Genomic DNA, 57,671 nt, shown 5'->3' with positions numbered 1-57,671 from the left:
GAGTTACGAAAATCACAGCTTCAGGATCATCACCATTCACATGGAAAATCGGTGATTGGATCATTTTTGCAACGTCAGTACAGTATTCTGTAGAACGTGTATCACGTGGATCAGATGTCGTGAAACCAACTTGGTTGTTAATCACGATATGGACTGTACCGCCCACTGTATAACCACGTGTTTGTGACATTTGGAAGGTTTCTTGGTTTACACCTTGACCCGCAAATGCAGCATCACCATGTACAATCACTGGAAGAACGTCATCACCGCCAATGTCTTTACGACGAACTTGACGTGCACGAACCGAACCTTCAACTACAGGACCAACGATCTCTAAATGTGATGGGTTAAACGCTAATGCTAAGTGAACTTCGCCACCTGGAGTCATCACGTTTGAAGAGAAGCCTTGGTGATACTTAACGTCACCAGAACCTTTTTTATGTAAGCTCTTGCCTTCGAACTCACCAAACAGATCAGCTGGATTTTTACCCATGATGTTGACAAGAAGGTTGAGACGACCACGGTGTGGCATACCAATCACAACTTCTTTACAACCGACGCTACCTGCACGTTGAATGATTTCGTTCATCATTGGAATAAAAGACTCACCGCCTTCTACACCAAAACGTTTCGCGCCAACGAATTTATTACCAAGATACTTTTCTAAGCCTTCTGCAGCAGTTAAACGCTCAAGGAAGCCTTTCTTCTGATCACTGGTATAGTTGAATTTACCGCGAACACTTTCCAAACGTTGTTGAATCCAACGTTTCTCTTTAGTGTCAACGATATGCATATATTCCACGCCAACTGAACTACAGTAAGTCGCTTCCATTGCCTCAACCATTTCAGACAATGTTGCTTCTGCTTTTCCAATTGCGAGGTTGCCTGTATTAAATACAGTATCGAGATCAGACTTAGTTAAACCGTGTGCAGATAAATCGAGGTCAGGAACGTCTTCGCGTTTCGCAAGACCTAATGGATCGAGTTTAGCTTTTTGATGACCACGGTTACGGTAAGCAGCGATGAGTTGTAATACACCAATTTGACGACGCTCATGTTCTGTACTTACAGTGCTTTGTACGACAGGCTGAACTCGGCTGGCATTACGTCCCAAAAGGAGGAATTGCTCGCGCACACTGCCGTGTGGTTGATCACCTTTAGGGTATTTATCGAAATATTCACGCCAATCCTCTGACACTGAGGTTGGAGAAGTTAGGTACTGCTCGTATAGCTCTTCAATATACGCTGCACTATCAGCGGAAAGTTCAGTGTCAAGACGCGATGCGTCAGCAACTTCTTGCATTTTTGGACCCATTTCCTATTGCAAAAAATAATACAGGCTGCCTTTTAAGCACACCCATGATTCATAGTGTCAAATTGGTAAACACGACACTACTACTCAAGATCATCCAACCTTGAGACATTATTACTACACATCAGGAGTATTCCCTTTGATGTAACAAATGAGCTACGCACCTTCAATTCAAGGCACATAACTCATTTTTCATACTCGATGAAATCGAGCAATTTTTTGCAAATCATTTTAGAAAAATTAACTGGATTTTTAACTTTTCTAAATTGACTTTTTCCATGAAATCTGTACAAATCTCTAAGGCATTATCGATCGATAACATCCAGAATCTGTTTATTTTTTGATTTCATTTGTGGCAGAAATCCTATCATGTTCTCAAGCAGGGATTGATTTTTTTGACACATACCATCTATAAAGCAGCGAAATACACACATCAAATTATATTCTAATATACCGCCCTTTTGATAAAAGTTGCACTCCAATCGATCAAAAATAAACATTCTCTACAAATCTTGCACAAACCTTATTCAGTTTGATGAAAAATAAATCAATATATTTGTCATATCGATTCCCATGATTTGGTTTAACAGCAAAATCTATAAATATTTAAGGCCTCATTTCTAAAATTCAAGCCCAACTTTTGCAAATAGATATTTTTTAAGCAGCCAACAATTACAGCAACCATAAAAAAAGAAGCCCCTTTCGGAGCTTCTCTTTTTTACGCTAGAAAAAGCAGATTAGCCCGCTTGATCCAACAGCATATTACGAATGTGACCAATGGCCTTTGTCGGGTTCAAACCTTTAGGACATACTGATACACAGTTCATGATCCCTTTACAGCGGAACAAAGAGAATGGATCGTCTAAACGAGCCAAACGTTCTTGTGTTGCCGTATCACGAGAGTCAATGATGAAGCGGTATGCATTTAACAATGCAGACGGCCCAAGGAACTTATCAGGGTTCCACCAGAATGATGGGCATGACGTTGAACAACATGCACAAAGAATACATTCATATAGACCATCTAAGTGTTCACGTTCTGCTTGAGACTGTAAACGCTCTTTTGCCGGTGCAGGCTGATTATTAATCAAGAATGGTTGGATCTTGTCATATTGATCATAGAACTGGTTCATGTCTACAACCAAGTCTTTTACCACTGGTAAACCAGGTAAAGGACGGATCACAATCTTCTCTGGTAAATCGTTCAAGTTCCACAAGCACGCTAAACCATTTTTACCATTGATGTTCACACCATCCGAACCACAAATACCTTCACGGCAAGAGCGACGGAATGTTAATGACTCATCTTGCACTTTCAACGCAAGTAACGCATCAAGCAACATACGGTGCTTATCGGTTAACTCAAGTTTGAAAGTTTGCATGTACGGCGCTTTATCCTTATCAGGATCATAGCGGTAGATTTCGAATGTACGAGTGCCTCTACTCATCTTTGTTCTCCCGATTAGAATGTACGTGGTTTAGGTTCAATTGCTTCAACCGTTAATGGGCTGAAACGTACCGGCTTATATTCAAGACGGTTATCTGATGAATACCATAAAGTATGCTTCATCCACTCATCATCACGGCGACCGTAAGAATAAGTTGGGTGATCAGGTGCTAACTCATAGTCAACAACTGTATGCGCACCACGACATTCTTTACGTGCAGCAGCAGAAATCAGAGTCGCTTTCGCAACTTCATACAAGTTTTCAACTTCTAACGCTTCAACACGCGCAGTGTTAAATACTTTAGATTTGTCTTTCAAATGAATGTTACGAACACGCGGCTCAATCGCAAGAATTTCTTTTACGCCCTTATCAAGCAATGCTTGAGTACGGAATACACCGGCGTGATCTTGTACGATGTCACGGATTGCATCAGCAACTTCCTGTGCGTTTTCACCCGTTGTTGAATCATCAAGCTTACGGATACGCGCTAAAGTGTTCACCAAGACATCAGTTGGAAGCGGTGCATAATCATCGCCATGATGTTTAGTTACATAGTCAATGATGTGCTCGCCCGCTGCTTTACCGAATACCACAAGGTCAAGCAATGAGTTGGTACCTAAACGGTTTGCACCATGTACTGATACGCAAGAACATTCACCAATTGCATAGAACCCTTTCACAGGTTTTACGTAATCACGAGTACCGACATAATGATACTCTTTAGTGTCTTTGTTGTAGCTTGCAGAGAATTCACCTTCTTCTACACCATGTGGTACAACCACTTGGCCATGAATATTGGTCGGAATACCACCCATTTGATAATGGATTGTTGGTACCACTGGAATTGGCTCTTTAGTACAGTCAACGTTTGCAAACTTCTTACCAATCTCAAATACAGACGGAAGACGTTTCATAATCGTTTCAGCGCCTAAGTGAGTCATATCCAATAAGATATAATCCGCTTTAGGACCACAACCACGACCTTCTTTAATTTCTTGGTCCATAGAACGTGATACGAAGTCACGTGGCGCCAAGTCTTTTAAAGTTGGTGCATAACGTTCCATGAATGGTTCGCCGTCTTTGTTACGAAGGATACCACCTTCGCCACGACAACCTTCAGTCAACAATACGCCTGCGCCAGCAACACCCGTTGGGTGGAATTGCCAGAATTCCATATCTTGCAATGGAATACCTGCACGAGCAGCCATACCAAGACCGTCACCAGTATTGATATAAGCATTGGTTGATGCGCGATAAACACGACCCGCACCACCTGTAGCGAATAAGGTTGCTTTGGCTTGGAATACAGCAATGTTACCTGTTTCTTGGTCAATCGCCGTTACACCAAGTACATCACCTTCTTCGTTACGGATTAAATCTAATGCAATCCATTCAACGTAGAACTGAGTACCCATTTTCACGTTGCTTTGATACAAGGTATGCAATAACGCATGGCCTGTACGGTCAGCAGCAGCACACGCACGTGGAACTGCTTTTTCACCATAGTTTGCAGAGTGACCACCAAATGGACGCTGATAGATCGTACCATCTTCGTTACGGTCAAACGGCATACCCAAGTGTTCAAGCTCATACACAACTTTTGGCGCTTCACGTGTCATGAACTCGATTGCGTCCTGATCGCCTAACCAGTCAGAACCTTTCACCGTGTCATAGAAGTGATAATGCCAATTATCTTCTTGCATGTTACCTAACGACGCACCAATACCACCTTGAGCGGCAACTGTATGCGAACGTGTTGGGAATACTTTGGTCAATACAGCAACTTTTAAACCCGCTTGAGCAAGTTGGTAAGCAGCACGCATACCAGAACCACCACCACCAACGATAACTGCGTCGAAAGTGAGGTTTTGAATATTTGAATAATCTTCTTTAGGGTTAATTGCGCCCATGATCTCTTCCTATCAATTTGCCCAGAAAATCTGGATACCCCAGATTGCGTACACGAACACTGAAATAATGACAGCAGAAGTGAGTACAAGGCGTAAACCTGAAGCTGAAGGGCCCATTTGACGAGTCGTTACATAATCAGTAAAGACTTGCCACATACCAATCCAAGCGTGTGCAACCAGCGATAACACTGCTAATAAAGAGAAAATCTTCATTGGCAAAGTCAGCATAAAGCCAGCCCACTGTTCATAACCAAATCCGCTATTGCAAAGGATCCAGCCAAACAACACTACAGTGTATGCAGCTAACACTACAGCACTGACACGTTGGATATACCAGTCGCGAGAACCTGAACCTGTTAAACCTGTAGCACTTTTCATCAGAACATAATCCATACGAATGCTGCGACAATACCAACCGCAGACAAGATCAATGAAACTGTAGCAGCGATACGACCGCTTTGAAGTTCTTCAGCAAAACCGAGGTCAGCAAGTAAATGCTTCACACCTGCAATAAAGTGAAAAATCAAGCCAGCTACAAATACCCATACGATGAAACGTACAATGATATTTCCGAAAACGACATTTTTAACGTAGTCAAATCCTTCTGGTGAAGATAAAGATTTATCCAAAATCCATAAAAGAACTGCGACTAATAAGAATACGATTACACCTGATAGACGGTGTAGAATTGATGCAATAGCCACGGGTGAGCGTAAATTTACCGCTAACACCTGACCCATGGACAAATTGACAGGTCTGTTGCTTTTCACAGCGGGCATCCTGTAGGTAGAAACTCCATCCGGAGTTTGTTTGAATTAATTCAAAGGAAAGCTGGCATTGTTAGGCAAGCACAGCACATGCCTAACCTATAAACGACATCGAATTATAAAACGTGAAATATCAAAATACAAACAATCAACTTTCGCTTTAGTCGAAAAAAACTTTAAATAAGAATCATTCACACGCATAATAGCGGCGATTAATGCATCAAGTTTAAGCAAAAACAACTATCTGATTGTTTTGTAATGATAAAAATAAAATACTATTTTTTATAGATACTTTTTAATTTTATAAATTCTTTTCTTCATATTTCACAAAAAATGCCCTTTTCAGCGTCAAAGCAGCGCAATTTTTCAACCTTTATATATAGCCCCAAATAATACTGCTCATTTATATATTAAATATAATTAATTAATAATCTATTTTTTAAGATTCCTTTTGCCAAATTCAATGAGTCATTTTTTAGACAATTAATCGCACCAAAATGCATCAATAATGAATTTACCTAGAGCGCTTTTGATTGCTGTTTGATTGAACAGTTCACGGCAAAGTATGGCCGTTATAGGGCTTGCAGACGGGATAAGTATTTATTTTATAAGCAGCAACATCGGACCCAAATAAAAATTTACTTACAATTGGACTGATGCTTCATTTTTTTTATGCACCTGAAACTTGATTTGACATATTATACTCGACCGGTGCTGTGATTTTACTCAGTTTTTTCTTCGATACTGAATGACTAATTGACTGTAGCAACGTCATTTTTTATCCCTAAGTATAATTGACAAAATTTTAGTAACCACTAATCTTATAGCAAATTTTGACACCGTCTGATTCGCACATGACAAGATTAGTATTTCGAGTCAGATAATCATTCACCAGGACAGGAGATCTATTGAATGTCTGCAGCAACTGGCAAAAAAGCCGTATTACAGCTTGATGGCAAAGAAATTGAATTACCAATTTACAGCGGCACATTAGGCCCAGATGTAATTGACGTTAAAGATGTATTGGCATCAGGTCACTTTACTTTCGATCCTGGTTTTATGGCGACAGCGGCTTGCGAATCTAAGATCACATTCATTGATGGTGACAAAGGTGTGTTATTACACCGTGGCTATCCAATTGATCAATTAGCGACTCAAGCAGACTACTTAGAAACTTGCTACTTACTACTTAATGGCGAGCTTCCAAATGCTGAACAGAAAGCAGAATTTGATGCGAAAGTACGTAACCATACGATGGTTCACGATCAAGTAAGCCGCTTCTTCAATGGTTTCCGTCGTGACGCTCACCCTATGGCAATCATGGTTGGTGTTGTTGGTGCATTATCTGCGTTCTATCACAACGGTTTAGACATCGAAGATGTTAACCACCGTGAAATTACTGCAATTCGTTTAATCGCGAAAATCCCTACACTTGCAGCGTGGAGCTACAAGTACACTGTAGGTCAACCATTCATTTACCCACGTAATGACCTTGGTTACGCAGAAAACTTCTTACATATGATGTTTGCTACCCCTGCTGACCGCGATTACAAAGTAAACCCAGTTCTTGCTCGTGCAATGGATCGTATCTTCACGCTTCATGCTGACCACGAACAAAATGCGTCTACGTCTACCGTTCGTCTTGCTGGTTCTACTGGCGCAAACCCATATGCATGTATCTCTGCGGGTATCTCAGCACTTTGGGGACCTGCTCACGGTGGTGCAAACGAAGCTGTACTTAAAATGTTAGATGAAATTGGTAGCGTAGAAAACGTTGCTGAATTCATGGAAAAAGTAAAACGTAAAGAAGTTAAACTCATGGGCTTCGGTCACCGTGTTTATAAAAACTTCGATCCACGTGCGAAAGTCATGAAAGAAACTTGTGACGAAGTTCTTGCTGCATTAGGCATCAACGATCCACAATTGCAACTTGCAATGGAACTTGAGCGTATTGCACTGAACGACCCGTACTTCGTTGAGCGTAAGCTTTACCCGAACGTAGACTTCTACTCAGGTATCATCTTAAAAGCGATTGGTATCCCAACAGGTATGTTTACGGTGATCTTCGCGCTTGCACGTACAGTTGGTTGGATCAGCCACTGGTTAGAAATGCACAGCGGTCCTTACAAGATCGGTCGTCCACGTCAGCTTTATACAGGCTCGACTCAGCGCGACATCAAACGTTAATTTCGATTAGCGTTAATAAAAAAGGATGCTTCTGCATCCTTTTTTATTTTTATCGGTTATGCTCTTGAAATAAAACTTAAACAACATTCATTTTGCAGAACTCATTTTATCGAGCCAATGATCAAAAAAACCACTGTTTTGATGCAAGTCACACTGCCCGTCTTTCAAATAAAAATGGCGTCTTTCGCATTATTTCTATTAATGATCATACTGACTTGGCTGCTACTGGTTTACTTTAGTTATGATTTAAGCCTGTACTATCTTTATCAATTCCTGCCTTTCTTTGCCCAACTGCTCAGCATTGCTTTGATGTTTGCTTTATTGATAGCAACGCTTTACCTGTATAACCAGCTTTATCAGAAATACTTTAGCCATCCCATCACCTTTAAGTTATATCAGCAAGGCATCGCTCTGGAAGATTCCAAGCAATCTACTTTTTTCTGTTGGCAAGATTTGATCCAGATACAACTTCGACAACAGCAGGCGCAAATCCACAGTCTCAATCTACTCAGTAAAACCCAACCTTATCAGCAGTATTTTTATTTTAATTCATGGATGTGGCCTGCCACATTAACCCAGCAACATTGTGAGTTTTTACCGTTCTGGAAAAAACTGGAAGCGCTGGCAAAACAGCAACAATTGCAACGGATCAGCAATACAAGTACCCACAAGAAAACCCATATTGATATCATTCGCCTCATTGCAGATCAGCAAGCGCTAGACAGTTTTCAACAAAAACAGAGATGGTCTGCTATCGGATTAACGCTTGGTATTTTAGTCAGCTTTAGCCTATTTATTGCCTACCTACTCTGGCATGAATTTAACGATGGCAGCATTGATCTGCCCCATCAACAAACCCAGTCAATCTCTGGCACAAATTTTGAAAGCTATCAAAATCAGGTCTATATTTTTAAACAAGGTCAAGGTACTTTTTTAGTTCCCCAAGTAAAGGCTAATCAATTTACAGGTTTAGCTTTAAGTAATCTTGCTGACCGTGCAGATGAACTATATAGCAATGTCGGTAAAACACCCCAACAGGTTTACTGGCAAGACCATATCTTGTCTCAATTAAATCCTGCACAAACACGCTATTTAGGTAATGATTTCACCAAAGATCATCAACAGGTTTACTTTCGCGATATACGTTTAACCAACGCGAGAGTCGCTCATTTCTCGGCGGTACTACATCCAAGATTCAATACACTAAGCTATTTTTACGCCAAAGATGATCAACAGGTCTTTTACAAAACTAAAGCCTTAATAGATTTAGATCCGCAACGGAGCCAAGCATTTCCAAATAGCAGCCAATATATCCATGACCAACAGGTGGTTTATTATCAAGATAAAAAGCTGGGCAAGTTAAATGCGCAACAGACGCAGATATTTAGTGGCAGCAACCGTTTTAGTCAGAACTTAAATCTAGCAACAGACGGTCGATCTTTTTATTTAAATGAACATCCATTACCACATATTGCTGAGCACGAGTTTTGGGGAACAACGCCTGTTGATTTATCACACCTGCAACTCATTGGTAGCCAAAGCAGTGAGCCCTATCCAGGAAATTTCAGCTATATTTTTACAGATCAGCAAAACATTTATATCTATGATGAGTTTTATCAACGATTAAAAGTGCTCTATCATTTTCCTCAACCAGTGCAGCTACAGGCTTTGGAAGATCGACGTTTTAGTGATGGAGAAAATATCTACATCATCACTGAAAAGATCTACCGATCTAAAGGGCGTTCTTCTGGAACGACCACGCACGGTTTCAAAATCAGCCTGATTCGCGAACAAGATCAACAGATCATCGCTCAATATTTTGCCCGCAATCCAAGTGCCTTAAAACTATCCAACCTGTTTCATAACAGGGAGATCAACTAATCTCAAAATATAAACAAAATGAGCTGGATGTCGATCAACAACCTTGATGATCAATAAGATTTTTACAGCAAGTGCTTGCTTAAATCTAAATTTCATCTTCTTCTAGCTCTAATGCACGCAACAAGGTATTACTGATGCCATCTGCGCGTAACCACGCCAACTCATAACTCGCCTTCGCTAAAGCCAGTACACGACGTTCAAATTCATCCCAAATCGGCTTAACTTGTGCATCGCTAATACCAAGTCCACTTTCATGCGCCAAATGTTTATTCTTTTCACAAATCTTCAAGGCGTGGTACAACTTGCGCCCTTTGCTCGCACTCTCTAAGACACGAGTACGTTTATTCTGAATAAAGCCCTCGATATGCTGTACATTTGCATAGGGCAGCAAAGGCACCAAGATCTGATCAAGTTGTGCGTCTAAGCGCTTCCACACCATCAGGCGTTGCTCTGCCGTATAGGTATTCCACTGAATCACTTCATGATTAAAACGACGACAGCCACGGCAAACCAGATCACCAAACACCGTTGAACAACGCCCTGCACATGGGGTCAATGATGGAATTCGACGATCATTACTCAAAACCAACTCCTCTAAAACCATATTTGTTTTATGGTTTTCTCGCTTATTTTCAGATTTCGCGCTAAAATGTGCGCCTAATTTTTCTATCTTAATACATTTGGAGTTATCCATGAACGCTACTGTAGAACAGCTTGCACCTGTAGAACAGCAAGCGACCAATAATTGGGTTGTTGCAGCACTATATCAATTTAAAGAAGTTTCAGATGCAGCGGATCTGCAACAACGTCTTTTGGACTTAGTGAATAGCATCAATTTATGTGGAACTCTGATTGTAGCGTCTGAAGGGATAAATGGAACTGTTGCTGGTGACCGTGCCGCAATTGATGCAGTTCATCAATTCCTTTTAAACGAAGGTTTTAACGCAATGGAATATAAAGAGTCTGAAAGCTCTGAAAAGCCATTCCGTAAAATGAAAATTAAACTTAAAAATGAAATTGTAACTTTAGGTGTAGAAGTCAAGCCACGTGATTTAGTTGGTCACTATCTTGATCCTAAAGAATGGAATGAGCTGATTAATCGTGATGATGTAATCCTGATCGATACCCGTAATGATTATGAATATAAAGCAGGCACATTCAAAGGTGCAATCGACCCTAAAACAGAATCATTCCGCGAATTTCCTGAATACGTAAAACAAAACCTTGAACAGCATAAAGACAAAAAAATTGCGATGTTCTGTACCGGTGGTATTCGTTGTGAAAAATCTACCTCCCTCTTGCTTCAAGAAGGTTTCAATGAAGTTTATCACCTGAAAGGCGGTATTCTTAAATACTTAGAAGAAACCCCTGCCGAAGAAAGCATGTGGGAAGGTGAATGTTTCGTATTTGATGGCCGTACTGCGGTGACCCATGGTGTTGAAGAAGGTGAAAACATCAAGTGTCATGCTTGCGGTTGGCCATTGACCAAAGTTGAAGCTGAACTGCCAAGCTATGAACATGGCGTATCTTGTGTGTACTGTATTGATAAAACCACAGACAAACAAAAAGCAGGCTTCCGTATGCGTCAGTCACAGATTGCTGCTGCAAAACGCAAACGTCTATAAGCTTAACAAGTCGATTAAAAGCCATAGTTAGACTATGGCTTTTTTATTACCTTGATAAAAAATCATGTAACGATTCAACCCTTGAGCATTGCCCTGCACCCCTCTATGCTAAAAACAATAATCAAATGAATCATATAAGGGCATTATGGGACTTGAAGATTGGGTCTTATCGATCATGGAAAAACTTGGGTATTTAGGTATCGCATTTTTAATGTTCCTAGATAATATCTTCCCGCCTATTCCCTCAGAAATCATTATGCCATCGGCTGGCTATACCGCTTCAAAAGGTGAACTCACCCTGATCGGCGTCATTATTGCAGGAAGTGCTGGTTCAATTTTAGCTGCGATGTTGTTCTATTGGATCGGTCGAAAAGTTCCACAACAACGACTGTTTCAGTTTATCGAACGTTATGGCAAATATTTACGCATTCAGGTTGCTGATTTAGACAAAGCACTGACATGGTTTAACAAACATGGGCATCGCATTGTTTTCTTCGGGCGAATGATTCCAGCAGTCCGTTCCTTGATTAGTATCCCTGCAGGGATCAGCCGGATGCCTTTTAGTAAATTTATGCTCTACAGTAGCGCTGGAACGCTGATTTGGACCAGTTTCCTTGCCTATCTCGGTTATCATTTTAGTGAAAATCAGACACTCATGCTGGCGATTCTTCAACGTATCAGCTATCTGATCTTCGCCCTAATTGCCTTGTATATCATCTGGTGGGCAATTAAAAAGTTTTACCGATCTAAATCAAACCATAACCAATAACACTAACAAAACTTAGACCTGAGATGAAATTGCGTTAAATCCCAGTTGGCTTTTATGCATTTCATCCCTTAACCAGTCTCTCAGCAATCGTTTACGAATATCCGCTTCAAAAGGCTGGGCAGACAATAAATGATAGGCCGAACCATCCGCATAAGTCGTGGTGAGTGGCTCCAGCATCTGATATTTCATTTCTCGTTCAACCATATAGGCAGAAACTACTGTTGCACCTAAACCCGCCAAACAAGCCTCAATACAGAGATAAAAATGCTCAAGTGAAGATCGTTTTAAACCACTGAGTTGCTCTGGATGCCGACGTTTAAACTGTTGCCATAGCTGAGGTCTGGACTTGGAAATAAACAACTGCGTCATTGCCGCATGATCATTCTTCGCCCGCACAGCAAACATCTGTTCATCTGCAATTTTTTCACTATACAGGGCAGCGCCCCAATCAAAATCATCTCTTCTCAGCGCCACGTCAACATGCTGTGCAGTAAAATCCACCGCTCCACCACCGGTTAACAAGCTCACCTCAAATTCAGGATAGCGCTGTTTAAATTGCGCTAAACGAGGAATCAGCCATTTCATGGCCAGTGTCGGTTCACAAGAAAGAATCAGGTTCTTCTGCACCTTATTGTGTTGCTGTAATTGCACTACGCACTGCTCAATCTGTTGAAAGACCTGCTGACAGCAATCAAACAGCACCTCACCTTCTGAGGTCAAAGTTAATTTTCTGGCTTCACGTACAAATAGCAGCAAGCCTAAACTTTCTTCCAAGTTTTTAAGTTGCTTGCTTACCGCACTTTGCGTCACAAATAGCTTTTCCGCAGCAAGCGTCACACTTTCATAACAGGCCACGTAATAAAAAAACTTGAGTGAATTCAAAGATAATCGTTCAATCATTCCAAAAACTCATGCATAACAAGAATTAACTTCAATTTTAAATATAGCAAGAATATGAAAAATATAAAAAATCTTTAATGATTCAGTTTAGGAATAGATGAGTGAATGAAATCATTGCCGTCGGCATCGTCACCCTGCTTGCAGTCATCAGCCCAGGTGCTGACTTCGCCCTAGTGACCCGAAACAGCTATCTCTATGGTCGACATTTGGGCATGTGTACCGCCTACGGCATTGCGATGGGTGTCTGGGTCCATATCAGCTACAGCTTGATTGGACTCAGCTTTTTACAGAAACACCTCCCCAGTTTAATTCATCTGATTCAATATATGGGTGCAGCTTATTTGATCTATATTGGCTACAAAACCTTTACCGAAGCCCCCATTCTGTTTGATGAAAATAGCCATCAAATCACACGTTGGCAGGCTTTTAGGCATGGTTTTCTCACCAATAGTCTCAACCCCAAAACTACACTTTTTGTCATGAGTATTTATGCACAAGTCATGACCACCACCAACAACCTGCACAAGTTAATCGGCTATGGTTTTTTTATTTCTAGCAGTCATTTGGTTTGGTTTTGTCTCGTGGCACTTTTTTGTTCTGCCCCTTTCATTCGAAATAAAATTCTTGCTCGACAAATCAGCATTAATCGAGTGATTGGTTGTATCTTGAGTGCTTTAGGACTGAGTCTATTTTTTGCTCATTTTTAAATAATGATCTTTAAACGATCTAAATGTAAAGCAACAACGCCAACTGTCGGCAATAAAAAAACGCCTTCTAGAGGCGTTTTAATATTTTATTTGTTTGTCATTCTTCAACTGCGATGATCACAGTATCCGAGGTATTCTTATGCTGGCGTATGGTACATCAGATAGAGTTCATTTAAATTATTTGGAATTTCTTCCGCTAATTCATCCATCAACTGACCATTGCGACGGAAAGATTCCATTTGTGGATCTTCTTCATCAATTCCGCTAAACACCATAATTGGTAATGTTAAATCGATAAGCTGTTCTTCAAACTCAGGCGCAAACCACGCATCTTCATTAAGGAACATGGCATCAACAAAACCAACACTCCAATCACCTAAGCTCGATTCAACGTCCGCTTCTTCGATTTCAAATGGAAACTCGATTCCATTTTCATTGGCTAAATCCTGACGAATAGACTCCAACCAAAGCTTAACCTGCTCAAGCACTTCAGCAGGAAGTTTCTTTTGATTACTCTCGAAAAGCTCATCTAACCAACGATCAAATTGTGGACCAACTGCAATCGCACACAAAAAGCCATGAGTCGCTGCAAAATCTAGACCATATTCATTTTGATCGCCGTCAAGATAGTTACTCAATAAGTCTAAATCTAACGTGCTCATTCTTTAATCCAATTTTAAAAATACATCGTCAACAGCATAACATTTTCGGACATAAAGTCTTAGCAATTTTGCTTAGTCTTCGTCATCAAGATCATCGTCGTCGAAATCGTAATCAAAATCTTTGAGTTCTCGCTCTAAACGACGTTGCGCCAGAAGCTCATCAATCAAACGGCGCTTTTCTAATGATTCTTTGGCAGTAATTTTTCCAGATGACTCATCAAAACCTGCATCATCTTCACCATAGTTATCATCATCTAATTCAAAATCTGTAGAAGACACTAAGTACCTCTAATGAAAAAATATAAATGGGTCTAGCCGCTATTTATCGGTCTTAGCCCACCTTGTCAAGTTTTATTTGTTTTTTTTGTGATAAAACGATGTTTTGTACTTTTTTTCGTCAGTTTTTTTGTGTATTTATAATCTAAGAACAATTGTAATTAAAAAACATCTTTAATCAGGACTGACTGCTTGAAAATTTATGACTCAACCCCATATTCAAGAAACGAACGTGAAATCAAAGCTATTTTTATTTTAAAGTTAACGGATCGAATCCAAAACATTCATCGTGAATTGTGCTATCATGCACGGTTTTTCACCGCCCCAGATTCAACAAAAGAGTAAGCAAAGATGAGCGATATGAATTCCCCTACTTCGCAAGTAGCGGCTCTGATTAGCCGAGGCAAAGAGCAAGGTTATTTAACTTACGCTGAGGTTAACGATCATCTACCAGACTCAATTACGGAAAGTGAGCAGATTGAAGACATCATTCAGATGCTTCAAGACGTTGGTATTCCAGTGCATGAACGTGCACCAGAAACTGATGACACCATGTTTGGTGAATCAACTGAAGCGGCTGACGAAGTTGCCGAAGAAGAAGCTGCTGCCGTATTAGCATCGGTTGAAAGTGAGCCTGGTCGTACCACAGACCCTGTACGTATGTATATGCGTGAAATGGGTACGGTTGAACTTCTTACACGCGAAGGCGAAATTAGCATTGCAAAACGCATCGAAGAAGGTATTCGTGACGTTTTACATTCGATTGCTTACTGGCCAAATGCTGTTGAAGTTGTTTTACAAGAATATAATGACTTTTTAACTGGTGAGCGTCGTCTTGCCGATATTCTCTCTGGTTATTTAGACCCAGAAACTGACGAAGATATTCCAGAAGTTCTTGAAGAAGAAGCTGAGCTTGAAGAAGACGAAGATGCTTCACCTAAAGCAAAAGACGTCAAACTCGATGATGATGACGAAGAAGAAGAATCTGAAGGTGATGATGATTCTGAAGGTGAATCAGGTCCAGACCCTGAAGTTGCCAAAGTTCGTTTCTCTGAATTAGAAGCGGCTTGGAATGAAACTAAAACGGTGGTAGCGAAACACGGTCGTGATAGTGATGAAGCAAAAGCTGCGCTTGAAGCGCTTGCTGCTGTGTTCATGATGTTCAAATTTACACCACGCTTATTCGAAATCATTTCAGAAATGATTCGTGGTACACATGACCAAATTCGTTCAAATGAACGTGAAATTATGCGTTATGCAGTCCGTCGTGGTCGTATGGATCGTACCCAGTTCCGTATGACCTTCCCTGAGCAAGAATCAAATCCAGCTTGGTTAGACGAACAAATTGCCAAAGCACCGGCTGAAACCAAAGCACATTTAGAGAAAGTACGTCCTGACGTATTGGCATTCCAGCAAAAAATTGCAGATATTGAGAAAGATCTTGGTTTAAACGTTAAAGATATCAAAGATATCTCGAAACGTATGGCTGTTGGTGAAGCGAAAGCACGTCGTGCCAAGAAAGAGATGGTTGAAGCAAACTTACGTTTGGTAATTTCGATTGCGAAAAAATATACCAACCGTGGCTTACAGTTCCTCGACTTGATTCAAGAAGGTAACATCGGTTTGATGAAAGCCGTGGACAAGTTTGAATATCGTCGTGGTTATAAATTCTCGACTTATGCAACGTGGTGGATTCGTCAGGCGATTACACGTTCGATTGCCGACCAAGCACGTACCATTCGTATTCCAGTACACATGATTGAAACGATTAACAAGATCAATCGTGTTTCTCGTCAACTTCTTCAAGAAATGGGCCGTGAACCGACTCCTGAAGAATTGGGTGAGCGTCTGGAAATGGACGAAGTTAAAGTTCGTAAAGTACTTAAAATCGCAAAAGAACCGATTTCGATGGAAACACCGATCGGTGATGATGAAGATTCGCATCTTGGTGACTTCATTGAGGACTCAAACATCACTTCACCAGTGGATGCTGCGACCTCAGAAGGCTTAAAAGAAGCGACACGTGAAGTACTTGAAAACTTGACTGAACGTGAAGCAAAAGTATTGAAAATGCGTTTTGGTATCGATATGCCAACCGACCATACTTTAGAAGAAGTAGGTAAACAGTTTGACGTAACACGTGAACGTATTCGTCAGATTGAAGCGAAAGCGTTACGTAAGCTTCGTCACCCTTCTCGTTCAGAACACTTACGTTCATTCTTGGAAAACGACTAATCTTTGGGAAATCTTGTGCTAGACCAATGCATTGTATTGGTTTAGCGCAGGACTTGAAGTTCAATACTTCATCCCCATCTATGTATTAGATCAAAAGCGCCTGCACTGATGCAGGCGTTTCAAATTAAGAGGTTGCTCATGTTAGACCGCACTCCTTCTCGTGAATTGCAAGAACATCTTTGGGTTTTCCCGATGGACTATCCGATCAAATTGATTGGTAATGCAGGGGATGAACTTCGAGTGGCTGTTGTTGATATTTTGCAGAAGCACTTCCCTGAGTTTGATGGCGACACGGTAAAAGTTCAGCCGTCACGTACAGGCAAATACCACTCTTTAACTGCACAATTACGCTTTGAAGAGCTGGAACAAGTTCATGCCTTATACGCTGATCTTGCAGCCTGTCCTTTAATTAAGACAGCGCTTTAATTAAAAAGTCCAAAATACGAAAGTGTTTTGGACTTTTTTTTGCACTAAAAATAAGCTTCAACATTTTGATAAATAGCTATTTATCCTCCCCAAATCATTACATAATTAAGCTATTGACCATTTAAAAACTGTAAAGGATGTTCTGTTGTAATGAGTGCTGCAAAACCAACTTTAATCATTCGTTGTTTCAATGATCTACAAGATTACACGACGCGTTTTGAAGCAATGAAAGACTTCACAACTCATCGTGATGAAACTACACCCGATGAAGTTTGGCTGCTTCAACATCAAGATGTCCTGACCCAAGGACAAGCAGGTAAGCCTGAACATATTCTGCTGCACAGTAGTCTGCCGATTGTACATACTGATCGCGGTGGCCAAGTCACTTGGCATGGCAGAGGTCAATTGGTTGCCTATTTCCTGTTAGATCTCAATCGCCTGAAATGGCATGTCCGTACTTTGGTCAGTTTTGCAGAACAAGCCATGATTGATCTGCTCAAACAGTACAATATCGATGCTTATGCCAAACCAGATGCACCTGGGGTGTATGTGGATGGACGCAAGATTGGTTCACTCGGTTTTAAAATCCGTCGTGGGCGTAGTTATCATGGCCTTGCCCTGAATATTGACTGTGACTTAACTGGCTTTCAAACCATTAACCCATGCGGCTATGCAGGTTTAGAAATGGTGCGCCTGCAAGACTTACTTGAAGATTACCCAAGCTTTGAACAGCTCTGTGATACTTTCATTACTTATTTAAAAAATACCGATTTCTTTAATGACCTTGTAGTCAAATCTGAATAATTTACTTTTCAATTCTAATAAAATAAATTAGAGTAAATACTCTAAATTAGCTTTTGCATAATTTTAACAAGGGATACGCAAGTGATTTCAACCAAAGCAGTGAAGCCCACGTTGCAATTTGCCTACGTCAAACTCATGATGGATGTTGTGGGTCGTGGCCTCGTGATGGCAAGCCAAGTGGATGATGAAGTACAACAGGAAGTATCGAAGTTTCCTGTAGGTTTTATCCTTTCAATGAATGTTTTCCCCAATGGACCTGCATTTGTTGCTCGAGTAACCGAAGAAAAACAATTAGAGCTATTGTCCAATTACAAAGGCAAGCCTGATTTAACCATTACCTTCAAGCATTTAACCCATGCCTTTTTGGTATTTTCTTTCCAAGAAAGTACCGCGCAAGCCTTTGCTAATGACCGTATGATTGCCGATGGTGATGTTTCAAGCGCCATCCGTCTGGTGCGTTGCTTGAATAAAATGGAAGCCCTGATCTTACCTAAGCTAATCGCTTCACTTGCAGTCAAACGCTACCCTACTGAATTAACATTAAAAGAAAAATTCACGGGTGCAAAAAATATTTATCTTAAAGTCGCAAAATCATATCTCAAACGGAGCGCATAACATGGCTAAGCCTTATTACGAGTTTTTCTGTCCTGTAAAAGTCATTGCTGGTAACGCTGCCTTAGAGCATATCCCGTTTGAACTTGCGACGCTTGGCGCAAAACGCCCAATGATCATTACCGATAAAGGTGTCCGTGCCAATGGTTTACTTAGCCCAATCGAAGCAGCTTTTAGTACAACTGATGCGGTGATTGGTGCGATCTTTGATGATGTTCCACCCGATTCAAGCTTGGAAGTGGTTCGCTTAGCCGCAGAACTTTACCGCCAGAAAAAATGTGATGCAATCATCGCGATTGGTGGTGGCTCAGTCATCGACACCTCTAAAGCGACCAATATCTTGGTGTCTGAAGGTGGTGATGATTTATTACAATATTCAGGTGCTCATAACCTGCCAAAACCACTTAAGCCATTCTTTGTGATTCCAACCACCTCTGGTACTGGTTCAGAAGTGACAATGGTTGCTGTGGTGTCGGATACCCAACGCAATGTTAAACTGGCTTTTGCTTCTTATTATCTGATGCCACATGCCGCGATTCTTGATCCACGCATGACTCAGACTTTGCCGCCGCATCTGACTGCCATGACGGGTATGGATGCACTGACACACTGTGTTGAAGCCTATACCTGTTTAGCTGCCAACCCACTCAGTGATGCTTATGCCAGCGCAGGGATTAAAAAAATCAGCGAAAACCTGTTCAAAGTTTTAGACAATCCAAGCGATGCACAAAGTCGTTTAGAGCTTGCACAAGCATCCACCATGGCGGGGATTGCCTTCTCAAATTCAATGGTGGGCTTAGTGCACTCATTGGGTCATGCGCTTGGTGCAGTTGCCCATCTACCCCACGGCTTATGCATGAACTTATTCCTGCCATACGTGCTGGAATACAATAAAGAGATTAATGGCGACAAGATTGGTGAATTACTGCTACCACTTGCGGGTGCCGATATTTATGCACAAACTCCTGCAAACTTACGTGCAGACAAAGCCATTGCCACAATTTTAGCAATGCGTGATCGTCTTTTCAGCCTGACCAAACTGCCACGTACGTTACGCGAAACAGGTAAAGTCACTGAAGCACAACTGGATGAAGTTGCAGATAAGGCATTGAATGATGGTTCTATCATTTACAATCCGAAAGAAGCAAACTTGCAAGACATTCGTGCAATCTTACAAAAAGCATGGTAATACATTGAGTTAAATCAAGTATTGCTGCTTACAAGCCCCGATATTGATTGAGTATCGGGGCTTTTTAATTTTAAGTGAATCTTTATTCATCTATTTCTTTACCCAATTGGCAAAAAAATTGCTAAAAAAAGCATAAAAGTACTGACAATTTATAGTGTTTTAGGATAGATTGGCGCACTTTCGTTTTTTGTACGGGGGATCGTTTTTGTCTCAAATGATCCTTAACACTATGGCTGATCTTTGATCAACGATTATGAGGATAACGCCGTTGACAAATTTATCTGGGACTCAACCAACAGCGAAGCTTCAAAAGAATCTTGTGCTTTGGCACATCATCATTATTGGCTTGGCTTATATTCAACCATTAACTTTATTTGATACGTTTGGTTTAGTATCTGAAAGAAGTGGTGGTCATGTACCGACTTCCTACATATTTGCCTTAGTTGCAATTCTTTTAACGTCGATCAGTTATGGTCACATGATTCGTCGTTATCCGTCTTCTGGTTCTGCATATACCTATGCCCAAAAGTCGATTCACCCTAATGTTGGTTTTATGGTGGGTTGGTCTTCGTGGTTAGACTATTTGCTCTCCCCTCTGGTGAATATCATTCTTGCTGATATTTATTTGAGAGCACTCTTCCCAGAAGTGAACAACTGGATTTGGGTGATTGGTTTAACCGTGCTCATGACCGTGATTAACCTGTTTGGTGCACGTTTTGTTGCGCGTTTTAACAGTACCATTGTCGTGATCCAGCTCGGTGTCATTTTCTACTTTGTGTATCAGGTCTATATCCTGCTCACGCAAGGTGTTTATGCCGATGGCACACTGAATCCAGACAAAGCTGAGTTATGGTCACTTGCGCCATTCTGGAATGAAATGACCTCTGTCGGGGCGTTAATTGCAGGTGCAACGGTCCTATGCTTCTCATTTACAGGCTTTGATGCGCTTTCTTCACTTGCAGAAGAAACCAAAGATGCTGAGAAAACTTTGCCACGTGCAATTTTCACTACAGCCTTGGTTGCAGGTATCATCTTCATTGTCAGCACCTACTTTATTCAGCTTTACTTTCCAAGTAATCCAAGCACCTACTTCAATCCACTGGACGAATCTCAGCCCGTGATGGTTGCAGCGATTGGTAGCCTTGCATTTAAGACCATGGTTTTATATTTTGCAGTCGTGGCAGTGATGGCATCAGGTATTTCGGCACATGCAGGTGTATCGCGTTTAATGTATGTGATGGGTCGTGATGGCGTGATCAATAAGAAATTATTCGGTCATATTAGCCCACGCTTGCATACGCCAACTTACAACATCTTGATTGTGGGTGTTGTTGCGTTGTCTGCTGGTTTCCTTGATCTTGAGCATATCGTGAACTTAATTAGCTTTGGTGCATTAACTGCATTTAGCTTTGTTAACTTCTCGGTGATTTCTCGCTATGCATTGCGAGATGGTAAGAACAAGACACCAAAAGACATTATCAGCTACATCATTATCCCAACACTGGGTTTTGCCAGCGTGTTTATGATGTGGTTAGAAATTGATAAATTGGCTTTACAGATTGGTCTGGCTTGGGCAGTAATCGGTGTCGGTTATCTTGCTTATAAGACTAAAGGCTTCAAATACAATGCGCCACAGCATAATGAATTTGATGACAGACATTAATCTGATGAGGTAATAAAAAAGGCGCTGAATGCGCCTTTTTTATAGCTTGAAAATTTAGCCGTGCAGCTTTTCAACAATCGATTTCACACGTTTTGCATAAAGCTTCGCTGTTTCCAAGTCCCCTGTTGGGATCTCATCAGTACTTGCATCTGATGGTGACTGAACCAACAAACCAACCGAACCACCTAGATTATTTACATCTTCACGTTTTGCATTTTTAGTATTGGCAGGCAACAAACCTAAACTCACCCAAATACCGCCATGCTGAGAAGCCAAAGTCTGTAACTGAATCAGGGTCACCTGCTTATCACCATTCAGGCTCGCGCTATTGGTAAAGCCCGCAAACACCTTGTCTTGCCAACCACGGGTAAACCAGATTTTTGAAGAGGCGTCAGCAAACTTCTTAAACTGCCAAGGGGCTGCCGCCATATAAGTTGGCGCTCCAAACACAATACCTTGCGCATTATTGAGCGTTTGCCAATCCTGTTCCGTAATCTCACCATTCTGATCAATTTCAATCAGAGAGGCGTCAATCGCACCCGCAAAAGTTTCCGCAACCACTTTGGTATGGCCATAGCCTGAGAAATAAACAACTGCAATTTGTGTCATGAGAATATCCAAAATTTTTCAAAAGTTCGATTTAATGATATATTTTAGAAACTAGGTGTCAATTAGTTACCAACTGGTAACTACTAAGATCCGATTGAGAAAATGAGGGTTATCGCTATGAATCAGGCATTAAAATACGATATTTATCAACAACATTGCCCTGCTCGGTTATTTTTTGAAAAAATTGCAGATAAATGGGTACTGATGATCATCAATGTACTTGCACGAGAAACCCAACATTTCAATCTATTGAAAAAAAGCATTCAAGGCATCTCACCTAAAGTATTGTCACAAAAGCTAAAAATGTTGGAAAGAGATGGATTTATCGAGCGCCAAGTGCAGGATACCGCTCCAATTCGAGTTGATTATTCACTCACCACACTTGGTTTAGAGGTGGCAGAAATGGCGTATCAACTCAAAGATTGGGCAGAAAGCAATATTGAACAGGTGATTTACGCTCAACGACGTTTTGATACGATACAGGAACAACAATTCGAATAATGCTGTGAGGTGTCTATGTACCCACAACCTTTAATTGCTGTAGCCGATGTCGAGAAAACCAGTCAGTGGTATCAAACAATACTTGGCTTAGAAAGTGGTCATGGCGGCAAAGACTATGAACAGTTGCTGTATGAACAGCGTATGGTGTTGCAACTGCATCAATGGCAAGCGCATGAACATCCATATATTGGAGATCCGAAACGGCTGATTGGGAATGGCGTTTTGCTTTGGTTTGAAAGCGATCAATTTGATGAGATTGTCAAAAAGCTACAAACTCACCAAGTTGAAATTTTAGAAGGTCCTAAATACAACCCGAACGCGCATCATCGCGAAATTTGGTTTAAAGACCCAAATGGTTATACGCTGGTTGTCGCAAGTCCATATGGCGATATCTAAAGCACGATAAATCAGAGTTGTTTAAAACCCTGTTGTCGCCACGCTTCATAGACAATCACAGCGGTTGCATTTGAGAGGTTTAAACTTCTTGAATTTTCAGCCATCGGTAAACGAATCCACTGCTCTTGCGGAAACATTAAACGCACTTGCTCAGGCAGACCACGGGTTTCAGGTCCCATTAACAGGGCAACTGGACGGTTCAGATCAACCGTATGCGGTGTCGCTGTGCCTTTCGTAGTGAGCGGAAAAACATGCTCCACACCCTTCGCTTTTAAATCAGCAAGGCAAAGCTCGATATTGTCCCAAATTTGCATTCTTGCCCATTCATGGTAGTCCAAACCTGCACGTTTCAACTTTTTATCATCCAGCTCAAAGCCTAGAGGTTTGACCAAATGGAGTTGCGCACCGGTATTGGCACATAGACGAATGATATTACCTGTATTCGCTGGAATCTCAGGCTCGTATAGGACGACATGAATCACAAATTTTCTCTACTTTTCATAATCCCTCCTAGCCTCCCTTTTTCAAAGGGAGGAACTCCCCCTCTTTTTTAAAGAGGTGAGGAGCGCTTATAGCTCCGCAAGGAGGGATTCTATTGCCATTTTAACTGTTCACGTAGACTGACCACTTCACCAATGATGGTTAAAGTCGGCGCTACGATCTGATGTTCAGATACTTTGGTCGCGATATCCGCCAATGTACCCACCACCACTTTCTGATCAGGGGTTGTTCCTTTAGAAATTAAGGCCACAGGCATAGTTGGACGCTGACCATGTGCAATCAATTGCTCACAAATACGTTCCAAACCGACCAAGCCCATGTATAACACCAAAGTTTGGTTTTCATAGACCAGTTCATTCCAAGGTAACTCAGGTGAGCCTTCTTTTAAATGCCCCGTTAGGAAACGTACACTTTGCGCATAATCACGATGCGTCAGTGGAATACCTGCATAGGCAGAACAACCTGAAGCTGCGGTAATACCCGGAACAACTTGGAAAGTCACATTGGCTTGCACCAATTCCTGAATTTCCTCTCCACCACGTCCAAAGATAAAGGGATCGCCACCTTTTAAACGACAAACACGTTTACCTTGCTGTGCATATTCCACCAATAAGGCATTGATGCCATCTTGTGGAACCGAATGATTAGAACGGGCTTTACCGACATAAATCTTTTCAGCATCACGGCGGCACAAATCTAGAATGGGCGCAGACACCAAGCGGTCATAAATCACCACATCGGCTTGCTGCATCAAGCGCAAGGCTTTTAAAGTCAGCAGTTCTGGATCGCCCGGCCCTGCCCCGACCAAATACACCTCACCTTTCGGTGCAGTCCATTCTGTTAAAGCCTGCTCAATCAGATCATTGGCTACATCAATATTGTCATTGAAAACCTGTTCTTTCAGCGGACTAGTGTACAAGTTTTCCCAGAAGATACGACGTTCATCTGGATTGGCAATTTTGGCTTTCACTTGCTTACGCCATTGCCCCGAAAACTCAGCCAATTTACCCATACCATGCGGCACGATGGTTTCGATCTGAGTACGCAACTGTCTGGATAAAACGGGTGATGCACCATTGGAAGCAACAGAAATCACCAACGGTGAACGATCAATAATCGCAGGCACCATAAAACGGCAATGTGGAATATCATCGACACTATTGACCAGCAGGTTACGCTGTTCACACTGTTCAAATACGCTTTTATTGACGTCAGGCTGGTCTGTCGCAGCAATCACTAGGCGATAAGCTATTGCCAAAACATTTTCAGTGAAAAGTGATTGAATATATTGCCCTGCCGATTGCTCAACAAGTTGACGTAATTCAGGAAGGATGTCTGGTGCAATCACATCAACAATTGCACCAGCTTTGACGAGCAGGTTTGCTTTGCGGTAGGCAATATGCCCACCACCCACAATCAGACAACGTTGCTGCTGCAACTTTAAAGAGATTGGGAAAATTTCCACGTCACGCCTCTATATTTTCAATCTGATTGAGCTAAAGCAAAAACTATGCACAAATTCGATGCAAAGTTTAGTCGATGTAGCTAACACCGCCCATATATGGACGTAAAACTTCTGGAATCTCGATTGAACCATCAGCGCGTTGATAGTTTTCCATCACGGCAAGCAAGGTACGACCAACTGCCAAACCTGAACCATTCAAGGTATGCACCAATTCGATCTTCTTCTGATCGACACGGTAGCGTGCTTTCATACGGCGTGCTTGGAAATCACCCACATTTGAGCAGCTTGAGATTTCACGATAAGTATCTTGGCTTGGTACCCATACTTCTAGGTCATAAGTTTTGACAGCACCAAAACCCATGTCACCACCACAGAGCAAAATCTTACGGTACGGTAAGCCCAATGCCTGCAAAATGCCCTCTGCGTGTGCAGTCAATTCTTCAAGTGCCTGCATAGAGTGCTCTGGTTTTACGATTTGCACCATTTCAACTTTGTCGAATTGATGTTGACGAATTAAACCACGGGTATCACGACCATAAGAACCCGCTTCGCTACGGAAACATGGGGTGTGTGCAGAATATTTCAGTGGTAAACGATCCGCATCAATAATTTCGTCACGGACAAAGTTAGTCACCGGCACTTCAGCGGTTGGAATCAGGTAATACTCTTTTTCACCTTGTAGCTTGAATAAATCTTCTTCAAACTTAGGGAGCTGACCTGTACCACGTAAGCTGTCTGCATTGACCAAATATGGTACATAAGCTTCGGTATAGCCATTTTTAAGCGTGTGTGTATCGAGCATGAACTGGGCTAAAGCACGTTGTAAACGCGCCAAAGGTCCTTTCAATACGCTGAAACGTGAACCTGTTAATTTAGTCGCTGTTTCAAATTCCAGACCACCCATCATTTCACCAAGATCGGTATGGTCTTTGATTTCGAAATCAAACTGGCGTGGTGTACCCCACTTCAAGATTTCAAGGTTATCGCTTTCATCTTTACCAAAGGGAACAGATTCGTCTGGCAAGTTTGGAATTGCGAGAGACTTTTGCTCCAGCTCAGCTTGCAACTCAGCCAAAGCCACTTCTGCAGCTTTGATTTCATCACCAATGGCCGCCATACGTGCCATGATCTCAGAAGCATCTCCACCTGATTTTTTGATTTGACCGACTTGCTTGGCACCTGCATTACGCTCTGCTTGTAAGTTTTCAGCTTTGGATTGCAAATCTTTACGGCGAGCTTCTAAATCAGCCCACTCTTGTACATTTAGCTGAATACCACGTTTTGCCAAAGCAGCATTGACTGCTTCAATATTATTTCTGAGTAATTTTGGGTCGATCATAATCAATCATGAATAGAGAAAAAACTGGCTATAGTGTAAGGCTTTAACCTAAAAAAATACAGCGATTGACAATTAAAGTCTTAGCACCTACAGCTAAGATATAGGTGCTGACATGCACTAATTAGGATCTTTAGGCAAGCTTGGTAAGTATTCTGCTTTTACAAACTGCTTGGCAGCATAATATGGCAGCGTCAATTCACTCATACCTTCCGCATAAGAAGCCAATTCATACAATGGATAGACGAAGACGATACCGTTTACCCCATAGTAATAGTTATCACTGACCTGTAGTTGCTCTTTTTTAATGCTGTGGTCTTCCAACCAGTTTTGATTGGATGCATACAGTTCATCACGCAGTTTGGTATTCATATCGGGTTTAAGCAACTCACTGACCGTGATATGTTTTTTATTGGTCAAATCAAAATTCACAAATTCTTGATGTGACATCCCATGTGCAGCACCTGCAGAATATGAATAGGTCTGAATCGCAAAAGTCGCTAAGTTATAGTTTTGCCCAACAAAGCGCACATAAGTACTGCTTTCACTTTGTGATGCTTCATCCGCAGGAACTTTTACTTTTTGATCCGCAATATTCGAAAATGCATTCGGTTCCGCTTTTTTCATCCGATTGACAAAATACTCATCAATCCATTTCTGATTGGTTTCAACTGTTTGTAAATCATAATTGGTACAACCATCTTCCAAACAGACTTTTTGTTTTGGAATTTTAACCGTCACCACTTTTGCATGAATCAATGGAATATCCACTTTTTCAGTTGCCGCTGCGGTCTCTTTTTTAGGTTGGCAACCTGCGAGCGCAACGACGGTCAGGATAGGAAGAAGTGGAATAATTTTTGATAATTGTGAAGTATTCATCGTCATGCAAGTCTCTGATGTTTTTCTTCACTATACAAAGCCTTGCCCTGAGATGAAATTAAAAAATGTATCCAAGCTTCACATAAAAAAGCCGCAACATGTGCGGCTTTTAAATTAAGTAAACAATTACTGATCAATAATATCGGTACCCTTAGGTGGCGTGAAATTAAACACTGAGGCTGGAATCGCCTGATTCACTTTAATATTATTGAAACGAACATAAGTGGTTTGACCCAAAGAGTCTTGTAATACCATCAAATTCGGTGCCTTATTGCCACCAAAACTAATGGTTAAACTTTGGAATGCACCATCTTCCTGTTTTGGATATAAGGTGTAATACAGTTTAGTACGGTCAGGCTGCGTCACACGATAGGACTGCATGATCTGGTTGGTATTACCCGATAACAATAATGCTGGGGTATTGGCAATTTGATCATCTAAGCTTTGACGCACCGCTTGCTGCAAATCTGGATCATAAATCCACACCACTTTACCTGTCGTCACAATGGTTTGTTTGGCCGGACTGGTGGTTTCCCAATAAAATTTCCCCGGACGCTCAACTTTCATGGTTCCTTTAAAGGTTTGATTCATATGTTGAGCAGTTAAACCTTTTTTTTGTATTGCTTTATTACTGGTTGCCACTTTTGTGGTTTGTTCAAAATCTGCGGTGAATCGTTGCAAGCCAGATAACTGTTGAACCAAACTTGTGGTCGCTTGCTGAGCCGATGCAGCTACAGGTGCAGCGAATACCTGACTACTCACAACAGGAGCAAGTGTCATTGCACTTAACGTTGCAGCATAAGCCATTTTTTTTACGAAATTCATAAAAACAACCTTCTATCAGATTTCTACTGGTATGACGACATCTTACTGTTTTTGATCATTAAAAAAATGAAGAAAAGCAACGGTTTTGTGTAATTCGTGTCGCAAAGTTCTGCATTATGTATGAAGTTGCAACCTTTATGTAGAGATTGTAAGGATGAAATTCAACTTTTCGGCCATTCACCAACTAAGGACTTCAATGCCAGATTAGAGAAATTATTCATCAACAATGCTCTAGACGAAAAATAAGAGTTTGATAACCTAAAACCAATAATTTAAAAAGCACCGTCCATGAAAAGCCTTGCCTTTATACACCGAAATGACACACGATTTGCGATTGGCGATTTTTATCCAGCCCTTTCTGTCTTTTCTTATCAGGAACTGGGTAATACCACCTCGCCCTTTTTATTGCTAGATCATCTAGGCCCAGGACGTTTATCACCCAAAAGCACGAAAAAAGGTGTCAATGAACATCCACACCGCGGCTTTGAAACAGTGACCTTTGTTTTTGCAGGTGAATTACAACACCAAGATTCTACAGGTCAAGGCGGCATCATTGCGCAAGGCGATGTTCAATGGATGACGGCAGCTTCTGGTATTCAGCATACAGAACATTTTAGTCCAGAGTTTCGTGAGCGTGGTGGATACTTTGAAATGGTGCAATTGTGGGTCAACCTTCCCGCAAAAGATAAAATGTCAGCACCACATTATCAAAGCTTACTGAATCACAAGATCCCAAAAGTCATTCTCGAAAATAATGCAGGCTATGTTCGTATCGTGGCCGGACAGTTCCAGAATATTCAGGGGATCGCCGAAACCTTTAGCCCGATGAATGTCTTTGATGTACACCTAAATAAAGGACAGCAACTCACTCTGCCTGCCAATCATGGCGACACGACTTTAATTTATTTACGTAAAGGCAAGCTTCAGTTCGCAGCGCATGAAGACCGCTTAGAAGAACAGGCCTTAGCGGTGATGTCGAGCTTTGATACAAATGTTGTGATCACTGCCTTAGAGGGTTGTGATCTGCTATTTTTATCCGCACCGCCCTTACAAGAACCAATCAATGGACATGGTTTCTTTGTGATGAACAGTTATGAGGAAATTTTAAAGGCTTACGAGGACTTAAAAACAGGAAACTTTGGAACAGCTTCCGACTAAACTACAATTCAAAATTGATATACATAAAAAAACCCGCTCAAAGCGGGTTTTCTCGAACTATTAAAACTTAAGCTTCAACAGTTACATAGCGACGGCCAAATTGACCTTTCACTTCAAACTTTACTACGCCGTCAGCAGTAGCAAATAAAGTATGGTCACGGCCCATACCAACATTTGCACCAGCGTGGAACTCAGTACCACGTTGACGAACGATGATGTTACCAGCAGTTACAGTTTGACCACCGTAAACTTTAACACCTAACATCTTAGGATTCGAATCACGACCGTTCTTCGTCGATCCACCGGCTTTTTTAGTTGCCATGTCTATTTACTCCTCGTGTTAGCCTGCGATACCAGTAATTTTCAACTCGGTAAACCATTGACGGTGACCTTGTTGCTTACGGTAGTGTTTACGACGACGCATTTTGATGATGCGGATTTTGTCGTGACGACCATGGCCAACTACTTCTGCAGTTACTTTTGCGCCAGCAACAACTGGAGCACCGATTTGAATGTTGTCACCGTTAACAACCATTAATACGTCATCAAACGTAATAGTCGCGCCAGTTTCAGCTTTCAATAATTCTACTTTAAGGGTTTCACCCTCAACAACACGGTGCTGTTTACCACCGCTTTGGATTACTGCGTACATAATGTACTCCAACTTGCCCGTGTCGTCGTGCCGATAAAGGGATATACCGATCTTAAGACGAACGCCACTGGGGTTATACAAGGGGACAAATTTTAAGTGAAAATTGATCAAACGACAAGTGATTTTACATAAACACATGTATATCGATAACTTGCTTGGATTTTTAAGCAAAATCAATTAGATTGATGGCGAACTGTTTTGATTGATTCTGATCAAAATTTGAAATACATTTTTGAAAACAAATTGTGACAATAACAAACTGTGTTTTTACAGTGCCATAAGTAAAGTAATGGCGCTTGGTGGGAACTTCCCTTTTTTCTGTCTAATTTAAGACCAAAGAGCTCATCATCGTGTTTTAAATGACAGATTACGCAGTCTGTATAACTGTTTAGTCACAGATTAATTGATACACTTGGCAACACTACCCACCTATACGAGGTTTTTCTTCATATGGTTATCGATTTTAAGCAAGACATTCTCTCCCCTGTTGCGACAGATTTTGCTGCGATGGATCGCCTGATTAATGAAGGAATTAGTTCAAAAGTGGGCCTCGTCATGAGTGTCAGCAAACACGTGGTAGAAGCAGGCGGCAAACGCATGCGCCCGATTATGTGCTTATTGGCAGCGCGTGCTTGTGGACTCGCCAATATGCAACAGGCACAGCATTTGGCTGCGGTGATTGAAATGCTGCACACCGCAACTTTGGTTCATGATGACGTGGTAGATGAATCGAACTTGCGCCGTGGTCGTCCAACAGCAAATGCCACTTGGAATAATCAAACAGCAGTTTTAGTCGGTGACTTTTTAATCTCGCGAGCTTTTGATTTGTTGGTCGACTTAAACAATATGACCTTATTAAAAGATTTCTCGACTGGCACCTGTGAAATTGCAGAAGGTGAAGTACTGCAACTGCAATCGCAGCACCAACCAGAAACCACAGAAGAAACCTATTTAAGAATTATCCACGGTAAAACCTCTCGTTTATTCGAACTTGCCACCGAAGGTGCAGCTATTCTGGCGGGAGCAGAAGAATACCGTGAACCTTTGCGTCGCTTCGCAGGTCATTTTGGTAATGCCTTTCAGATTATCGACGATATTTTAGATTACACCTCTGATGCTGAAACATTAGGTAAAAATATTGGCGATGATTTAATGGAAGGAAAACCAACTTTACCGTTAATTTCGGCATTAGCTCATTCAACTGGCGAGGATCACGAGATCATTCGTCGCAGTATTGCAACGGGTGGTGTTGAGCATTTAGATAAAGTGATTGAAATTGTTCATCACTCGGGTGGCCTAGATTACTGTCAAAAACGTGCCCAACAGGAAACGGATGCCGCTTTAGAAGCGTTAAAAGCGCTGCCAGATAATGAATATCGCCAAGCACTGATCAATTTGACCTTAATGGCTTTACATCGACTACAATAATTTTCTGACCGCCTATGCATTTAACCTTATCTGATCTTTTTCTAAAAATGCAGGAACAGCTTGACCAACCTCAAGCTATTCTTGACGAACAACTACTGATTGAACTGGTCAATCGGATCCGTCCCAAAAATTCAAATGATGCGGATGAAGTCAAACAACGTATTCATGCGCTGATCAAAATATTATTACTGACTCCAACCTCAGCAATCCTGCTGCAAAATTTCTTACTTAAGCTCATTAGCCAATATAAACAGTTAAGCTTATATGCTGACAGCGGGATTCTATCGCTGGATGGTTTTTGGAACCAGCTGGGACAACGTCTAGGTGCGCATTTCCTCCCTTTAGTCGAAGACGGTCAACAGCTTAAAACCCTGATTGGGAAAGTGTTCCATCAAGAAAATGACAGTGAATGGCTCGATCTGATTGAGAATCAGGACTGGATTAGGCTATTCAACCTATTAGGTGAAAGCCAAAGCAATACCAAAGAAAAGCAGGTTTCAAAAAATGAGCTGATTAAAGCGATTACGGTATTGTCCTATCGGATTAGCGGTATCGGTTTATATCCTGAATTTATTAATGCTCAACCCGAAATTACCGAATATGAATCACCTTTTTTGGTACAAAACCGAGAAATCGTAGAATTCATCGAAAAATATAAAAAGCAGATTGATGATCAAGATGCGGTTGTTGTTTTGCCGCCACCAGACGCTTCACAAGCCTTTGTAATGCTGGATCAGTGTCGTGAAGTGGTGCTCAAAATTCGCCGTGCCACCAAACGGATTGGGGTTAGTATCAGCCTGACCTATTTATTATCACTATTAGAACAGGCGATTGATCGGATTGAACTGCTGCTGACTTTATTAGCCAGTCAAAATGATGCACGTTATACCGCATTGGGTGAGCTGATCGTCGATTTGACCAAAGCTCATTACAATGAAAAAAGTGTTCGTCATTTACTGACTTCAACCAGTGAATTGATTGCCTTACAGGTAACTGAAAACGCCAGTAAAACAGGCGAACATTATGTAAGTACCGACAAAGCTGGCTTCTTTGGTATGTACAAGGCAGCTGCGGGTGCAGGTGCAATCATTGCCACCATGGCAACGCTGAAAATTTTAACTGCACGCTTGGTACTTGCACCGTTTGGTCATGCCTTTTTATATAGTATGAACTATGCGCTTGGTTTTATGCTGATCCATGTATTGCATTTTACCGTGGCGACCAAACAGCCTGCCATGACTGCTGCAGCTTTGGCATCAACCGTACAGCAGCAAAAAGGCAGCAAGACCGCACAAATTGCCGAACTGGCCGCACTGATTATTAATATTATCCGAACCCAGTTCATTGCTATTCTAGGCAATATCTCGATTGCAATCCCAACTGCGGCACTGATTACCTTTTTATGGCAATACAATCTCGGTGAACCGCTGCTCAATCATGCCAAATCAGCCGCATTGCTACATAGTCTCAACCCCTTTACCTCATTGGCGGTTCCACATGCTGCAATTGCAGGTGTGTGTTTATTTTTCTCAGGCCTAATCGCGGGATATTTCGATAACTTGGCGGTTTACCGTAAAGTTGGCCCACGCTTAAAGCAGCATCGACGTTTAAAACGCTGGATGGGACAACAACGGTTGGATAAATTTGCCAACTATATTGAAACCAATCTTGGCGCATTGGCGGGTAACTTCTTGTTCGGGATCATGCTGGGTAGTATGGGAACGATTGGATTTATCTTAGGCTTGCCTTTAGATATTCGTCATATTGCCTTTGCTTCTGCCAACTTTATCCAAGGTTTAATGACCATTGGTGGTCCTGACATTGGTTTAATTTTAGTGTCATTCTTAGGTGTGATGCTGATCGGCTTAACCAACTTATTTGTCAGCTTTACCTTGACGATTATTGTTGCTCTACGTGCACGTCGTGTTCGTTTTGCACAATGGAAACCTTTAGCTAAGTTAGTGACAACGCATTTCTTAACTCGACCAAGTGATTTTTTCTGGCCACCTAAGCAACCCGTAGAAGTTGAAGAGCAAAGCAAAAACGTATCTTCACATCACTAACTTTGTACAGAAAAAACAGCGAAGTACAAGTCTAACATTTGAACTATTTTTACGTATAATCAAACCACCAAAAATAGTTCAAATGGGTTGGTATTCCCAGCGTCTATTGTTCAATAGATCACTTCTCAGCCATGGTATCCCTTTACCCGAAGGAGATACGATGACGTGAGTCTGTATCTCAATTTGAATGATAGAGATCAAAAAATGCTTCTATATTACTAACTATGTAAGAATTTTATGATGTATTTTGAATAAGTGGTTTGTTATTTCACTTTCGTCGAATCATGTTATATGGCAGATATTGTGATTTTCATGATGAATCGGATACGTAAAAAAACAGCTTCTTTCAATAAATACTGATGTCAATTGAAAATGAGATATACATCAAATTTTGTTATGTTTTTTTACTAGACCTTAAAAAAACACAGAAATGAAATTATCATAAAATTTCAAGACTTGACCAAAAGTGTACTCGCGAGTACACTTTCTAACACTCAACAACCCTGAACAATGGTTAAGCAAATAATGAGTAGCGCATGCCATACCTATTGCTTTGTATTGGTTGCTTTTTTTTAGGACTCGGTGTGATTGGGTTAATGAATTCCAACGCATCAACTTTAGACCTTTTTAGTGTTCAAGCTTTTTTTGAACACCGTTCATTTACGCTTAATCATGTGACAGTTCTGCTCTCTCGGCTCGGTGGAATGCCTTTTTTACTATTTTTAACAACATTTTTGTGTATTTACCAAACATGGATTAAAAATTATAAGAATGTGACGTTTATCGCTTTAAGTGTCAGTGGCAGCATTGTGATTGGTTGGCTTCTGAAATGGGGCATTGATCGGCCAAGACCAATGGAGTTTTATCACTTGGTTCAAAGTTATGGTGCATCCTTCCCAAGTGCCCATAGCCTTTATGCTGCAACCCTTGCGAGTCTAGCTATGTTGTTGTGTCAACAACATAAATATCGCACCAGTGTCATTTTAGTATCTACTTTATGGTTTATCTGCATGGGGATATCTAGAGTCTATGCGGGGGTTCACTACCCAACTGACGTACTTGCCGGTTGGGGAATTGGGTTGATTTGGACTTCGTTGCTTTGGTTTGGGCTGTATCAAAGCACTTTCAGCAACAATTTGTTTTTAGATAAAAAATCTAAATTGAGGTGGAATAATGATGTCGGCTAAGCTTTGGGCTCCTGCCCTAACTGCTTGCGCATTAGCAACAAGCATTGCGCTTGTTGGTTGTAGCAAAGATCCTAAAGATGCACAGCAAGCTGCTGCTGCTCAAAAAATGCCACCTCCAGAAGTTGGTGTCATTGTTGCGCAACCACAAAGCGTTGAACAAAACGTCGAACTGTCAGGACGAACCTCTGCATATCAAGTTTCGGAAGTACGCCCTCAAACAGGTGGCGTAATCTTAAAACGATTATTTGCTGAAGGAAGCTACGTTCAAGCAGGTCAAGCACTTTATCAAATTGATGCCAATACCAACCGCGCAACAGCAGACAATGCTCGTGCAACGTTATTGCGTCAACAAGCAAACTTAAATGCATTACGCGTGAAAGAAGGCCGTTATCGTCAGCTTGTGGGAACCAATGCGGTTTCTAAACAAGAATATGATGATATCAATGCTCAAGTAAAATTAGCTGAAGCTGATGTCGCTGCATCTGAAGCTGCATTAAAAAATGCTGAAATTACATTGGGCTACTCAACTGTTCGCGCACCAATTTCTGGTCAATCTAGCCGTTCTTCGGTGACACCAGGTGCATTGGTGACTGCAAACCAAGCCGATCCATTGGTGACAATTCAACAACTAGATCCAATCTATGTTGATATCAATCAATCGAGTGCTGAATTATTGCGTTTACGCCAACAACTCAGCAAAGGCAGCTTAAACAACAGTAACAATACCCGTGTCAAAATCACGCTGGAAGATGGTTCTGAATACCCAGTGGAAGGTCAACTCGCTTTCTCTGATGCAAGTGTGAATCCGGATACTGGTACTGTGACTTTACGTGCAGTCTTCTCAAATCCAAACCATTTGTTATTACCAGGTATGTATGCAACGGCTAAAATTTCGCAAGGAGTTTTGCCAAATGCCTATCTGATTCCTCAAGCAGCTGTATCTCGTTTACCAACAGGACAAGCAATTGCTTTAGTAGTAAATGCAAAAGGTGCGATCGAAACACGCCCAGTTAAAACTGTGGGTGTCAAAGGTCAAGACTGGATTGTAACTGAAGGCTTACAGGCTGGTGATAAAGTTGTTGTTGATGGTGTTGCCAAGGTAAAAGAAGGACAGGAAGTGTCTGCTAAACCTTATCAACCAAAAGCAGCTGAAGGTCAAAATGCAGCACCAAAAGCTGCTGAACAACAAAAGCAAGCCAATTCACCAAAAGCTGAACAAAAAGCAACTTCAGAAGCTTAAGGGGTAGATTGCATGGCTCAATTTTTTATCCATCGCCCAATTTTCGCTTGGGTGATTGCACTGGTCATTATGTTGGCGGGTATTATCACGCTGACAAAAATGCCAGTTGCACAATATCCGACAATTGCCCCCCCCACGGTAACCATTTCTGCAACTTATCCTGGGGCTTCTGCTCAAACCGTTGAAAATACGGTCACCCAAATCATTGAACAACAAATGAATGGTTTGGATGGCTTACGTTACATTTCATCGAACAGTGCGGGTAATGGTCAAGCATCAATTAACTTAAACTTTGCACAAGGTATCGATCCAGATATCGCGCAGGTTCAAGTTCAAAACAAACTGCAATCAGCAACAGCGCTTTTACCTGCTGACGTACAACGTCAAGGTGTAAAAGTGACTAAGTCTGGCGCAAGCTTCTTGCAAGTTATTGCTTTTTACTCACCAGATAACAGCCTTTCTGCATCTGACATTAAAGACTATGTGAACTCAAATATTTCTGAGCCACTGAGTCGTGTGGCGGGTGTGGGTGAACTCCAAGTATTTGGTGGTTCATATGCAATGCGTATCTGGTTAGATCCAGCAAAGCTGACGAGCTTTAACTTAACGCCTAATGATGTTGCAACAGCCATTCGTGCACAAAACTCTCAAGTTGCAGTTGGTCAGCTCGGTGGTGCGCCATCGACTGCGGGTCAAGTACTCAACGCAACCGTGAATGCACAAACCATGTTGCAAACCCCTGAACAGTTTAAAAACATCTTCCTGAAAAATACTTCAGGTGGTGCTCAAGTTCGTTTAGGTGATGTTGCACGTGTGGAATTGGGTTCTGATAACTACCAATTCGACTCGAAATTTAATGGTAGTCCTGCAGGTGGTGTTGCAATCAAACTTGCAACAGGTGCCAATGCACTGGATACCGCTGCCGCAGTTGAAAAGCGTTTATCTGAGTTACGTCATAACTATCCAAGCGGTTTAAAAGACAAGCTTGCGTATGACACCACACCATTTATTCGTCTATCAATTGAAAGTGTTGTCCATACACTGATTGAAGCAGTCGTCTTGGTATTTATCGTAATGTTCTTGTTCTTACAGAACTGGCGCGCAACGATTATTCCGACATTGGCTGTACCTGTAGTGGTATTGGGTACCTTTGCCGTGATTAATATCTTCGGATTCTCGATCAACACCTTAACCATGTTCGCAATGGTACTGGCCATCGGTCTGTTGGTAGATGACGCCATCGTTGTGGTTGAGAACGTTGAACGGGTGATGCAAGAAGAACATCTCGAACCGATTCCAGCGACTGAAAAGTCAATGAGTCAGATTTCGGGTGCCTTAGTCGGTATCACCAGTGTATTAACAGCGGTATTCGTACCAATGGCGTTCTTCAGTGGAACCACTGGGGTGATTTATCGTCAGTTCTCGATCACGCTGGTTACGGCGATGATCCTGTCATTACTTGTAGCATTAACCTTTACCCCTGCCCTGTGTGCGACCTTGTTAAAACAACACGATCCAAACAAAGAAGAAAGCAACAATATTTTCGCGCGTTTCTTCCGTTGGTTTAACCGTAGCTTTGAAAAACTTTCAGAGAAATACCAAGGCGGCGTCAATCGTATGACCCACCACAAGTTATTCTCTGGTGTGCTTTATATTGTTGTCATCGCAGCGTTGGTTGGTATCTACAAAGTATTGCCATCTTCTTTCTTACCAGAAGAAGACCAAGGTGTGGTCATGACCTTAGTTCAGTTACCACCGAGCGCGAGCTTGGAACGTACTGATAAAGTCATTGATACCATGACGGGTTACTTCTTGAATAAGGAAAAAGAAAATGTAGAGTCGATCTTTACAGTTGCTGGTTTCTCATTCACAGGGGTGGGTCAAAACGCGGGTCTTGCCTTTATTAAATTAAAAGACTGGAGTGAACGTACCACACCAGAATCACAGATTGGTGCCATCATTCAACGTGGTATGGCATTGAACATGATTGTGAAAGATGCGTCTTACATCATGCCATTGCAATTACCAGCAATGCCTGAATTGGGTGTCGCTTCTGGTTTCGATATCCAGTTGAAAGATGCAAGCGGTCAAGGGCATGAAAAGCTGATTGCTGCACGTAATGCAATTTTAGGTATGGCATCACAAGACAAACGTCTTGCAGGTGTACGTCCAAATGGTCAAGAAGATACACCTCAGTACCAAATCACCATTGATCAAGCGCAAGCAGGTGCAATGGGCGTCAGTATCGCTGATATTAACAGCACCATGAGCATGGCTTGGGGTGGTTCATATATCAATGACTTCGTTGACCGTGGTCGTGTGAAGAAAGTTTATGTCCAAGGTGAAGCGGATACCCGCATGATGCCTGAGGACTTGAACAAGTGGTATGTGCGTAATAACAAAGGCGAAATGGTTCCTTTCTCTGGCTTTGCCAAAGGTGAATGGACTTATGGTTCACCACGTCTAGAGCGTTATAACGGCGTATCATCTGTTAACATTCAAGGTACGCCTGCACCGGGTGTCAGCTCTGGTGATGCAATGTTGGCGATGGAAGAAATCATTGGTAAGTTACCCTCTATGGGCTTAACCGGTTTCGACTATGAATGGACCGGTTTATCTTTAGAAGAACGTGATTCTGGCAGCCAAACGGCTCCTCTGTTGGTTCTTTCATTATTAATCGTATTCCTGTGTCTTGCTGCACTCTATGAAAGCTGGTCAGTACCTGTTTCGGTATTACTGGTTGTACCTTTAGGTATCGTCGGTGCATTTACATTGACATGGTTAGGTATGATTATTAAAGGTGATCCAAACTTATCCTTTAACATTTACTTCCAGGTTGCGATTGTTGCCGTAATTGGTCTATCTGCGAAGAATGCGATCTTGATCGTCGAATTTGCGAAAGAATTACAGGAACAAGGCGAAGAACTATTTGAAGCAACATTACATGCTGCAAAAATGCGTTTACGCCCAATTATCATGACTACACTTGCATTTGGTTTTGGTGTATTACCATTAGCCTTGGCAAGCGGTGCGGGCGCTGGTAGCCAACACTCAGTCGGTTATGGTGTACTTGGTGGTGTAATTTCTTCAACTCTTTTAGGTATCTTCTTTATCCCTGTATTCTTCGTGTGGATTCGTAGTATCTTTAAGTACAAACCTAAAACTTTAAATACTCAGGAGCATTGATCGTGATGCAAACTGTATGGTCTATTTCCAGTCGTGGCATTGCAATCTCTGCACTCGCGCTATCTTTGGCTGCCTGCCAAAGCATGCGCGGGCCAGAGCCTGTTGTGAGTTCAGATGTTCCTGAAAGCTTCGCGTCTTATGGCAATGCTTCTGGAAAATCAATTGCGGAACAAGGTTACAAAGACTTCTTTGCTGACCAACGTTTACTGCAAGTACTTGATCTAGCACTTGCCAATAACCGTGATTTACGTACTGCTACGTTGAACATTCAAAAAGCGCAACAGCAATACCAAATTTCGGAAAACAACCAATTGCCAACAATTGGGGCAAGTGGTAGTGCTGTTCGTCAAGTCACCCCTACCCGTGACCCAAATAATCCTTATTCAACTTATCAAGTTGGTTTGGGTCTAACTGCTTATGAGTTAGATTTTTGGGGGCGTGTACGTAGCTTGAAAGATGCAGCTTTAGATAGCTACCTCGCAACACAAAGCTCACGTGATGCAACGCAGATCAGTTTAATCAGCCAAGTGACTCAAGCATGGTTAAACTACTCATATGCGAATGCACAATTGAAACTTGCGGATCAAACGCTAAAAGCTCAACAAGACTCGTTTAACTTGAACAAGAAACGTTTCGATGTAGGTATTGATAGCGAAATCCCTGTGCGCCAAGCACAAATTTCAGTTGAAACGGCACGTAATGATGTCGCGAACTACAAGACTCAAGTTGCTCAAGCTCAAAACTTGTTGAACTTGCTTGTTGGTCAGCCAGTTCCTCAGAACTTGCTCCCTCAACAACAAGTGGCGAGTATCACGCAACAAAACGTGTTTAGCGCTGGCTTACCAAGTGACTTGCTCAACAACCGTCCAGATGTAAAAGCATCTGAATACCAGTTAAGTGCTGCGGGTGCGAATATTGGTGCTGCTAAAGCCCAACTGTTCCCAACTATTAGCCTGACTGGTTCTGCTGGTTATGCATCAACTGATTTGAGTGACTTATTCAAATCAGGGAATGCGTTATGGTCAATTGGTCCAAGCTTGAATATCCCAATTTTTGACTGGGGTACTCGTAAGGCCAATGTCAAAATCTCTGAAACTGATCAGAAAATTGCACTTGCTAACTATGAGAAGTCAGTACAGTCAGCTTTCCGTGAAGTAAATGATGCTTTGGCAACACGTGCTAACATTGGTGACCGTTTAACCGCTCAACGTCGTTTGGTTGATGCAACTAATACAACATACAAGCTTTCAAATGCCCGCTTCCGTGCTGGTATTGATAGCTATTTAACCGTATTGGATGCACAACGTTCTGCTTATTCAGCAGAACAAGGTTTATTGTTATTACAACAAGCAAACCTCAACAACCAAGTTGAACTTTACAAAACACTTGGCGGTGGTCTCAAAGCCTCATCCAGTGAAACTGTAGCTCATCAACCATCGAGCTCTGAACAACATTACGCAAAAAAATAATTTCATCTTTTGCGCATAAAAAAGCTCACTTCGGTGAGCTTTTTTATTGCAACCATTGCCAATATTTCTTATCTTCAAACTGAATATATTGATGATTTAGAAAATACGATGTTACTAAGCAGTTTAGAGTCTGTACCGGGCCATGAAATCTTACGCCAGCTAGATGTGGTGTATGGCAGCACCGTTCGTAGTAAACATGTTGGTCGTGATTTGATGGCAGGTTTAAAGAATATTGTGGGTGGTGAGTTAACGGGTTATACCGAATTGCTGGAAGAGTCACGTCAGGAAGCCACTCAACGTATGATTGATAAGGCCAAAGGTTTAGGTGCCAATGCCATTGTCGGTATTCGTTTCTCAACTTCAAATATTGCCCAAGGCGCATCAGAGTTATTTGTCTATGGTACAGCGGTAGTAGTACAACCCGTTGCGCCTAAACTTCCTGATCCATTTGGCGCATAGGCAAAATTATGGATGGATTAATTTTTCAGATTGTCCTGTTTCTGATCCTATTTTCAGTCGGTTGGGGTTTTGGTCGTCATATCGAGCAGAAACACTTACGTGAACTGGATCAGAAAGAAAAGCAATTTTCCCATATCCGTATTGACACCAATCGCTTTGTAGAAACCTCAGCCTATGGGCAAATGGTCAGCAGCAATGTGGTGATCTCCCACGATTATTTTAAGTATGTACTGGCAACCATTCGAAACTTCTTTGGTGGGCGTTTGGTCAGCTATGAAAGTGTGGTGGAACGGGCGCGTCGTGAAGCTGTGGTTCGCCTGAAGCAAGAAGCGCATGCCATGGGTGCGAACCATATTATGGGGGTTCGACTCAGTACCACTGAATTGGGTATGCAAGGTGGAATGGTTGAAGTGTTTGCTTATGGAACTGCCATCGTAAACGCTCCACATTGATGACAGTAGCCTATTAGGGAATTACTGTAGTACCCATAAAATAAAAAATGCCTCAAATCATGAGGCATTTTTTATCGCTTAGATTTTAAAATTAATGAAATAAAACAATCGCCTTTTGTAAGGTAAACCAAATCCCTGCCAATAAAGGGAGACCTACCACCAACCAAGCAAGTACCACCGTAATGGTCTTGGATGGCGCATGTGCTACATTATTTTCTATGCTTAGATCTTGTGATACTTTCTCATGCGCTAAAGCCTTTTCTGCGGCTAATTCCGCATCTGTCATATATTGATCTTCATCAACAGGTTTGATCAAGAGATTGAGCACAAATCCAATCGCTAACATAGCCGCCAAAATATACATAGCAACATCATAAGATTGAGCCTGAGTCACGCCATGTGCCAGTTGATAATCACGTATATTGGTAATCAATAAGGTCCCCAATATCCCTGCGACAGACCATGCGGTAAGCAAACGCCCATGAATGGCCCCAACCATTTGTGTACCAAAAATATCAGCCAAATAAGCAGGTACAGTGGCAAAACCGCCACCATACATCGACAGGATGACACAGAAGGCTAAAACGAATAATGGTAAATTTTCTGCATACGCCAAGTGTGGAATCGAGACATACAACAAAAAGCCCAATGCGAGAAAAATAAAGTAGGTATTTTTACGACCAATAAAGTCCGATGTCGATGCCCAAAAGAAACGCCCAGCAATATTAAACAAGGACAGTAAACCGGTGAAACCTGCAGCAAAGGTTGCTATCTGCATTTTTTGCTCTGCGTTTAATTCATTAATCCCCACATCTAAACCGATGAGGCGTCCGCCAAATACCTCCTGTAGCAACGGCGAAGCCATTGCTAAAATCCCTATACCAGCAGAAACGTTTAAACAGAGTACACCCCAAATCAACCAGAACTGCTTGGTTTTCCATGCCTTATTTAAATGCACATGACGATTGGTCACAAGGCCCGTCGCCTGCGTTACTGTCGGTTGCCAGCCACTCGGCTTCCAATTTGAGGGCGGAATGCGGTAACCGAAGGCACCACCAATCATAAAAATAAAATAAACGGCAGCCAGTACCAAAAACGTTTGCCAGACACCCACAGAGGTATCCGTTGCAAAGAACTTCATTAGCTTATCTGCCAATGGCGCACCAATCATGGCGCCTCCACCAAAGCCCATAATGGCAAGACCTGTTGCTAAACCACGACGGTCTGGAAACCATTTAATCAGGGTAGATACAGGTGAAATATAACCAAGCCCAAGCCCTATACCCCCTATTCCACCTCCCAACCACAATAACCACAACTGATGCGTATAAACACCCAGCGCAGATAAGATCAAACCACTTGCCCAGCAAAATGCAGCAACCACACCTGCCTTTCGCGGTCCTGCATGTTCAAGCCAACCACCAAACAAAAATGCGGATGAACCCAAAAAGACAAAAAATAGCGTGTACATAATACTTAATGTAGACACACTCCAGTCGCAGGTTGTAGTGAACAACTGCTCAAGCAGACCTATATTTTTACATTCGATCGGGGCATCAATTCCCAATGCTTTGGATAATGGCAACCAGAACACGGAAAAGCCATAGGCCATACCAATACTGAGATGAATCGCTAACGCGGCAGGAGGCAATAGCCAACGGTTATAGCCAGAATGGGCAATCGTGCGTTCCTTGGCCAGAAGTGAAAGTCGTCTTTCCATGTACAATCTCCATACCTTCACTGCTAAAGAGAAGTTAGTATTATTCATTTGGGTCTAGGCAGCGATTCGCGCTGATGCCAGAGCTTGGTATTATGCTTATTTTTCAGTGAAGGCCAATCAAATGATTGTGCAAAAAATATCTTGTTCTTATCAAGTAGCTTTTTTTAATAAATAGTACATAACAGATTTAATGATTTAAAAAAAAATCCTGTGCCATGCACAGGATTTTTGCTTAGGATTCGGCAAAGATCGCTTGCCAATAATGAAAAGTTTTCTCTTCCCCATCTTCTAACTTAAACTCGTATGACATCTGACGAGTTTCAGCAATCTCAAATTCAACAGCATGTTTGAATAAACCGCCTGCATAAGCAAAAGTATGGTATTCGCCATTTTCACCACAAACATCAACATCGCTTGGCATCCGCTTAATCAAAGCTGTATCGATATCCTGTCCAATAAACGACTCATCCAATTTACTGGCATCGGTCACGATGATCTTGGTTTTAATGCCTGAATCCAAGAAGTCCTGCATCACTTCAGTCGAGTTCAGATTCCATATCGGCTCAACCACTTCAATGCCTAAAGGATGTAAACGGTCTTCACGATATTTGCGTACATCGCTGAGGTAAATATCACCAAAGATAAAGTGCTCAACGCCCTGTGCCTTAAAATGATTGGCTGCATCGAGCATACGTTGCTCATAGACAGGCAGACTTTTTGGTAGAAATACAGGATAAAGTGGAATACCAATACTTTCAGCCTGTTTTTCAAGCAATGCATATGGAATGGCATGCATAGATGACAACGCTGTTTCTTCATTGACCGTGGTTAATAAAGCAACCACCTCAAATTCATTTTGCTGTAAGACTTTATACAGTGCCAATGAAGAGTCTTTACCACCGCTCCAATTAAAAACGGCTTTCTTACGATTATTCACACTCATTTCACTTTCATTTTGCGAATCATCTTATACAACAAGTTTGGTGACAATCGAGAAACCAACACACCTAATTGTTCTTTTTTGCCACCAACAACAATATATTGCTCGCCTGCCATCAACGACTCCACCACCCGCTCAGCAAACACATCAGCATCTAAACCATTTTCAATGGCTTCATCCTGATGGCCTTGTGGCTTGCCTTCACCATTGAGGGCATTAAAAGAGACATTGGTTTTGACAAAGCCAGGGAAAACCACCGAAACTTCAACACCTTCTGGTGCAACTTCAGCACGCAAACTGTTGGCCCACATATGAATCGCTGCCTTAGCCGCTGAATACGTGGCACGATATTGGGTGCCTAATAAGCCCGCGACACTGGAAACGAACACCACCCGACCCGATTTTTGTTGCAGCAAAGTTGGTAACACGGTTTTGGTAAAAAAGACCTGTGAAAAGTAGTCGACTTCCATGATGGCACGTTCAGTTTGCATGGTGGTCTCTTGAATCAGAGCACGCTGACTTAAACCCGCATTATTGATCAGCCAGTCAATACGTCCTTTACAGGCCAAGACCTGTTCATGCGCATGGCGGACTTGAGCTTCATCGGTAATATCTGCGGCAATCGAAAGATGCTGTTCGGGTTTAAGTAACCCAACGCGTACTACTTCCAGTTCATCATAACGACGCGAGGTCAGCACCACTTGTGCACCTTGCAATGCACATTCACGAGCTAAAGCTTTACCTAAGCCAGATGAAGCACCCGTAATCCAGACCACTTTATTTTCAAGAGTTTTGAGTTTTGCCATGTCCATGTCCTACCTATGCTTGATGACGCATAAATTTCAGGAAGTAATCTACATATGTTGCCGCGACTTGCTGATCAATTTGCGTGCCTAATTTTTCCAAACGCTTATAACCCAAATGTGTGGTCATATTAATCACCCCATTGAGGGTTTTATCGACCACAAAATTGAACTTGAGACATTTTTTTGGTTCACGAATCAAATGAGTGACGCCAGCATCAATCACGTCAGTGAGAAGTTTGAGTGCATTTGAAATTTCTCGATGATCTCCTCCTGCCAACTTTTGGCTAGAAGCGATGACCTTTTGAGCCAAATGCTGCTCAACAGGATAAGTCATATATACCTGTTCATCTTCAAGTTGCAGGGTTTTAGAGAGATATTCCACCAAAGGGATTAAGCGGTCATTGCCAAAAAATGAAATCGACCATGGCATATATTTGCGAATTGCTTCCAAAATTTGCTGAATCACTTTTTCAGATTCACCCGTTTGTGAATACTGCTGATTTTCTTGTAACAGCACCATAAAAACTTGTTCAATCACTTCACAAGCCATTTCAGACAATACACTGCCCAAAGCATTGGCCTGACTTTCTTTACTTCCTTGCAATAATTGCGTCCGAATATGTGCAAAACGTGCATAAGTATCCGCATGAATATTTAAAAAAACGGCGGTGTTCATTTTAATAACCCTAATTGTAAGATTCCATAAAAAAAGAGCTTGTTAAACAAGCCCTTTTATCAAATCTATTTTTCTATCATTTTTGGCGTTGTACACGCCGAATTTAGCACACTCTATTCTGTATCGACATGCATAAATGCTAAAAAATGATTGACACAATCTGTTGCTGCATTGCTATCCACTTGATTGCCCATTTTCTCTAAACGCTTATAACTTAAATGGGCAGTCATATTGATCACTCCATTTAAGGTTTTATCCACCACAGTATTAAAGTTGAGACATTTTTTCGGTTCACGGATCAAACTGGTCACACCCAAATCCACGATTTGAATCAAGGTTTGAAACACATCGACCATATCACTGATTTCATTATTCTTGAGTTGCGTGACCAAACGATGTGCCTGCTGCACCAATTGTCGATCAATCGGATAAGATACATAAACCTGCTCATCGTGATACTTGATCATATTGGAAAAATAATTGGCAAAGGGACACAGACGTTCATTCCCAAATAAAGCAATCGACCACGGCATATATTTACGTACCGCCCCAATGATCTGTTGAATCACCCTTTCAGATTCAGCAGTATTTTTCTGGGTGAGCTGCGTCGGCTGACGATTTTGAATCAAGAGTACCGAAAACACTTGCTCGACAATCTCACACGCAATTTCGGATAACACCTCACCCAAGATACGGGATTGGCTCTCATGCGTACCAGCATTGAGCTGTTGGCGGATAGTTTCAAATTGTCCATGTGTGACGTCATTAATTTTCAACAGGATTGAATAACTCATGAGAAGCATCCCTTTTTTAGTTTTTTGCATTCTTATATTGTTGTTTTGAGCATCAATATTTTTAAGTTATGTGATGCATTACACAAATCTAATCCTATTTGTATAAAAATCCAACGCCTTTCATCGGCTTTTTTCAAAAAAATGAAGTCTATAAAGACTTTATCTTGATTGAGCTGTCGATCATCAGGCATAAAAGCCACATGATGAAGCTGTACTAAACGTCTCCTTTATAAAAGCTCAAAAAACAGCAATTCAGACATTATTTAAGCAGCTTTTCGCATTAACACTTGGCGCGGCTGAAATGCCTACAGAAGCGAGGATTTTTTGCTACAATAGATCTAATTTTTTATTCAATTTTAATCTTCTGTACTATGACTGACGCTCAATCTGCTCAAAATATTGCAACCACTTACGATCCAACCGAGATCGAAAAGAAATGGTATCAAATCTGGGAACAACAAGGTTATTTCAAACCATCAGGTCAAGGTGAATCATTCTGTATCATGATTCCACCCCCGAACGTCACCGGTAGCTTGCACATGGGACATGGCTTTAACAATGCCATCATGGATGCACTGACCCGTTACAATCGTATGATGGGTAAAAATACCTTATGGCAGCCAGGAACCGACCATGCGGGGATTGCAACGCAGATGGTGGTCGAGCGTCAACTAGGTGCACAAGGTGTCAGCCGTCATGACTTAGGTCGTGAAAAGTTCATCGAAAAAATCTGGGAATGGAAAGAGCAATCAGGCGATACCATCACCCGTCAGATTCGTCGTTTAGGTTCTTCAGTCGACTGGTCGCGTGAACGCTTCACTATGGATGAAGGCTTGTCTAATGCAGTAAAAGAAGTCTTCGTAAAACTGCATGAAGATGGCTTGATCTACCGTGGTAAACGTCTCGTCAACTGGGATCCGAAACTACAAACGGCGCTATCAGACTTAGAAGTTGAATCTGATAAAGAAGAAGCAGGTTCATTGTGGCACTTCAAATACTTCTTTGAAGATAAAAACCTACGTACCCATGATGGTAAAGACCATATCGTTGTCGCTACCACTCGTCCTGAAACCTTGTTAGGTGATACCGCGGTTGCTGTGGCACTTGATGATGAACGCTATACGCATCTTGTAGGTCAGAACATTATCCTGCCAATTACAGGTCGTGCTGTTCCAATCGTTAAAGATGAATATGTAGATAAAGAATTCGGTACAGGCTGTGTGAAAATCACCCCTGCACATGACTTTAACGACTATGAAGTCGGTAAGCGTTGTGAATTACCAATCATTAATATCTTCAATAAAAATGCAGAAGTATTGGCTGAGTTTGAATACATCGCCAAAGCGGGCGAGCAAATTTCTAAAACCATCCCTGCCCCTGCGGACTATATTGGTTTAGAGCGTTTTGAAGCACGTAAAAAACTGGTCGAACAAGCAGAAGCTGAAGGCTGGTTAGATCAAATCCAACCTTACACACTTAAACCACCACGCGGTGACCGTTCAGGTGTGATCGTTGAGCCATTATTGACAGACCAATGGTATGTAAAAATTGCTCCATTGGCGCAACCTGCAATTGAAGCGGTTCAAGACGGTCGTATCAAGTTCGTTCCTGAGCAGTACAGCAACATGTACATGGCGTGGATGAACAACATCCAAGACTGGTGTATCTCTCGTCAGCTTTGGTGGGGTCACCGTATCCCAGCTTGGTACGATGCTGAAGGCAACATCTATGTCGGTCGTGACGAAGCTGAAGTCCGTGCTAAAAACAACATCCCTGCCGATGTTGCGTTAAATCAAGATGAAGACGTACTGGATACATGGTTCTCTTCTGCGCTGTGGACCTTCTCAACCTTAGGTTGGACTGGCGATGCCAAGAAAGATGCGGAAAACTATTTCCTCAATACTTTCCACCCGACTGATGTATTGGTGACTGGTTTTGACATCATCTTCTTCTGGGTTGCTCGTATGATCATGTTTACGATGCACTTCATGAAGAATGAAGATGGTACGCCACAAGTACCGTTTAAAACCGTCTATGTTCACGGTCTAGTTCGTGATGGCGAAGGTCAAAAAATGTCGAAGTCTAAGGGCAACGTACTTGACCCACTAGACCTGATTGACGGTGTTGATCTTGAGACTTTGGTACAAAAACGTACGACGGGTCTGATGAACCCGAAACAAGCGGCGAAGATTGAGAAATCAACCCGTAAAGAATTCCCAGAAGGCATTCAAGCTTACGGTACCGATGCAGTTCGTTTCACATTCTGTGCGCTTGCCAATACAGGTCGTGACATTAAGTTCGATATGAAACGTGTTGAAGGCTACCGTAACTTTGCCAACAAGATCTGGAACGCAACCCGTTTCGTATTGATGAATGTTGAAGGTCAAACCGTTGCTCAAGAAGCTCGTCCTGAGTTATGGGAACTTCCAGAAAAATGGATCATGAGCCGTCTGCAAAAAGCAGAAGCTGCGGTACATCAAGCATTTGCTACGTATCGTTTAGACCTTGCTGCACAAGCGATCTATGACTTTATCTGGAATGAATACTGTGACTGGTATGTTGAGTTAACCAAACCCGTTCTGAACGATGCCAATGTCTCTGAAGAGCGTAAAGCGGAAGTTCGCCGTGTATTACTTGCGGTGATGGAAGCGTCTTTACGTTTGGCACATCCATTGATGCCATATTTGACTGAAGAAATCTGGCAAACGCTTGCGCCAATGTTAGGCAAAGGCGGTGCAACGATTATGACTGCGCAATACCCTGTTCCTGATCAAGCGAAAGTGAATGATCAAGCTGAAGCAGATATGCAGTGGTTACAAGGTCTGATTGGTGCGGTACGTAATATTCGTGGTGAAATGGGCTTAGGTAATGCGCGTTTATTGCCTGTATTACTCAAGAACATTTCTGATGCTGAACGTGAGCAAATCATCCGTATCGAAGCTTTATTCAAAGCATTGGCTAAAGTTGAAAGCATCGAGTTTTTAAGCAATGAACAAGAACCACCGTTGTCTTGCTCTAGCGTTGTTAGCCATGCATCGGTATTTGTACCAATGAAAGGCTTGATTGATCCTAAAGCTGAATTGGGTCGTTTGCAGAAGGACTTGGATAAAGTTCAAAAGCAGCATGACCAAATTGCCAATAAACTTTCGAATGAAGGTTTCGTAGCGAAAGCACCAGCAGCGGTTGTTGAAGGTGAAAAGGTTAAATTGACTGAGTTTGCTGATCAGTTAGCGAAAATTAAGCAAAGTATGGAACAGATTGCTGCGCTTTAAGCAGCAATTTGATTCAAAAAATCCCCTCGAATGAGGGGATTTTTTTAAGTTTAATATTTAGGCAATTTGTTTTAAGTGCTAAAGTAATGAAAATATAAATATATTTTGAGAACATTATGGAAAAAAAAGGATTCCAAGTTGATACTCGTTTATTAACCTTACTTTCACAATCTTATAACTCATCTGAACTAGCGCTAAAGGAACTGATTGATAATGCTTGGGATGCAGATGCTGATATTGTTCAGATAGAACTTCCAGAAATATTAACAAATACTCCAATAGTTATTCATGATTTCGGTTCTGGAATGACTGAGCATGAACTATCAAATGAATACCTTTTTATTGCGAGTGATCGCAGAAAGCGTCGAGGAGAACTTACTAAAATATTTAGAAGAAAGGTAAAAGGAAAAAAAGGTATTGGAAAATTTGCTGGTTTAATGATAGCTAATGATATGAAATTAGAAACATGGGCAAGAGGTAAATATTCAAGCTTTGAAATTTCCTCACACAGATTAAATGAAGCAATAGAACTAGGACAATTAGATTTATCTATAATTTCAACAGAATGCGACACTTCGCTAAAAGGCACTAGAATTTCATTCTATAATTTAAAGCAGAATTTACGTTTTCCTAATCCAGAGAAATTTAAATCTATATTAATTCGAGAATATGGACGTAGCGATAATTTCAAAATAATCATAAATTCTAAAACATTAGATATTGATGATCTTAAAGGTAATTTTCATAACGAAACTATTAATATAGAAAAATTAGGGGAAGTAAAATTACAATTAGTGATCTCAACAGAAAAATCGAAATTAAAACAAGCAGGAATATCTATTAAAGTTCAAGGGAAAGTGGTTGGGAATCCTTATTTTTTTGGTTTAGATAAACATGAAAGCTTCCCTGCAAAGCTATTAGATAAAATATATGGCGAAATAGAAGCCGATTGGCTATCAGATCATGTTACTGCTGACTGGGGTTCATTTATTGAGAATAGTTTACTTTTAGAAAAGCTTGAAGAAGTTATTCAGCCAATTTTAATTGCTAAAGTAAAAGAGGAATATGGACGAGAAATAAACTTAGCAAAAGCTCGTTTGCAAAAGAAAGCTCAAGAACGCTTAGCTTTATTACCAGAATATAAAAGGCAATTTGCAGACAAAGCAATCAAGTCTATATTAGAGAAATACTATGGTGAACCTGATTCAAAGCTTGAACCTATCGTCAACGTTTTACTAGATTCTTTGGAAAAATCAGACTACAGGGCAATATTAGATTATATAAATGAAGCTGATAAAAATGACATTTCCAAGCTAGCTGAAGCCCTGTCAGATTTTGGATTAGCTGAATTAGCAATTATTGCCGAACAAACAAAGACTCGATTAAAATTCTTAGATTATTTTGAGGAACTTTGTGATGAAGATGCAACCCTAGAAAGCGAAGTTCATAAAAGTTTAGAAAATAACTTATGGATTTTAGGCGCTCAATATTCAATTTTTAGTAGTAACACTACTCTAAAAAAGCAAATTAACAATTATTTTAAAAAACACTATTCAGGTGATAGAGCAGATAAAAGACCTGACTTAATGCTAAGTGAAAATTATTTTTCTCAATATTTACTTATAGAGTTTAAGCGCCCTAAGCACCCTCTAGCTTTTAGTGACTATCAACAAGTAACTCATTATAGGCATGATTTTTTACCATATACCAATAAAGATATAAAAGTAATATTAATGGGTGGAAAAAGGTCATCTGACTTAGCTAACAGAAATTACTCGGAGCCTAATGTTGAAATTCTAGTATTTGATGAAATCATCTCAACCGCGAGAAATCAATTAAATTGGCTTTTAAAAGAATTAGGCTCAAAATAAGTCATAAAGTCTAAAAAAGTCTTTATAAATTAATTATACAATTTCACGTTGAATAAATTAACCTCTCTACTTAGGAGAGGTTTATATAACCCCATGCCTCAACAACATCTCTACCCCACTCACCTTTTTCATATGCTTTAAACGTTCCTTTTCCCACTTCAACTGCTGTTTTAACTCAGCACAATCTGCATCTATGGCTTTATACACATCACTCATATGCACATGCTCTGCTTTGGCTTTTTTCACTAACTGAAAAGAATCCAGAATTTCCTCAATTTGACTTTCAAGCTGCTGACTCTGAGCATCCAAAGCGAGTTTATAAAACTTCACTTGCTCTGCCGATAACTCATTCGTCCCGACACCTTTATTCTGTTCAAGCTGTAATTGAAGCTTGAGCAAATAAAATAAATCCTGCTGTTCATAGGCCTGACTAGCTTGCTGGAATAACTCAGTTTTTTCTTCTTTCTTGGTCTCATCTTGCTCACGGTCGGGGTGAATCATCGCAGCAATTTTTAAATACACGGTTTTCAGTGACTGCGCTGCCATCTGCTCAGCTTGTTCTCTTTTCTGCTGTTGTCTCAGTTGCTTGGCTTGTTCCCGTGCCTGTTGCTGTTCAGCCACATACTGCTCAAAATCATCTTGTTCTAATGCTGCACTTTGCTCAAAACTTTGATCATGTTCAAACTTGGCTGACTGTACTTTTTTATTCTTTTTAACGGATTGCTGAGCATGTTGTTGATAAAAAGTATCGATCTGCTTGACCAGCTTTAACTGTTCATCATTTAACATTTTGGAGCGCTTTAACATTTGGGCAAGCTGGGCAATTTTTTCATCGAGTTGCTGCATATCCGCTTTGGAAAACTCATGCTGCTGTAACAACGTCCAAAGTTGATCCAACTGCTGAAACAAGATTTGATGCAACTCACTATACACAGGCATCAGCTTTTGCCGTGTATGCTGTTGAATCTCGGCTTGGGCATTTTGCCATGTGGCAAGGCTGATTTTTTGCTGCTCTATTTGATCAATCAGGCGATTTAGCTTTTTTTGCTGCGCAGAAGGTTCTGCCCTTTGTTTTAAACTGACTTTGAGATCAAAGGACATAATGCTTCCGCCTAAAAATAAAAAAAGTGTAGCAATAATCAACCAACAAAGTCAGCAAACACTTTCAATATCATGTTTGAACAAACGAGTCGCCGAACTAAGCTTTACTCATCGCCAAATAAGGCATTGGCTGAAACGACTTTGGTGATTTTAACTTTATCTTGTTTCAGCAAGGGATAGATTTTTTGTCTAAGTGCATCACTGGTCATGCTGCCATTCAAATTCAGTAACACAGGCTCTTCGCTCAGTGACCCTTTACCTAAGTATTCTTGATTCAAATCATTGGTGGTTGCTTGATTCACCACCACAAAAAAGCCTGAAATGCCTTTGACCTGACCACAAGCCAAACTTTGCGGAGACCAATCCCCTTGGCGAATCACTTTTTGCAACGTATAGCCTTTGCTTTTTAATTGCTGCGTTTGTGCTGCGGTTGCGATTGGAAAATCAATCCGCTTTTGCTGTCCTTTCCAATTCACCAGCAAATGACTCGATTGACAAGATTCACGCATGACACCCCCACTTCCTCTCAATGCGCCTTCATCTGGATCAAAACAGGATGAAATCACTTGAAAAGTCGCTTCACCACAATGCAACGACTCGGATTGATAGGTCTTGAATGGCGTTGCTTGGGCTTGGTTTATTTGAGTTAAACAGACTGATAAAAGACAAAAACTGATAAATTTATTGTTCATATGAAGTCATATTAGAATTAAAGACTGACTCATTCTAACTCAAAAATTGAGTGACTAAAGAAAGTTCGCATCCTCCTCAATTTGAATTAAACATTAAAAATGACAAACCCAACTTTTAAGCTAAAATCCGTTATATACATCATCATTTAAATACTCGAATTGTATGAAGAATAAAGTCCTATTGATCACCTCATTTATTTTGCTCGCTGGATGTAATGAAAAACAAAAAACATCATCAGAAAGCGATCAACCCACACAAAAGGCAGCTCAACAGACTCAAGCCGTATCAGAACCGGTGCTTATTCCTGCTACACCAGAATCCGATTATCTTGCCAATAATTCAACTCCACTACCAAAAGGCTATTCAGTTGATACAACCCATCTCAAAAAGCCTTTGTTTATTGACTTTGATGGCGATGGAAATCTGGATACCTTTCGAGTGCTGAAAAACCCAAATAAAAAAGGAATGAAATATCTCTTTGAATTCCGTATCTCAAATAGCAACAAAGTTTATTATTACGAAAATACAGATAAAGATTATGACCTCGATATTTTCGGAACTTTTGAAGTCGCCCCTAAAACAGATATTTACGTAGACGAAGATTATCGCTTTGATGAAGATGGAAATATCTTAGCTGATGAGCAAATTGACCCAAAACATTATCTAAAGTTCAAGGGTGATGGTATTTCTGTCAATGTTTTAGAAGAAACCTGTGCAACATCTGTATTTTTCTTAACAGATGAAAAAATTAAACGCATTGCGCTGTGCTAAATCCTAATTTCCATTTCATAACAAAAGCCGCCCAATTGAGCGGCTTTTTCAATCACGTAAACGGATTACTGTGCGGTATAACCACCATCCATCACCACCGCCTGTCCTGTAATCCCTGCGCCTTTGTTACTGGCTAAGAAAATCGCATAGTCGGCAATTTCTTCAACGCTAAGTAGACGCTTCTGCGGTACCATCGCCAAAATCACATCTTCCAAAGCACTTTCCAGACTGACATTACGGGTTTTGGCTAAGTCAGCAATTTGCCCACGCACCAATGGCGTATCCACATAACCCGGACATAAAGCATTCACAGTAATGCCGTCACGCGCACATTCCAGAGCCGCCACTTTGGTCAAGCCAATCACCCCATGCTTAGCACTGTTGTATCCCGCCTTACCTGCAAAGCCAATCAAGCCATTGATCGAAGACATATTGATAATACGGCCATATTTCTGCGCTTTCATAATCGGAAATGCGTGCTTAATTCCGATAAATGAACCTGTTAGCATCACCTGTACCAGTTTCTGATAAATATCTGTGGAGAAGTCTTCAATTGCTGCAACATGCTGAAAACCTGCATTATTGATCAGGATATCCAAACGCCCAAACGTTTGTGTGGTCAAATCAATTGCCGCTTTATAAGCCTGTTCATCAGTCACATCACAAGGCGCAGACAAGGCTTCAAAACCCTGCTGTTTTAACTGCTCCACTGCTTGCTGGCATTTCTCTGCATTGACATCAGAAATCACTACTTTCGCGCCTTCCTGAGCAAATTTTTTCGCAATTTCTAAACCAATACCGCTAGCGGAACCGGTAATAAAGGCTACTTTGGCTTCGAGTTGTTGAGTCACTGTACTACTCCTGTTCTTGATGATCTGAATCACTCACCTATAAATATGGGCAAGCTCAAATTAAAATTCGACTTAGACAATACCGAACCATGTAAATGCAGCAATCACCACAAAGACTGCCAAGGTTTTAATAATGGTGACTGCAAAAATATCTTTATAGGATTGCTTATGGGTTAAGCCTGTGACCGCAAGCAAGGTAATCACCGCGCCATTATGCGGCAGCGTATCCATACCACCGGAGGCCATCGCCACCACACGATGCATCACTTCAGGTGGAATACCCGCTGCTACAATGGCTGCGTTATAGGTTTCTGCCATCGCACTCAAGGCAATACTCATCCCCCCCGAGGCTGAACCAGTAATCCCTGCCAATACGGTCGTGGTCACCGCACCATTGACCAAAGGATTGGTAAAGGTGGTACCGAGTGCATGGCTAATCAAAGCAAAGCCCGGCAATGCCGCAATAATCGCACCAAAACCATACTCCGACGCGGTATTCATCACCGCCAATAATGAACCACTGATACTGGCATTGACACCTTCTTTAAAGTTAGTCACCACGCGCTGATAATCAAATAAAATTGCTGCAATAATCCCGACAATCAAGGCCAAACCGACTGCCCAAATTGCCCCTGTTTTTGCCACATCAACCGTGTAGTTAGCGAGGCCAATTGCATTAAAATCAAAGCCATTCGGATACCATTCTTTGATGGCTGTGGACAGATACCGGTTCATCACCGCAACCAGAATCAACGGCACAAAGGCCATGCCTTGACGTAGTACTGAACCATTGTGCTGCGTAGATTGTTCAACATCGGCAGTCGCTGGTGTGACTGCATCTTCAGCAGCAAAACCAGCATAACCTTCACCTGCACGAGCCGCAGCTTTACGGCGTGATTCCAGATACAGTAGACCCATGCTCAAGACGAAAATCGCCCCAATGACACCTAAAAACGGCGCTGCATAAATATTGGTGCCAAAGAAGGTGGTTGGAATCACGTTTTGAATTTGCGGTGTACCCGGCAAAGCATCCATGGTGAATGTAAATGCGCCTAGGGCAATAGTGCCGGGAATCAAACGTTTTGGAATATTGGCTTGTTGGAACAACTGATTGGCAAATGGATAAATCGCAAATACCGCCACAAACAGACTGACACCACTATAAGTCAGAATGGCACCGAGTAAAACCACGGTTAAAATGGCTTTCTTTGCGCCAATCAAATTGACAATGGTACGGGCAATGGACTCGGCAATACCTGACATTTCTACCACTTTGCCAAAGATTGCACCCAGCAAGAACACCAAGAAATAGTCTTTAATGAAATTGACCATCTTCGGCATGAAAACACCCGAATAAAACGGCAGCACATTGGCGGGGTTAATCAGAAAAACCGCCAGCAATGCACATAACGGTGCCATGAGAATCACGGAAAAACCGCGATAGGCCGTGTACATCAGCAAGCCTAAAGACAGCAGAATGACAAATAAATCCCACATATTCTTTTACTCCATTCCAAAGAATATATGTCAGGGCCAACCAAATTATTTTTTTTATACTGTGTAGTGGTTATCCTAACCATAAATAAAATCAAAATACTGCTAATCGCAGTACAGAATCTAAAACAATGACGCATGTTAAAACGTATTTTAAAATAGCATTAAAATCACAAAAAACAAGACGATTAAAACAAAATAAATAATTTTAATTATTATTTAAAATCAATGCATTATAGAAATAAAGATTAAATAATTTAATTGATTAATAAAACAAATTAACTATTCAAAAATACTCATCAATCCCATTCAGTTATATTTAGCTTATTCTTTTTAAAATCCATTTTTCGATATTAAGCTACAATAAATCAATAATCGCATATCGCATTTTTAAAAATAAACGGCTTGCCTCTCGCCACCGAATTAACAAAAATGCCAGTCACAATGTGCTGTTTTTTTTATAAATTACAGCATATAAATCAAAAACTTTCCGCATAGGTCGTCCACCATGACTTTAAAGCAACTCAAAGCATTTCTGGCTTTGACTCGTACCCTGAATTATGCAAATGCCTCTGCTGAATTGCATCTCAGTCAATCTGCTTTAAGTCTCAGTATCAAATCACTGGAAGAAGAACTGGGCGGCAAGCTATTTAAACGTAATACTCGTCGGGTTGAACTAACACAGGAAGGAAAATCATTGATCCCCTATGCCAAGAAATTACTGGCCAATTGGGAAGATATGGAAAAAGACGTCAAGCAACGATTTAAACTCAATCGCGGCACCCTGAATATTGCCTCGATGCCCTTTGTCACCCATGCGATTTTGCCGCAAGTGATTCATAGTTTTTTAGCTAAGCACCCCAATATCAGCTTTTCTATTCATGATATTCCCAATGAAAAAGTACTGGAAAATGTTCAGGATGGCATTTTTGAAATTGGGATCTGCTTTGAGCCACCGCGCAATGATCAACTGGAATTTAAGCCTTTATTTGAAGAAGATTTCCTTGCGCTCTTACCAAAAACTCATCCTTTGGCAAGTGCGAATTCGATCAGTTGGAAACAGCTGTGTGCCAATCCCTTTGTGACCTTGCAACATCCTTCCATTGTTCGTCATCTGATTGAAGAAAACTGTCTCAAAAACCATCTGACTTTAGATTTAAAAGTCGAATGTCATCAAATCAGCTCCCTCTCCAGCTTTGTGGCATTGGATATGGGGGTCAGTGCCATCCCCCGCCATTTTCAGAATTTTATCGACAAGGAACATAATGTCTTAATCGAAATTGAGGACGGCAAACTGCCCCAAGCGATTGGCATTGTCTATAAAAAAGACTTTGAGCTTTCCAATATTTCAGCCGAGTTTATCGAGATATTGCTACAACATGATTTTGGCTAACCCTGATTGACGGCTACACCAAGACAGACTCGCTCCGTCATCCTGCTCTTTTGAGTGAAATAGATGAAATTTGTTGTATTAATGAGTTTCCCTCATTAATCCTTTAAAAA

Annotated in this window: 52 protein-coding genes (1 of these 52 running past the window's edge); 26 read left to right on the top strand and 26 right to left on the bottom strand. The window is 41.3% G+C overall.

What is annotated here, in order from left to right; translation table 11 throughout:
* The 5 genes from F885_RS01085 to sdhC form a co-directional block, all read right to left on the bottom strand.
* Positions 1-1,303, bottom strand: the 5' portion of a protein-coding gene (locus tag F885_RS01085) for a 2-oxoglutarate dehydrogenase E1 component (RefSeq protein ID WP_004803168.1). It extends 1,538 nt beyond the left edge of the window; the window shows 1,303 of its 2,841 coding nt (coding positions 1-1,303); it begins with the start codon at positions 1,301-1,303; its stop codon lies off the left edge, out of view.
* A gap of 746 nt (positions 1,304-2,049) precedes the next feature.
* Positions 2,050-2,760: a succinate dehydrogenase iron-sulfur subunit gene (locus tag F885_RS01090; RefSeq protein ID WP_004664446.1), complete on the bottom strand. Its 711-nt coding sequence runs from the start codon at positions 2,758-2,760 to the stop codon at positions 2,050-2,052.
* A gap of 14 nt (positions 2,761-2,774) precedes the next feature.
* Positions 2,775-4,670, bottom strand: coding sequence for an FAD-dependent oxidoreductase (locus F885_RS01095; protein ID WP_005322752.1), 1,896 nt, complete (start codon positions 4,668-4,670; stop codon positions 2,775-2,777).
* A gap of 12 nt (positions 4,671-4,682) precedes the next feature.
* Positions 4,683-5,048: a succinate dehydrogenase, hydrophobic membrane anchor protein gene (gene sdhD / locus F885_RS01100; RefSeq protein WP_004652198.1), complete on the bottom strand. Its 366-nt coding sequence runs from the start codon at positions 5,046-5,048 to the stop codon at positions 4,683-4,685.
* Positions 5,048-5,449: a succinate dehydrogenase, cytochrome b556 subunit gene (sdhC, locus tag F885_RS01105; RefSeq protein ID WP_017401997.1), complete on the bottom strand. Its 402-nt coding sequence runs from the start codon at positions 5,447-5,449 to the stop codon at positions 5,048-5,050. Before sdhC ends, sdhD begins: the two co-directional genes overlap by 1 nt.
* Positions 5,450-6,349: 900 nt before the next feature.
* Between sdhC and gltA the strand changes: the two genes are divergently transcribed.
* Positions 6,350-7,624 (top strand): citrate synthase, encoded by a 1,275-nt coding sequence (gene gltA / locus F885_RS01110; RefSeq protein WP_004652200.1) that lies wholly within the window; start codon positions 6,350-6,352, stop codon positions 7,622-7,624.
* 117 nt (positions 7,625-7,741) lie between these two features.
* A complete protein-coding gene (locus F885_RS01115) occupies positions 7,742-9,505 on the top strand; it encodes a DKNYY domain-containing protein (protein ID WP_005322751.1) in 1,764 nt (587 codons plus the stop codon).
* 85 nt (positions 9,506-9,590) lie between these two features.
* Here F885_RS01115 and F885_RS01120 read toward each other — a convergent pair whose 3' ends face one another.
* A complete protein-coding gene (locus tag F885_RS01120; RefSeq protein WP_032859872.1) occupies positions 9,591-10,088 on the bottom strand; it encodes a DUF1289 domain-containing protein in 498 nt (165 codons plus the stop codon).
* Between the two features lie 109 nt (positions 10,089-10,197).
* Here F885_RS01120 and trhO point away from each other — a divergent pair, with 109 nt between their 5' ends.
* The gene (trhO, locus tag F885_RS01125; RefSeq protein WP_004803157.1) at positions 10,198-11,130 is read left to right on the top strand and encodes an oxygen-dependent tRNA uridine(34) hydroxylase TrhO; all 933 of its coding nucleotides are present in this window, start codon (positions 10,198-10,200) and stop codon (positions 11,128-11,130) included.
* A 145-nt stretch (positions 11,131-11,275) separates the two neighbouring features.
* Positions 11,276-11,899, top strand: a complete 624-nt coding sequence (locus F885_RS01130; RefSeq protein ID WP_005322749.1) for a DedA family protein — start codon at positions 11,276-11,278, stop codon at positions 11,897-11,899.
* Between the two features lie 12 nt (positions 11,900-11,911).
* Here the strand turns inward: F885_RS01130 and F885_RS01135 are convergent, their stop codons facing one another.
* Entirely contained in the window at positions 11,912-12,799 is an 888-nt protein-coding gene (locus F885_RS01135) for a LysR family transcriptional regulator (protein ID WP_005322748.1), read from the bottom strand.
* 101 nt (positions 12,800-12,900) lie between these two features.
* Between F885_RS01135 and F885_RS01140 the strand changes: the two genes are divergently transcribed.
* On the top strand, positions 12,901-13,506 hold the full coding sequence (locus F885_RS01140) for a LysE family translocator (protein WP_005322737.1): 606 nt from the start codon (positions 12,901-12,903) through the stop codon (positions 13,504-13,506).
* 137 nt (positions 13,507-13,643) lie between these two features.
* Here F885_RS01140 and F885_RS01145 read toward each other — a convergent pair whose 3' ends face one another.
* Together F885_RS01145 and F885_RS01150 are read right to left on the bottom strand one after the other, a co-directional pair.
* Entirely contained in the window at positions 13,644-14,168 is a 525-nt protein-coding gene (locus F885_RS01145; RefSeq protein ID WP_004803148.1) for a YecA/YgfB family protein, read from the bottom strand.
* A 72-nt stretch (positions 14,169-14,240) separates the two neighbouring features.
* Positions 14,241-14,447: a PA3496 family putative envelope integrity protein gene (locus F885_RS01150; RefSeq protein WP_004803146.1), complete on the bottom strand. Its 207-nt coding sequence runs from the start codon at positions 14,445-14,447 to the stop codon at positions 14,241-14,243.
* 348 nt (positions 14,448-14,795) lie between these two features.
* On the opposite strand from F885_RS01150, the gene rpoD reads away from it, so the two are divergent.
* The 6 genes from rpoD (at position 14,796) to F885_RS01180 (ending at position 21,373) form a co-directional block, all read left to right on the top strand.
* The gene (rpoD, locus tag F885_RS01155) at positions 14,796-16,679 is read left to right on the top strand and encodes an RNA polymerase sigma factor RpoD (RefSeq protein WP_005322729.1); all 1,884 of its coding nucleotides are present in this window, start codon (positions 14,796-14,798) and stop codon (positions 16,677-16,679) included.
* 138 nt (positions 16,680-16,817) lie between these two features.
* On the top strand, positions 16,818-17,105 hold the full coding sequence (locus F885_RS01160; RefSeq protein WP_004652212.1) for a YbeD family protein: 288 nt from the start codon (positions 16,818-16,820) through the stop codon (positions 17,103-17,105).
* Between the two features lie 150 nt (positions 17,106-17,255).
* Positions 17,256-17,909: a lipoyl(octanoyl) transferase LipB gene (lipB, locus tag F885_RS01165; protein WP_005322727.1), complete on the top strand. Its 654-nt coding sequence runs from the start codon at positions 17,256-17,258 to the stop codon at positions 17,907-17,909.
* Positions 17,910-17,990: 81 nt separating this feature from the next.
* Positions 17,991-18,524 (top strand): hypothetical protein, encoded by a 534-nt coding sequence (locus F885_RS01170; RefSeq protein WP_005322726.1) that lies wholly within the window; start codon positions 17,991-17,993, stop codon positions 18,522-18,524.
* A gap of 1 nt (position 18,525) precedes the next feature.
* Positions 18,526-19,710, top strand: coding sequence for an iron-containing alcohol dehydrogenase (locus F885_RS01175; protein ID WP_005322725.1), 1,185 nt, complete (start codon positions 18,526-18,528; stop codon positions 19,708-19,710).
* A gap of 268 nt (positions 19,711-19,978) precedes the next feature.
* Entirely contained in the window at positions 19,979-21,373 is a 1,395-nt protein-coding gene (locus F885_RS01180; protein ID WP_005192588.1) for an APC family permease, read from the top strand.
* Between the two features lie 54 nt (positions 21,374-21,427).
* Here the strand turns inward: F885_RS01180 and F885_RS01185 are convergent, their stop codons facing one another.
* Positions 21,428-21,982: a flavodoxin family protein gene (locus F885_RS01185; RefSeq protein ID WP_005322723.1), complete on the bottom strand. Its 555-nt coding sequence runs from the start codon at positions 21,980-21,982 to the stop codon at positions 21,428-21,430.
* Positions 21,983-22,099: 117 nt separating this feature from the next.
* On the opposite strand from F885_RS01185, the gene F885_RS01190 reads away from it, so the two are divergent.
* Together F885_RS01190 and F885_RS01195 are read left to right on the top strand one after the other, a co-directional pair.
* Positions 22,100-22,483: a winged helix-turn-helix transcriptional regulator gene (locus tag F885_RS01190; protein WP_005205896.1), complete on the top strand. Its 384-nt coding sequence runs from the start codon at positions 22,100-22,102 to the stop codon at positions 22,481-22,483.
* Positions 22,484-22,498: 15 nt separating this feature from the next.
* The gene (locus F885_RS01195) at positions 22,499-22,879 is read left to right on the top strand and encodes a VOC family protein (protein WP_005322722.1); all 381 of its coding nucleotides are present in this window, start codon (positions 22,499-22,501) and stop codon (positions 22,877-22,879) included.
* An 11-nt stretch (positions 22,880-22,890) separates the two neighbouring features.
* Here the strand turns inward: F885_RS01195 and F885_RS01200 are convergent, their stop codons facing one another.
* The 5 genes from F885_RS01200 to lolA form a co-directional block, all read right to left on the bottom strand.
* Positions 22,891-23,361 (bottom strand): tRNA (cytidine(34)-2'-O)-methyltransferase, encoded by a 471-nt coding sequence (locus F885_RS01200; RefSeq protein ID WP_004803126.1) that lies wholly within the window; start codon positions 23,359-23,361, stop codon positions 22,891-22,893.
* A 110-nt stretch (positions 23,362-23,471) separates the two neighbouring features.
* Positions 23,472-24,845, bottom strand: a complete 1,374-nt coding sequence (gene cysG / locus F885_RS01205; protein ID WP_005322718.1) for a siroheme synthase CysG — start codon at positions 24,843-24,845, stop codon at positions 23,472-23,474.
* 67 nt (positions 24,846-24,912) lie between these two features.
* Complete coding sequence (serS, locus tag F885_RS01210) at positions 24,913-26,184, bottom strand: serine--tRNA ligase (protein ID WP_005205904.1); 1,272 nt, start codon at positions 26,182-26,184, stop codon at positions 24,913-24,915.
* A 117-nt stretch (positions 26,185-26,301) separates the two neighbouring features.
* Positions 26,302-27,066 carry an RsiV family protein gene (locus F885_RS01215; protein WP_005322716.1) on the bottom strand — a complete coding sequence of 255 codons (765 nt, stop codon included), beginning with the start codon at positions 27,064-27,066 and terminating at the stop codon, positions 26,302-26,304.
* Between the two features lie 120 nt (positions 27,067-27,186).
* Entirely contained in the window at positions 27,187-27,885 is a 699-nt protein-coding gene (lolA, locus tag F885_RS01220; protein WP_005322714.1) for an outer membrane lipoprotein periplasmic chaperone LolA, read from the bottom strand.
* Positions 27,886-28,173: 288 nt separating this feature from the next.
* On the opposite strand from lolA, the gene F885_RS01225 reads away from it, so the two are divergent.
* Positions 28,174-29,043 (top strand): pirin family protein, encoded by an 870-nt coding sequence (locus F885_RS01225; RefSeq protein ID WP_005322712.1) that lies wholly within the window; start codon positions 28,174-28,176, stop codon positions 29,041-29,043.
* A gap of 67 nt (positions 29,044-29,110) precedes the next feature.
* Here F885_RS01225 and rpmA read toward each other — a convergent pair whose 3' ends face one another.
* Positions 29,111-29,365, bottom strand: coding sequence for a 50S ribosomal protein L27 (rpmA, locus tag F885_RS01230; RefSeq protein WP_004640422.1), 255 nt, complete (start codon positions 29,363-29,365; stop codon positions 29,111-29,113).
* Between the two features lie 18 nt (positions 29,366-29,383).
* Positions 29,384-29,695, bottom strand: coding sequence for a 50S ribosomal protein L21 (gene rplU, locus F885_RS01235; RefSeq protein WP_004652230.1), 312 nt, complete (start codon positions 29,693-29,695; stop codon positions 29,384-29,386).
* A gap of 450 nt (positions 29,696-30,145) precedes the next feature.
* Here rplU and sdsA point away from each other — a divergent pair, with 450 nt between their 5' ends.
* The 8 genes from sdsA to F885_RS01275 all read left to right on the top strand — a co-directional run bounded on the left by sdsA (position 30,146) and on the right by F885_RS01275 (position 41,179).
* Entirely contained in the window at positions 30,146-31,123 is a 978-nt protein-coding gene (gene sdsA / locus F885_RS01240) for an All-trans-nonaprenyl-diphosphate synthase (RefSeq protein ID WP_004803115.1), read from the top strand.
* Between the two features lie 14 nt (positions 31,124-31,137).
* A complete protein-coding gene (locus F885_RS01245; RefSeq protein WP_005205914.1) occupies positions 31,138-33,186 on the top strand; it encodes a site-specific recombinase in 2,049 nt (682 codons plus the stop codon).
* 536 nt (positions 33,187-33,722) lie between these two features.
* The gene (locus tag F885_RS01250; protein WP_005322703.1) at positions 33,723-34,373 is read left to right on the top strand and encodes a phosphatase PAP2 family protein; all 651 of its coding nucleotides are present in this window, start codon (positions 33,723-33,725) and stop codon (positions 34,371-34,373) included.
* The gene (locus F885_RS01255; protein WP_005205916.1) at positions 34,360-35,613 is read left to right on the top strand and encodes an efflux RND transporter periplasmic adaptor subunit; all 1,254 of its coding nucleotides are present in this window, start codon (positions 34,360-34,362) and stop codon (positions 35,611-35,613) included. Before F885_RS01250 ends, F885_RS01255 begins: the two co-directional genes overlap by 14 nt.
* 12 nt (positions 35,614-35,625) lie before the next feature.
* Entirely contained in the window at positions 35,626-38,799 is a 3,174-nt protein-coding gene (gene adeJ, locus F885_RS01260; RefSeq protein ID WP_005205917.1) for a multidrug efflux RND transporter permease subunit AdeJ, read from the top strand.
* A 5-nt stretch (positions 38,800-38,804) separates the two neighbouring features.
* Entirely contained in the window at positions 38,805-40,268 is a 1,464-nt protein-coding gene (gene adeK, locus F885_RS01265) for a multidrug efflux RND transporter AdeIJK outer membrane channel subunit AdeK (protein WP_005322700.1), read from the top strand.
* A gap of 108 nt (positions 40,269-40,376) precedes the next feature.
* Entirely contained in the window at positions 40,377-40,727 is a 351-nt protein-coding gene (locus F885_RS01270) for a YbjQ family protein (protein ID WP_005296351.1), read from the top strand.
* A gap of 8 nt (positions 40,728-40,735) precedes the next feature.
* On the top strand, positions 40,736-41,179 hold the full coding sequence (locus tag F885_RS01275) for a YbjQ family protein (RefSeq protein ID WP_005205921.1): 444 nt from the start codon (positions 40,736-40,738) through the stop codon (positions 41,177-41,179).
* A gap of 91 nt (positions 41,180-41,270) precedes the next feature.
* Here the strand turns inward: F885_RS01275 and F885_RS01280 are convergent, their stop codons facing one another.
* The 5 genes from F885_RS01280 to F885_RS01300 form a co-directional block, all read right to left on the bottom strand.
* Positions 41,271-42,899 (bottom strand): OFA family MFS transporter, encoded by a 1,629-nt coding sequence (locus tag F885_RS01280; protein WP_005205927.1) that lies wholly within the window; start codon positions 42,897-42,899, stop codon positions 41,271-41,273.
* Between the two features lie 232 nt (positions 42,900-43,131).
* A complete protein-coding gene (locus F885_RS01285) occupies positions 43,132-43,842 on the bottom strand; it encodes a Dph6-related ATP pyrophosphatase (protein WP_005322697.1) in 711 nt (236 codons plus the stop codon).
* The gene (locus F885_RS01290; RefSeq protein ID WP_005322695.1) at positions 43,839-44,645 is read right to left on the bottom strand and encodes an SDR family NAD(P)-dependent oxidoreductase; all 807 of its coding nucleotides are present in this window, start codon (positions 44,643-44,645) and stop codon (positions 43,839-43,841) included. The genes F885_RS01285 and F885_RS01290 overlap by 4 nt, the downstream gene beginning before the upstream one ends.
* Before the next feature lie 13 nt (positions 44,646-44,658).
* Positions 44,659-45,321 carry a hypothetical protein gene (locus F885_RS01295; RefSeq protein ID WP_005322693.1) on the bottom strand — a complete coding sequence of 221 codons (663 nt, stop codon included), beginning with the start codon at positions 45,319-45,321 and terminating at the stop codon, positions 44,659-44,661.
* Positions 45,322-45,434: 113 nt separating this feature from the next.
* Entirely contained in the window at positions 45,435-46,115 is a 681-nt protein-coding gene (locus tag F885_RS01300) for a hypothetical protein (protein ID WP_005322691.1), read from the bottom strand.
* Positions 46,116-46,486: 371 nt separating this feature from the next.
* On the opposite strand from F885_RS01300, the gene F885_RS01305 reads away from it, so the two are divergent.
* Both F885_RS01305 and F885_RS01310 read left to right on the top strand, forming a co-directional pair.
* A complete protein-coding gene (locus tag F885_RS01305; protein ID WP_005322689.1) occupies positions 46,487-49,387 on the top strand; it encodes a valine--tRNA ligase in 2,901 nt (966 codons plus the stop codon).
* A 116-nt stretch (positions 49,388-49,503) separates the two neighbouring features.
* On the top strand, positions 49,504-51,258 hold the full coding sequence (locus F885_RS01310) for a Shedu anti-phage system protein SduA domain-containing protein (protein ID WP_005322687.1): 1,755 nt from the start codon (positions 49,504-49,506) through the stop codon (positions 51,256-51,258).
* An 81-nt stretch (positions 51,259-51,339) separates the two neighbouring features.
* Here F885_RS01310 and F885_RS01315 read toward each other — a convergent pair whose 3' ends face one another.
* Together F885_RS01315 and F885_RS01320 are read right to left on the bottom strand one after the other, a co-directional pair.
* Positions 51,340-52,359 carry a hypothetical protein gene (locus F885_RS01315; RefSeq protein ID WP_005322685.1) on the bottom strand — a complete coding sequence of 340 codons (1,020 nt, stop codon included), beginning with the start codon at positions 52,357-52,359 and terminating at the stop codon, positions 51,340-51,342.
* A 104-nt stretch (positions 52,360-52,463) separates the two neighbouring features.
* Positions 52,464-53,051 (bottom strand): hypothetical protein, encoded by a 588-nt coding sequence (locus tag F885_RS01320; protein ID WP_005322683.1) that lies wholly within the window; start codon positions 53,049-53,051, stop codon positions 52,464-52,466.
* 163 nt (positions 53,052-53,214) lie between these two features.
* Between F885_RS01320 and F885_RS01325 the strand changes: the two genes are divergently transcribed.
* Positions 53,215-53,823: a hypothetical protein gene (locus F885_RS01325; protein WP_005322681.1), complete on the top strand. Its 609-nt coding sequence runs from the start codon at positions 53,215-53,217 to the stop codon at positions 53,821-53,823.
* 65 nt (positions 53,824-53,888) lie between these two features.
* Here F885_RS01325 and F885_RS01330 read toward each other — a convergent pair whose 3' ends face one another.
* Both F885_RS01330 and F885_RS01335 read right to left on the bottom strand, forming a co-directional pair.
* Complete coding sequence (locus F885_RS01330; RefSeq protein WP_005322678.1) at positions 53,889-54,674, bottom strand: 3-hydroxybutyrate dehydrogenase; 786 nt, start codon at positions 54,672-54,674, stop codon at positions 53,889-53,891.
* Between the two features lie 72 nt (positions 54,675-54,746).
* Entirely contained in the window at positions 54,747-56,171 is a 1,425-nt protein-coding gene (locus F885_RS01335) for a GntP family permease (RefSeq protein ID WP_005205964.1), read from the bottom strand.
* A gap of 505 nt (positions 56,172-56,676) precedes the next feature.
* Between F885_RS01335 and F885_RS01340 the strand changes: the two genes are divergently transcribed.
* On the top strand, positions 56,677-57,561 hold the full coding sequence (locus F885_RS01340) for a LysR family transcriptional regulator (protein ID WP_005322676.1): 885 nt from the start codon (positions 56,677-56,679) through the stop codon (positions 57,559-57,561).
* Positions 57,562-57,671 lie beyond the last annotated feature (110 nt).

Source organism: Acinetobacter higginsii, from assembly GCF_000369845.1.
In the GTDB taxonomy this organism is placed as follows: domain Bacteria; phylum Pseudomonadota; class Gammaproteobacteria; order Pseudomonadales; family Moraxellaceae; genus Acinetobacter; species Acinetobacter higginsii.
Note: the sequence above shows the minus strand (reverse complement) of the source record. Positions and strands in the feature narration are given on the sequence as shown.

Coding starts and splice junctions, on each gene's coding strand:
- F885_RS01090 (WP_004664446.1), bottom strand. CDS start 2,760: ATGAGTAGAGGCACTCGTACATTCGAAATCTACCGCTATGATCCTGAT.
- F885_RS01095 (WP_005322752.1), bottom strand. CDS start 4,670: ATGGGCGCAATTAACCCTAAAGAAGATTATTCAAATATTCAAAACCTC.
- sdhD (WP_004652198.1), bottom strand. CDS start 5,048: ATGAAAAGTGCTACAGGTTTAACAGGTTCAGGTTCTCGCGACTGGTAT.
- sdhC (WP_017401997.1), bottom strand. CDS start 5,449: ATGCCCGCTGTGAAAAGCAACAGACCTGTCAATTTGTCCATGGGTCAG.
- gltA (WP_004652200.1), top strand. CDS start 6,350: ATGTCTGCAGCAACTGGCAAAAAAGCCGTATTACAGCTTGATGGCAAA.
- F885_RS01115 (WP_005322751.1), top strand. CDS start 7,742: ATGATCAAAAAAACCACTGTTTTGATGCAAGTCACACTGCCCGTCTTT.
- trhO (WP_004803157.1), top strand. CDS start 10,198: ATGAACGCTACTGTAGAACAGCTTGCACCTGTAGAACAGCAAGCGACC.
- F885_RS01130 (WP_005322749.1), top strand. CDS start 11,276: ATGGGACTTGAAGATTGGGTCTTATCGATCATGGAAAAACTTGGGTAT.
- F885_RS01135 (WP_005322748.1), bottom strand. CDS start 12,799: ATGATTGAACGATTATCTTTGAATTCACTCAAGTTTTTTTATTACGTG.
- F885_RS01145 (WP_004803148.1), bottom strand. CDS start 14,168: ATGAGCACGTTAGATTTAGACTTATTGAGTAACTATCTTGACGGCGAT.
- rpoD (WP_005322729.1), top strand. CDS start 14,796: ATGAGCGATATGAATTCCCCTACTTCGCAAGTAGCGGCTCTGATTAGC.
- F885_RS01160 (WP_004652212.1), top strand. CDS start 16,818: ATGTTAGACCGCACTCCTTCTCGTGAATTGCAAGAACATCTTTGGGTT.
- lipB (WP_005322727.1), top strand. CDS start 17,256: ATGAGTGCTGCAAAACCAACTTTAATCATTCGTTGTTTCAATGATCTA.
- F885_RS01175 (WP_005322725.1), top strand. CDS start 18,526: ATGGCTAAGCCTTATTACGAGTTTTTCTGTCCTGTAAAAGTCATTGCT.
- F885_RS01185 (WP_005322723.1), bottom strand. CDS start 21,982: ATGACACAAATTGCAGTTGTTTATTTCTCAGGCTATGGCCATACCAAA.
- F885_RS01190 (WP_005205896.1), top strand. CDS start 22,100: ATGAATCAGGCATTAAAATACGATATTTATCAACAACATTGCCCTGCT.
- F885_RS01195 (WP_005322722.1), top strand. CDS start 22,499: ATGTACCCACAACCTTTAATTGCTGTAGCCGATGTCGAGAAAACCAGT.
- serS (WP_005205904.1), bottom strand. CDS start 26,184: ATGATCGACCCAAAATTACTCAGAAATAATATTGAAGCAGTCAATGCT.
- F885_RS01215 (WP_005322716.1), bottom strand. CDS start 27,066: ATGACGATGAATACTTCACAATTATCAAAAATTATTCCACTTCTTCCT.
- lolA (WP_005322714.1), bottom strand. CDS start 27,885: ATGAATTTCGTAAAAAAAATGGCTTATGCTGCAACGTTAAGTGCAATG.
- F885_RS01225 (WP_005322712.1), top strand. CDS start 28,174: ATGAAAAGCCTTGCCTTTATACACCGAAATGACACACGATTTGCGATT.
- rpmA (WP_004640422.1), bottom strand. CDS start 29,365: ATGGCAACTAAAAAAGCCGGTGGATCGACGAAGAACGGTCGTGATTCG.
- rplU (WP_004652230.1), bottom strand. CDS start 29,695: ATGTACGCAGTAATCCAAAGCGGTGGTAAACAGCACCGTGTTGTTGAG.
- sdsA (WP_004803115.1), top strand. CDS start 30,146: ATGGTTATCGATTTTAAGCAAGACATTCTCTCCCCTGTTGCGACAGAT.
- F885_RS01245 (WP_005205914.1), top strand. CDS start 31,138: ATGCATTTAACCTTATCTGATCTTTTTCTAAAAATGCAGGAACAGCTT.
- F885_RS01250 (WP_005322703.1), top strand. CDS start 33,723: ATGCCATACCTATTGCTTTGTATTGGTTGCTTTTTTTTAGGACTCGGT.
- F885_RS01255 (WP_005205916.1), top strand. CDS start 34,360: ATGATGTCGGCTAAGCTTTGGGCTCCTGCCCTAACTGCTTGCGCATTA.
- adeJ (WP_005205917.1), top strand. CDS start 35,626: ATGGCTCAATTTTTTATCCATCGCCCAATTTTCGCTTGGGTGATTGCA.
- adeK (WP_005322700.1), top strand. CDS start 38,805: ATGCAAACTGTATGGTCTATTTCCAGTCGTGGCATTGCAATCTCTGCA.
- F885_RS01270 (WP_005296351.1), top strand. CDS start 40,377: ATGTTACTAAGCAGTTTAGAGTCTGTACCGGGCCATGAAATCTTACGC.
- F885_RS01275 (WP_005205921.1), top strand. CDS start 40,736: ATGGATGGATTAATTTTTCAGATTGTCCTGTTTCTGATCCTATTTTCA.
- F885_RS01280 (WP_005205927.1), bottom strand. CDS start 42,899: ATGGAAAGACGACTTTCACTTCTGGCCAAGGAACGCACGATTGCCCAT.
- F885_RS01285 (WP_005322697.1), bottom strand. CDS start 43,842: ATGAGTGTGAATAATCGTAAGAAAGCCGTTTTTAATTGGAGCGGTGGT.
- F885_RS01290 (WP_005322695.1), bottom strand. CDS start 44,645: ATGGCAAAACTCAAAACTCTTGAAAATAAAGTGGTCTGGATTACGGGT.
- F885_RS01295 (WP_005322693.1), bottom strand. CDS start 45,321: ATGAACACCGCCGTTTTTTTAAATATTCATGCGGATACTTATGCACGT.
- F885_RS01300 (WP_005322691.1), bottom strand. CDS start 46,115: ATGAGTTATTCAATCCTGTTGAAAATTAATGACGTCACACATGGACAA.
- F885_RS01305 (WP_005322689.1), top strand. CDS start 46,487: ATGACTGACGCTCAATCTGCTCAAAATATTGCAACCACTTACGATCCA.
- F885_RS01310 (WP_005322687.1), top strand. CDS start 49,504: ATGGAAAAAAAAGGATTCCAAGTTGATACTCGTTTATTAACCTTACTT.
- F885_RS01315 (WP_005322685.1), bottom strand. CDS start 52,359: ATGTCCTTTGATCTCAAAGTCAGTTTAAAACAAAGGGCAGAACCTTCT.
- F885_RS01320 (WP_005322683.1), bottom strand. CDS start 53,051: ATGAACAATAAATTTATCAGTTTTTGTCTTTTATCAGTCTGTTTAACT.
- F885_RS01325 (WP_005322681.1), top strand. CDS start 53,215: ATGAAGAATAAAGTCCTATTGATCACCTCATTTATTTTGCTCGCTGGA.
- F885_RS01335 (WP_005205964.1), bottom strand. CDS start 56,171: ATGTGGGATTTATTTGTCATTCTGCTGTCTTTAGGCTTGCTGATGTAC.
- F885_RS01340 (WP_005322676.1), top strand. CDS start 56,677: ATGACTTTAAAGCAACTCAAAGCATTTCTGGCTTTGACTCGTACCCTG.